This window comes from Sphingopyxis sp. CCNWLW2 (assembly GCF_037095755.1).
Taxonomy (GTDB): Bacteria; Pseudomonadota; Alphaproteobacteria; order Sphingomonadales; family Sphingomonadaceae; genus Sphingopyxis.
The window spans coordinates 115344-173014 of record NZ_JBAWKJ010000001.1 but is presented as its reverse complement, the minus strand read 5'-3'; the positions used below and the strand labels follow the sequence as shown (position 1 = coordinate 173014).

Annotated in this window: 48 protein-coding genes and 1 pseudogene (2 of these 49 cut by a window edge); 24 read left to right on the top strand and 25 right to left on the bottom strand. The window is 64.3% G+C overall.

Annotation, left to right across the window (positions count from 1 at the left end; all coding sequences use genetic code 11):
• The 3 genes in view from polA to purT are tightly spaced (at most 60 nt apart) and all read right to left on the bottom strand, a layout consistent with a single transcriptional unit that may run on beyond the window.
• On the bottom strand, window positions 1-2288 hold the 5' portion of the coding sequence (polA, locus tag V8J55_RS00720) for a DNA polymerase I (protein ID WP_336443940.1). Its footprint begins 523 nt before the window's first position; the window shows 2288 of its 2811 coding nt (coding positions 1-2288); its start codon is at window positions 2286-2288; its stop codon lies beyond the left edge, outside the window.
• A gap of 60 nt (window positions 2289-2348) precedes the next feature.
• Complete coding sequence (locus V8J55_RS00715) at window positions 2349-2807, bottom strand: AAC(3)-I family aminoglycoside N-acetyltransferase (protein ID WP_336443939.1); 459 nt, start codon at window positions 2805-2807, stop codon at window positions 2349-2351.
• Window positions 2804-3982, bottom strand: a complete 1179-nt coding sequence (purT, locus tag V8J55_RS00710; RefSeq protein WP_336443938.1) for a formate-dependent phosphoribosylglycinamide formyltransferase — start codon at window positions 3980-3982, stop codon at window positions 2804-2806. The genes V8J55_RS00715 and purT overlap by 4 nt, the downstream gene beginning before the upstream one ends.
• Before the next feature lie 116 nt (window positions 3983-4098).
• Here purT and V8J55_RS00705 point away from each other — a divergent pair, with 116 nt between their 5' ends.
• On the top strand, window positions 4099-4581 hold the full coding sequence (locus V8J55_RS00705; protein ID WP_336443937.1) for a methylated-DNA--[protein]-cysteine S-methyltransferase: 483 nt from the start codon (window positions 4099-4101) through the stop codon (window positions 4579-4581).
• Here the strand turns inward: V8J55_RS00705 and V8J55_RS00700 are convergent.
• Entirely contained in the window at window positions 4578-5813 is a 1236-nt protein-coding gene (locus V8J55_RS00700; RefSeq protein ID WP_336443936.1) for an MFS transporter, read from the bottom strand. The genes V8J55_RS00705 and V8J55_RS00700 overlap by 4 nt on opposite strands.
• A gap of 136 nt (window positions 5814-5949) precedes the next feature.
• Between V8J55_RS00700 and V8J55_RS00695 the strand changes: the two genes are divergently transcribed.
• Both V8J55_RS00695 and V8J55_RS00690 read left to right on the top strand, forming a co-directional pair.
• Window positions 5950-6381 carry a nuclear transport factor 2 family protein gene (locus V8J55_RS00695; protein ID WP_336443935.1) on the top strand — a complete coding sequence of 144 codons (432 nt, stop codon included), beginning with the start codon at window positions 5950-5952 and terminating at the stop codon, window positions 6379-6381.
• A gap of 9 nt (window positions 6382-6390) precedes the next feature.
• Window positions 6391-7107 (top strand): helix-turn-helix domain-containing protein, encoded by a 717-nt coding sequence (locus V8J55_RS00690; RefSeq protein ID WP_336443934.1) that lies wholly within the window; start codon window positions 6391-6393, stop codon window positions 7105-7107.
• 5 nt (window positions 7108-7112) lie between these two features.
• Here the strand turns inward: V8J55_RS00690 and V8J55_RS00685 are convergent, their stop codons facing one another.
• Both V8J55_RS00685 and V8J55_RS00680 read right to left on the bottom strand, forming a co-directional pair.
• Complete coding sequence (locus V8J55_RS00685; protein ID WP_336443933.1) at window positions 7113-7595, bottom strand: GFA family protein; 483 nt, start codon at window positions 7593-7595, stop codon at window positions 7113-7115.
• A gap of 88 nt (window positions 7596-7683) precedes the next feature.
• Window positions 7684-8388: a glutathione S-transferase family protein gene (locus tag V8J55_RS00680; protein WP_336443932.1), complete on the bottom strand. Its 705-nt coding sequence runs from the start codon at window positions 8386-8388 to the stop codon at window positions 7684-7686.
• A 103-nt stretch (window positions 8389-8491) separates the two neighbouring features.
• On the opposite strand from V8J55_RS00680, the gene V8J55_RS00675 reads away from it, so the two are divergent.
• Window positions 8492-8845, top strand: a complete 354-nt coding sequence (locus V8J55_RS00675; protein WP_336443931.1) for a winged helix-turn-helix transcriptional regulator — start codon at window positions 8492-8494, stop codon at window positions 8843-8845.
• Window positions 8846-8863: 18 nt separating this feature from the next.
• Here V8J55_RS00675 and V8J55_RS00670 read toward each other — a convergent pair whose 3' ends face one another.
• From V8J55_RS00670 to V8J55_RS00650, 5 genes are all read right to left on the bottom strand, one after another.
• A complete protein-coding gene (locus tag V8J55_RS00670; RefSeq protein WP_336443930.1) occupies window positions 8864-9460 on the bottom strand; it encodes a YdeI/OmpD-associated family protein in 597 nt (198 codons plus the stop codon).
• A gap of 122 nt (window positions 9461-9582) precedes the next feature.
• Window positions 9583-9963: a RidA family protein gene (locus V8J55_RS00665; RefSeq protein ID WP_336443929.1), complete on the bottom strand. Its 381-nt coding sequence runs from the start codon at window positions 9961-9963 to the stop codon at window positions 9583-9585.
• A gap of 34 nt (window positions 9964-9997) precedes the next feature.
• Entirely contained in the window at window positions 9998-11149 is a 1152-nt protein-coding gene (locus V8J55_RS00660; protein WP_336443928.1) for an alanine racemase, read from the bottom strand.
• Window positions 11146-11778, bottom strand: a complete 633-nt coding sequence (locus V8J55_RS00655; protein WP_336443927.1) for an HAD family hydrolase — start codon at window positions 11776-11778, stop codon at window positions 11146-11148. Before V8J55_RS00655 ends, V8J55_RS00660 begins: the two co-directional genes overlap by 4 nt.
• A 178-nt stretch (window positions 11779-11956) precedes the next feature.
• Complete coding sequence (locus V8J55_RS00650) at window positions 11957-12856, bottom strand: LysR family transcriptional regulator (protein WP_336443926.1); 900 nt, start codon at window positions 12854-12856, stop codon at window positions 11957-11959.
• A gap of 160 nt (window positions 12857-13016) precedes the next feature.
• Between V8J55_RS00650 and V8J55_RS00645 the strand changes: the two genes are divergently transcribed.
• A complete protein-coding gene (locus V8J55_RS00645; protein ID WP_336443925.1) occupies window positions 13017-15077 on the top strand; it encodes a S9 family peptidase in 2061 nt (686 codons plus the stop codon).
• A 7-nt stretch (window positions 15078-15084) separates the two neighbouring features.
• Here the strand turns inward: V8J55_RS00645 and V8J55_RS00640 are convergent, their stop codons facing one another.
• The 6 genes and pseudogenes from V8J55_RS00640 to V8J55_RS00615 all read right to left on the bottom strand — a co-directional run bounded on the left by V8J55_RS00640 (window position 15085) and on the right by V8J55_RS00615 (window position 26325).
• Window positions 15085-16479, bottom strand: a complete 1395-nt coding sequence (locus tag V8J55_RS00640) for an NAD(P)/FAD-dependent oxidoreductase (RefSeq protein WP_336443924.1) — start codon at window positions 16477-16479, stop codon at window positions 15085-15087.
• Between the two features lie 18 nt (window positions 16480-16497).
• Window positions 16498-18926: pseudogene (locus V8J55_RS00635) on the bottom strand (penicillin acylase family protein).
• 22 nt (window positions 18927-18948) lie between these two features.
• Complete coding sequence (locus V8J55_RS00630; protein WP_336443923.1) at window positions 18949-20145, bottom strand: M20 aminoacylase family protein; 1197 nt, start codon at window positions 20143-20145, stop codon at window positions 18949-18951.
• 114 nt (window positions 20146-20259) lie between these two features.
• Complete coding sequence (locus V8J55_RS00625) at window positions 20260-21867, bottom strand: AbgT family transporter (protein ID WP_336443922.1); 1608 nt, start codon at window positions 21865-21867, stop codon at window positions 20260-20262.
• A 94-nt stretch (window positions 21868-21961) separates the two neighbouring features.
• On the bottom strand, window positions 21962-24976 hold the full coding sequence (locus tag V8J55_RS00620) for a TonB-dependent receptor domain-containing protein (protein ID WP_336443921.1): 3015 nt from the start codon (window positions 24974-24976) through the stop codon (window positions 21962-21964).
• A 431-nt stretch (window positions 24977-25407) separates the two neighbouring features.
• A complete protein-coding gene (locus tag V8J55_RS00615) occupies window positions 25408-26325 on the bottom strand; it encodes a LysR family transcriptional regulator (RefSeq protein ID WP_336443920.1) in 918 nt (305 codons plus the stop codon).
• A 101-nt stretch (window positions 26326-26426) separates the two neighbouring features.
• On the opposite strand from V8J55_RS00615, the gene leuC reads away from it, so the two are divergent.
• Genes leuC through V8J55_RS00600 form a run of 3 tightly spaced genes read left to right on the top strand, consistent with a single transcriptional unit; the run spans window position 26427 to window position 29370 of the window.
• Entirely contained in the window at window positions 26427-27863 is a 1437-nt protein-coding gene (leuC, locus tag V8J55_RS00610) for a 3-isopropylmalate dehydratase large subunit (protein WP_336443919.1), read from the top strand.
• Window positions 27863-28477: a 3-isopropylmalate dehydratase small subunit gene (leuD, locus tag V8J55_RS00605; RefSeq protein ID WP_336443918.1), complete on the top strand. Its 615-nt coding sequence runs from the start codon at window positions 27863-27865 to the stop codon at window positions 28475-28477. Before leuC ends, leuD begins: the two co-directional genes overlap by 1 nt.
• Window positions 28474-29370 carry an alpha/beta fold hydrolase gene (locus tag V8J55_RS00600; RefSeq protein WP_336443917.1) on the top strand — a complete coding sequence of 299 codons (897 nt, stop codon included), beginning with the start codon at window positions 28474-28476 and terminating at the stop codon, window positions 29368-29370. The genes leuD and V8J55_RS00600 overlap by 4 nt, the downstream gene beginning before the upstream one ends.
• 14 nt (window positions 29371-29384) lie before the next feature.
• Here V8J55_RS00600 and fahA read toward each other — a convergent pair whose 3' ends face one another.
• Together fahA and V8J55_RS00590 are read right to left on the bottom strand one after the other, a co-directional pair.
• Window positions 29385-30686, bottom strand: coding sequence for a fumarylacetoacetase (fahA, locus tag V8J55_RS00595; RefSeq protein WP_336443916.1), 1302 nt, complete (start codon window positions 30684-30686; stop codon window positions 29385-29387).
• On the bottom strand, window positions 30683-31912 hold the full coding sequence (locus V8J55_RS00590; RefSeq protein ID WP_336443915.1) for an amino acid aminotransferase: 1230 nt from the start codon (window positions 31910-31912) through the stop codon (window positions 30683-30685). The genes fahA and V8J55_RS00590 overlap by 4 nt, the downstream gene beginning before the upstream one ends.
• Window positions 31913-32006: 94 nt before the next feature.
• Here V8J55_RS00590 and V8J55_RS00585 point away from each other — a divergent pair, with 94 nt between their 5' ends.
• Both V8J55_RS00585 and V8J55_RS00580 read left to right on the top strand, forming a co-directional pair.
• Window positions 32007-32486, top strand: a complete 480-nt coding sequence (locus V8J55_RS00585) for an Lrp/AsnC family transcriptional regulator (RefSeq protein ID WP_336443914.1) — start codon at window positions 32007-32009, stop codon at window positions 32484-32486.
• 451 nt (window positions 32487-32937) lie between these two features.
• Complete coding sequence (locus tag V8J55_RS00580; RefSeq protein ID WP_336443913.1) at window positions 32938-33630, top strand: carboxylesterase family protein; 693 nt, start codon at window positions 32938-32940, stop codon at window positions 33628-33630.
• Between the two features lie 24 nt (window positions 33631-33654).
• Here V8J55_RS00580 and V8J55_RS00575 read toward each other — a convergent pair whose 3' ends face one another.
• Window positions 33655-34608: a winged helix-turn-helix transcriptional regulator gene (locus tag V8J55_RS00575; RefSeq protein ID WP_336443912.1), complete on the bottom strand. Its 954-nt coding sequence runs from the start codon at window positions 34606-34608 to the stop codon at window positions 33655-33657.
• 105 nt (window positions 34609-34713) lie between these two features.
• Window positions 34714-37014 carry a TonB-dependent receptor gene (locus tag V8J55_RS00570; RefSeq protein WP_336443911.1) on the bottom strand — a complete coding sequence of 767 codons (2301 nt, stop codon included), beginning with the start codon at window positions 37012-37014 and terminating at the stop codon, window positions 34714-34716.
• A gap of 119 nt (window positions 37015-37133) precedes the next feature.
• Between V8J55_RS00570 and V8J55_RS00565 the strand changes: the two genes are divergently transcribed.
• From V8J55_RS00565 to V8J55_RS00525, 9 genes are all read left to right on the top strand, one after another.
• Entirely contained in the window at window positions 37134-38102 is a 969-nt protein-coding gene (locus V8J55_RS00565) for an NAD(P)H-dependent flavin oxidoreductase (protein ID WP_336443910.1), read from the top strand.
• Entirely contained in the window at window positions 38099-39595 is a 1497-nt protein-coding gene (locus V8J55_RS00560; RefSeq protein WP_336443909.1) for a carotenoid oxygenase family protein, read from the top strand. Before V8J55_RS00565 ends, V8J55_RS00560 begins: the two co-directional genes overlap by 4 nt.
• Window position 39596: 1 nt before the next feature.
• Complete coding sequence (locus tag V8J55_RS00555; RefSeq protein WP_336443908.1) at window positions 39597-41288, top strand: class I adenylate-forming enzyme family protein; 1692 nt, start codon at window positions 39597-39599, stop codon at window positions 41286-41288.
• A 1-nt stretch (window position 41289) separates the two neighbouring features.
• The gene (locus tag V8J55_RS00550; RefSeq protein WP_336443907.1) at window positions 41290-42519 is read left to right on the top strand and encodes an acetyl-CoA acetyltransferase; all 1230 of its coding nucleotides are present in this window, start codon (window positions 41290-41292) and stop codon (window positions 42517-42519) included.
• Window positions 42520-42521: 2 nt separating this feature from the next.
• Window positions 42522-43700 (top strand): acetyl-CoA C-acyltransferase, encoded by a 1179-nt coding sequence (locus V8J55_RS00545; RefSeq protein ID WP_336443906.1) that lies wholly within the window; start codon window positions 42522-42524, stop codon window positions 43698-43700.
• Window positions 43701-44520: 820 nt separating this feature from the next.
• The gene (gene glpK, locus V8J55_RS00540; protein ID WP_336445681.1) at window positions 44521-45936 is read left to right on the top strand and encodes a glycerol kinase GlpK; all 1416 of its coding nucleotides are present in this window, start codon (window positions 44521-44523) and stop codon (window positions 45934-45936) included.
• The gene (locus tag V8J55_RS00535) at window positions 45933-46385 is read left to right on the top strand and encodes an AMP-binding protein (protein WP_336443905.1); all 453 of its coding nucleotides are present in this window, start codon (window positions 45933-45935) and stop codon (window positions 46383-46385) included. The genes glpK and V8J55_RS00535 overlap by 4 nt, the downstream gene beginning before the upstream one ends.
• Window positions 46386-46799: 414 nt before the next feature.
• On the top strand, window positions 46800-47411 hold the full coding sequence (locus V8J55_RS00530) for a hypothetical protein (RefSeq protein ID WP_336443904.1): 612 nt from the start codon (window positions 46800-46802) through the stop codon (window positions 47409-47411).
• On the top strand, window positions 47408-48154 hold the full coding sequence (locus V8J55_RS00525; protein WP_336443903.1) for an HAD-IIB family hydrolase: 747 nt from the start codon (window positions 47408-47410) through the stop codon (window positions 48152-48154). Before V8J55_RS00530 ends, V8J55_RS00525 begins: the two co-directional genes overlap by 4 nt.
• Here the strand turns inward: V8J55_RS00525 and V8J55_RS00520 are convergent.
• Window positions 48132-48773, bottom strand: coding sequence for a hypothetical protein (locus V8J55_RS00520; protein ID WP_336443902.1), 642 nt, complete (start codon window positions 48771-48773; stop codon window positions 48132-48134). The two genes, V8J55_RS00525 and V8J55_RS00520, sit on opposite strands and share 23 nt — an antisense overlap.
• On the opposite strand from V8J55_RS00520, the gene V8J55_RS00515 reads away from it, so the two are divergent.
• From V8J55_RS00515 to V8J55_RS00500, 4 genes are all read left to right on the top strand, one after another.
• Entirely contained in the window at window positions 48720-50621 is a 1902-nt protein-coding gene (locus V8J55_RS00515; protein ID WP_336443900.1) for a glycosyltransferase, read from the top strand. The genes V8J55_RS00520 and V8J55_RS00515 overlap by 54 nt on opposite strands.
• Before the next feature lie 7 nt (window positions 50622-50628).
• Window positions 50629-51912, top strand: a complete 1284-nt coding sequence (locus V8J55_RS00510) for a glycoside hydrolase family 130 protein (RefSeq protein ID WP_237835928.1) — start codon at window positions 50629-50631, stop codon at window positions 51910-51912.
• Between the two features lie 68 nt (window positions 51913-51980).
• Window positions 51981-54131: a catalase gene (locus tag V8J55_RS00505; RefSeq protein WP_336443899.1), complete on the top strand. Its 2151-nt coding sequence runs from the start codon at window positions 51981-51983 to the stop codon at window positions 54129-54131.
• 12 nt (window positions 54132-54143) lie between these two features.
• Window positions 54144-55376, top strand: a complete 1233-nt coding sequence (locus V8J55_RS00500; RefSeq protein WP_336443898.1) for an NAD(P)/FAD-dependent oxidoreductase — start codon at window positions 54144-54146, stop codon at window positions 55374-55376.
• 7 nt (window positions 55377-55383) lie between these two features.
• On the opposite strand, the gene V8J55_RS00495 is transcribed toward V8J55_RS00500, so the two are convergent.
• Together V8J55_RS00495 and V8J55_RS00490 are read right to left on the bottom strand one after the other, a co-directional pair.
• Window positions 55384-55518: a hypothetical protein gene (locus tag V8J55_RS00495; protein ID WP_336443897.1), complete on the bottom strand. Its 135-nt coding sequence runs from the start codon at window positions 55516-55518 to the stop codon at window positions 55384-55386.
• A gap of 410 nt (window positions 55519-55928) precedes the next feature.
• Window positions 55929-56150 carry a hypothetical protein gene (locus tag V8J55_RS00490; protein WP_336443896.1) on the bottom strand — a complete coding sequence of 74 codons (222 nt, stop codon included), beginning with the start codon at window positions 56148-56150 and terminating at the stop codon, window positions 55929-55931.
• A 676-nt stretch (window positions 56151-56826) separates the two neighbouring features.
• On the opposite strand from V8J55_RS00490, the gene V8J55_RS00485 reads away from it, so the two are divergent.
• Window positions 56827-57456 (top strand): tyrosine-type recombinase/integrase, encoded by a 630-nt coding sequence (locus V8J55_RS00485; protein WP_033073847.1) that lies wholly within the window; start codon window positions 56827-56829, stop codon window positions 57454-57456.
• 173 nt (window positions 57457-57629) lie between these two features.
• Here V8J55_RS00485 and V8J55_RS00480 read toward each other — a convergent pair whose 3' ends face one another.
• Window positions 57630-57671 carry the end of a hypothetical protein gene (locus V8J55_RS00480; protein WP_336443895.1) on the bottom strand. Its footprint extends 432 nt past the window's final position, so only the last 42 of its 474 coding nucleotides appear in the window; its start codon lies beyond the right edge, outside the window; the stop codon is at window positions 57630-57632.

Genomic DNA, 57671 nt, shown 5'->3' with positions numbered 1-57671 from the left:
ACCGTCTTCGCCTTGCCGCGCGTGTCGCGGTTGACCTCGCCGAACAGCTCGATCGCGGTCGCGCTGTGGATGTCGTCACCGCGCGCAAAGGCTTCCTTGAGCTCGGGGACGTCGGCCATATGCGCGGCGAGCCTGAGCTCGATCTGGCTATAGTCGGCGGCGATCAGGACATGGCCGGGCGCCGCGATGAAGGCGTCGCGGATCTGGCGCCCGGTCTCGGTGCGGATCGGGATGTTCTGGAGGTTCGGATCGGTCGACGACAGCCGTCCGGTCTGCGCGCCGACGAGGCTGTAGCTCGTGTGGACGCGGCCGGTCGTGACATTGATCTGCTGTTGCAGCGCGTCGGTATAGGTCGACTTCAGCTTCGCAAGCTGGCGCCATTCCAATATCTTGCGCGCGATCGGCACGCCGTCGCGTTCCAATCGTTCAAGCTCGCTCAGGTCGGTCGACCAGTCGCCCGATTTGCCCTTGCGCCCGCCTTTGAGGCCGAGCTTGTCGAACAGGATTTCGCCGAGCTGCTTGGGGCTGCCGATCGCGAAGGGCTGACCGGCAAGCTCATGCACTTCGCCCTCGATCCGCAGCATTTCGGTCGCGAACTCGCCCGACAGGCGCGCGAGATATTCGCGGTCGACCATGATCCCCGCGCGCTCCATGCCTTCGACGACCGCGGCGAGCGGACGGTCGACCATTTCATAGACGCGCGTCCCGCCCTCGATCGGCAGGCGCAGCTTGAGCAGCTTCCAGAGGCGCAGCGCGACATCGGCATCCTCGGCGGCATATTCGGTCGCGCGGTCGAGCTGCACTTCGGCAAAGCTGATCTGCGATTTGCCCGTCCCGCACATTTCCTTGAAGGTCAGGCAGGTGTGATCGAGGTGGAGCTTCGCGAGTTCATCAAGCCCATGCTGATGCTTGCCCGCGTCGAGCGCGAAACTCATCACCAGCGTGTCGTCGTACGGCGCGATCGTGACGCCATGCTGCGCGAGCACGCCGATGTCATATTTCAGATTATGCCCGACCTTCAGCACTGCATCGTCGGCGAACAGTGCGTGCAGGCGGCCGATGGCGACCTCCATCGCGATCTGCTCGGGCTTTTCGGCGAACATATCGGTGCCGCCATGGCCGAGCGGGATGTAACAGGCGCGGCCCGGCGCGGTTGCCATGCTGACCCCGACGAGGCGGCCGGTGACGCTGTCGAGGCTCGCGGTTTCGGTGTCGACCCCGACGACATGCGCGGCGCGCGCTTCGGCGATCCAGCGGTCTAGCGCCTCGACCGTCGTCACGCATTCATAGGCTGACCGGTCGATGGGCGGCATCGCGGGCAACGTCGGCGTCGACGGCCCGGCGGGCGCGGCAACCGGCGCGGCGTTCGCGCGCGGGAAGGTCGGCGGGCCGCCCGGCGTGGCGCCAAGGTCGAGCTTCGCCGACAGCGAGCGGAAGCCATGTTCGTCGAGGAAAGTCTTGAGCGGCAGCGGCGGGATCGCGCCGAGTTTGAGCGTGTCGAGCGCGTCGGGCAGCGCGACATCGCGCTTCAGGTCGACGAGGATGCGCGACAGTTCGGCCATCGCGCGGTGCTCGATCAGATTGTCGCGCAGCTTCGACGCCTTCATGCCCGCGGCGCCGTCGAGCGCGGCGGTCAGGTTGCCATATTCCTGGATCAGCTTGGTCGCGGTCTTCGGCCCGACACCGCGTACGCCCGGCACGTTATCGACACTGTCGCCCATCAGCGCGAGTACGTCACCTACCAGATCGGGCGTGACGCCGAACTTTTCGTTTACCGCTTCCAGCCCGAGCCGGACATTCTTCATTGTGTCGAGCATGTCGACCTGCGGGCCTTCGCTGGGCTCGCGGATCAACTGCATCAGATCCTTGTCCGACGACACGATCGTGACGTCCCAGCCTTCGCGCACCGCGGCTTCGGCATAGGAGGCGATGAGGTCGTCGGCCTCGAAACCCTCCATCTCGATGCAGGGCAGCGAGAAAGCGCGCGTCGCGTCGCGGATCAGCGGGAATTGCGGGCGCAGATCCTCGGGCGGTTCGGGCCGGTTCGCCTTATATTGGTCGTAAATCTCGTTGCGGAACGACTGGCTGCTATGGTCGAGAATGACCGCAAGGTGCGTCGGCCCGTCGGCGTCGTGCAGATCCTTGGCGAGCTTCCACAGCATCGTCGTGTAACCATAGACCGCACCGACGGGCACCCCCTTGGGGTTCGTCAGCGGCGGCAGGCGGTGATAGGCGCGGAAGATGTAGCTGGAGCCATCGACCAGATAGAGATGATTCTTCTCGGACATCGCGCGGATGTAGCAGGGGAGGTGCGGGCGGCCTAGGGCGCTGTTCCCTTTTTCGTCCCTTCAGTTTCGCGGCCGCGGCGGCAGGTCGAAATGCATCACATCCTCGCGCGCGCCGAGCTTCGTATAGAGCGCAACCGCGGGATCGTCGCCATAGTCGGCTTGTACGAACACAGCCCAAGCGCCGGTTTCGGCGGCGATATGCTGGAGTTCGGCGATCAGCGCGGTGGCGATGCCGCGGCGGCGATGCGCGGCATCGACCGCGAGGTCGTAGAGATAGATTTCGCTGCGCGCGGCCTCGAGCTTGGGTAGATCATAAGCTGTGAGGCCGCCGAGGATGCGGCCGTCTGCCTCTGCGACGAGCGTGATCACGCCGTCCTTGCCGAGCTGGCGCGCGAGCCAGTCGTCGCCGGGCCGGTCGGCGCGATAGGTTTCAGGATCGTCGAACGCATCGGCATAAAGCCCGTTGAGGCCGCGCATCGCGGCAATGTCGCCCGTGCCGAGGCGGCGGACGTGCGTCATCGATAGTTGATGGTCAGCTTTGCTGCCGCCGCGACTGCCGCGGCGCGCGCATCATCGGCGGTGCCGCCGGCAACCTTCGCCAGCGCGACGCCCATGCGGCGATAGGGCCGTGTGACCGGCTTGCCGAAGATGCGCGCATCGATGGCGGTTTCGTCGTTCGGCGGGGTCAGCGCTTCGGCAAGCCCCGTAATTGCGAAATCACTCGCATCACGGTCGGCGAGCAGCACTGCGCTCGCGCTCGCGTCGGGAACCGCGACGGCCGGGATCGGCAGGCCGAGGATCGCGCGCGCGTGCAGGTCGAATTCGGACAGCGACTGTGAGATCAGCGTGACCATGCCGGTGTCGTGCGGGCGGGGCGAGAGTTCGGAGAAGATGACTTCGTCGCCCTTCACGAAATATTCGACGCCGAAGATGCCATGGCCGCCGAGCGCATCGACGACCTTCGTCGCCATGTCCTGCGCCGCGGCGAGCGCTGCATCGGACATCGCGGCGGGCTGCCAGCTTTCGCGATAGTCGCCGCGTTCCTGGCGGTGGCCGATCGGCGGGCAGAAGCTGACGCCGCCCTTGTGGCGAACGGTCAGCAAGGTGATCTCGTAATCGAAATCGATAAACGCCTCGGCGATCACGCGCAGCCGGTCGCCACGCATCCCCGCGGCGGCATAATCCCACGCGGCGTCGATGCCGCCGGCGTCCTTGACCGTGCTCTGGCCCTTGCCCGACGACGACATGACGGGCTTCACGACGAGCGGAAAGCCGATGCGTTCGGCCGCCGCGACCAGTTCCTCGCGGCTCGTCGCATATTCGAAGGTTGAGGTCTTGAGGCCGAGTTCGCTCGCGGCGAGATCGCGGATCGCGTCACGGTTCATCGTTAGCTGCGCCGCGCGCGCCGACGGGACGACATGGAAACCCTCGGCTTCGACTTCGGCGAGGATTTCGGTGCGGATCGCCTCGACCTCGGGCACGATATGGTCGGGGCGATGCTTTTCGATCGTGGCGCGCAGCGCCTCGCCGTCGAGCATCGAGAACACTTCATAGCCGTCGGCAACCTGCATCGCAGGCGCGCCCGCATAGCTGTCGCACGCGATCACGCGGCACCCCAATCGCTTCGCCGAAATCACGAACTCGCGCCCGAGTTCGCCCGAACCGAGGAGAAGGATGGTGGCGGTAGGGGTCATGCAAGAACTTTCCATCGACGTTGGGCGCAAGATTCGGGACGCATCGCTGCGCGGCCTCCGCCATAGGAATTTCAGCATCAAAGTGCGACAGCGAATGACATCCAAAGGAACATCTCGTGACCTACCATTGCAAAACCATCTGGTCGCCGGTCGGCGAATTGACCCTCGTCGCCGACGACCGGGGACTCGCCGCGATCCTGTGGGAGAATGACAAGCCCGACCGCGTCCGGCTCGGCGCATTGACCGAAAGGGCGGACCATCCGATCCTGCTCGAAACCGAGCGCCAACTGGGCGAATATTTCGCGGGCGAACGCCGCAGTTTCGACGTGCCTTTGTCCTTCGCCGGGACCGATTTCCAGAAGCGCGTCTGGGCCGCCTTGCTCGCCATCCCGTTCGGCGAGACGCGCAGCTATGGCGAGATCGCGGACCAGCTCGGCGCCCCCGGGGCCTCGCGCGCGGTCGGCGCCGCCAACGGCCGCAATCCCATTTCGATCATCGCGCCATGCCACCGCGTTGTCGGATCGACCGGCAAGCTGACCGGTTTCGCCGGCGGGCTCGAGGCGAAGGCGTTCCTGCTCGATCTCGAACAAGCGGATTAGAGATCGAGCGTGCGGATCTCGGGGATGAGCTTCCACCACAGCAACGCCCCGAGCACCGACAGCGCGGCCGCCGTCGCAAAGGCATAGCCATAGCCGCCGAGATAATCGACGATCAGCCCGGTGATGATCGGCCCGACGATCCCCGAGATATTACCGAGCGCATTCTGCACCCCCATCCAGCTGCCCGCCGCGCGCGGCCCCGCGAAAATCTGGCCGACGGCGAAGATGTTCGTGGCGATCAGCCCGGCGCCGAAGCCCGCGACCGCCAGCCACAGCGCGAGCATCGCATAGCCATCCGCGACCGCGATGCCCGCGGTCGCCGTGCCGATCGCGAGCTGTCCCGCGATCATCAGCCAGCGGCGCACCTCGCCTTCATTGGCGCCCGTCGCGACCATGCGGTCGGATAGCCAGCCGCCGGCGAGTGCGACGACACCTTGCGTCGTGAAGCTCAGCGTCGTCAGCGCGGTCATTTCGCCGATCGAATAACCGCGCGTATTGACGAGATAGAGCGGCAGCCAGGCGAGCAGGAAATAAAAGCCGTAGTTCGACAGGAAATGGACGGCGCTCATCTTCCACAGCGCCGGTACGCGAAGGAGGCGGCGGATCGAAACGCGGTCGCTCGCCGGCACCGCCGCTGCGCGTGCCCGCATTGACGCCGCGGCGAATTGCCAGGGAATAAGCCACAGCAACGTCACCGCGCCGAAAATCCAGAAGACCGGCCGCCAGCCCCATTCGCCGAGGATCGCGCCGCCCGCGAGCACGCCGACCGCGGGGCCGAAGGCGATCGCGGCGGCCACCGCAGCATTGGCGATCCCGCGCCGCTCGGCGGGGACTTCGGCGGCGAAAATCTTGGTGCTGCCGGGAAAGGCGATACTCTCGCCCAGCCCGAGGAACAGCCGCAGGATGATCAGCGATACCAGCCCGCCCGCGAAACCGGTGAGCGCGGTGCTGATCGCCCAGATCGCGACGCCGAGCGCAAAGACGCGGTAGACGCAAAATCGGTCGCAGAGCCAGCCGACGAACAGGCAGGCGGGGGCATAGACCCAGAAAAAGGCCGAAACGGCGAGGCCGAACCCCGTCGCTGACAGCCCCAGCTCCTCCTTCATCAGCGGCGCCGCGACGCCGATCGCGCCGCGATCGACATAGTTGAGCAGGACCGAAAGCGCGATCAGGACGACGACCCAGGTCACCCGTTTTCCGTCAGCCCGGCCTTCGATCGATTGTGTCGCCATAGTCAAGCGCTCCCCTGCCCGGGGGCAGGGCTACCAGATGGAGGGCCGCGCGCCAGCGAAAATTGGCCGCACGTTTGTTCAACGCGTTCGCCGGCCGGGCCGCTATTCTTCCCCGCAACATCATGGGAGAAAGCAGATGGCCGCCACCGCACAAATCGACCGCCCCCTGTCCGTTGCCGCCTTGTTTGACCGCTATCATGTCGGCTGGGAAACGAAGGATGCCGACCTGATCGCCTCGCTCCATGCGGAGGACACGGTCTTCGCGCTCCACGACGGCACCGAGCCCGTGACGGGGCGCGAGCGGCTCCGCGAGCATTGCCGGCAGTTGTTCGCGACATTCGATTTCACGCAGGAAATGGGGCGGCGGCTCTACGGCGACGACCATTGGGTGTTCGAATGGACGATGCTGCTGACGCTCACCGAACCCGGCGGCGCGCCTTTTGTCGCGCGCGTCGGGATGCTCGACGTCGTCACGCTGAACGATGCGGGCGAGGTCGTGCGCAAGGATGTCTATCCGAACGGGCGCGAGATGCACGGCGCCTTCGTGCGTGCCGGGATCGATCGCTAGCGGCGCCGCTTGCGCCCGGCGCTCGACCGGCAGATAGTTACCGCGATGCCCGATCCCGTCTCCCCTTTCTGGAATTCGCTGCTGCCGGTCGACGCTCCGCTTGCGCCGCATGCCAATCCGGTCACCGGGATATTGATCGGGCGCGGCGGTCCGCTGCGGTTGACGCTGGATGGTGTGGCGGTCGAGGGCGACATGCTGCTGATCCGCCCCGGCGTCGTGCATGGTATCGCCTTGCCCGCGCGCGGCGCCGACATCCTCTATCTTGATGGTCTCGCCTATCCGTTCGACGTTCCGCTGGCGCTGGCGCTCGACGGGAAGCTGGCCGAACTGGCGGACACAGTGCTCGATGGTGCGGGCGATGCCGCCGATGAACTGCGCGCGCGCCTGACCGTCGCCGCCGCTCCGCCGCTGCCGCGCGTCGCCGATGCCGTGCGCGCGATCTATGCCGACCCGATGCGGCGGATGTCGCAGGACGAGCTGGCACAGCGGCTCGGCATGGAACGCACGCGGGCGTTGCGCCTTTTCAGGGCGGCGACGGGGCAGGGGTTTCGCGAATTCAAGCGCTGGTCGGCGATGCAATATGCCGCGCAGCAGATGAAGCAGGGCGCGCTCGTTCGCACCGCGGCGATGGACGCCGGCTTTGCCGACACCGCGCATCTGTCGCGCGCCTTTCGCGAAACCTTTGGCCTGACGCCCAGCGCGGCGATCGGCGCGCTCCCTTCATAGGAGGGTCAGGCGGGCCAGCGGTCGGTGTCGTGGTCCGGATGCTGGTGGTTGCTCGCCTTGATCGCGCCGACAAGGTTGCTCATTGTTTCTTCGGTCGTCCCTTCGGCCCTGATCGGCAGGTCCTCGAACAACGACAGCTGGCCTTCGGTCCCGAACTGGACTTGCGGCGGGAACGCCGAGGGATCGTCGAACGACCCCGTCGTCAGGTTGATATGCTTGCTTTCGGCATAATCATAAGTCAGCGGTGTCCCGCAGTCGCGGCAGAAACCGCGCGCGGCCTTGTCCGAACTGTTGAAGGTCGCAGGGCTGCCGCGCGTCCAGGTGATCGCATCGCGCGGCACGCCGATCAGCGCGATGAAGAAATTGCCCGCCGCCTTCTGGCACATGCGGCAATGGCAGATATGCGACGTGTCGAGCACCGCGGTGACATGATAGCGCACCGCGCCGCACTGGCAGCCGCCCGACGCTTCGGTTTCGATCCTGTCCATGGCGTCATGCTATCAAAGCTAGCGGGGACTCACAATCGCGCCAGCGGGGAAGCGGTGCGCGGCGGCGACGCGCCGCGCACCGCTTCCATCAGGCACCGTGAAGCTCGATCACCTCGGCCAGCGGGACGTGGCCGAGGCAGAGGCCGCTACCCGGCGCCGTCTCGCCGCTTTCAAGCGCGGTGGCATAGGCGACGGCCGGATCCGCTTCCAGCCTCGCGCGCAGCGCCGCGAGCTTCGGCCAGCGGACGGGCTCGGCGACCTCGTGAAACTCCAGCCAGCGCCCGACCCCGACGAACAGTGCGTCGGCCAGCGTCGGCCGGTCGCCGACCAGATAGCGGCCTTCGCCCACCATCGCCTCCAGCTTGTCGTGCCGTTCGATCACCGCCTCCTTGCCCCATTCGCGGAGTGACGCTTGCAGCGCGGGGCGCGGCGGGTCCATTTCGAGTGCGACCCAGAGCGGGGTGAAAGACCCCGTGAAGCCGGTGTTGATGAACGCCATGATCTGCCGCATCCGGTCGCCTTCGGGCGATAGCGGATCAAGGCTGATCCGCCGTTCGTCGTCGCGCGCCGCGAGCCAGTGGGCGATCGCCATGGTTTCGGTCAGGACATTGCCCTGATCGGTAATCAGCGCCGGCGTCTCGTGCCGGGCGTTGATGCGGGCATAGGCCGGCTCGCGCATTTTGCCGAGCATGTCGACGCGGCACAGGCGATAGGGTTTGCCCAGCCATTCGAGAGCCGTGACAAGGCCCATGGAACTTCCCAGCGGGAAGCCATAGATAAGGATCGGTTCCAATGTATTGCTCCATCTTCTTGAGGGGGAGCTGCGCAGCGAAACCAGATATAGGGCGCGCTATCGCCACGTAAATTACGCACCTTTTTGTAACCATGAGGCTCCGATGAAAGATCTGGTTTCGCGCTGTCCGATCGAGGAAGTGATGCAGGTGCTGAGCGGCCGCTGGCCGACCTTGCTGATCTATTATCTCAGCGACGGAACAAAGCGCTTCGGCGACCTGCGCCGCGACAATCCGACGATCTCGCACAAGATGCTGACGCTCGAACTGCGCAAGCTCGAGGATGCGGGGATCGTCCAGCGTACCGAGTTCGAGGGTTATCCCCGGCGGGTCGAATATGACCTGACCCCCGACGGCGAACGGCTCGTGCCCTTGATCGACGCGCTCGGCGACTGGTGGGATGCCGTCGCGGGCGATGCCGATGCGGACGCGGCTGTCGTCACTGCGACCAACGGTTGAAACCGCTCCGCAGCGCTGTCACTTCACCTTTTGCGGGTGAAAGGTCTCGCCGCGCTTCAGCATCGCGACAAGATCGGCGATCTTCTTTTTCCGCCCAGCCTCGGTCTTGATCGTGCCGAGGCGAAAGATCAGCGCGAAGCGATTTTGCGCGGTCAGCTTTTCCAGCATGGCCCTGGCCGCAGGTTCGGCATCGATCGCCGCCTGCAGGTCGTCCGGAATTTCCGATCCCTTGACGCGATAGGCGCGGTCCCAGCGGCCATCGGCCTTGGCGGCCTCGACCTGTTTCAGCCCATGCTCGGTCATCCGCCCTTCGGCGGTCAGGCGCGCGACATTGTCGATATTGATCTGGCTCCAGACGCTCTTCGCGCTGCGCGGCGTGTAGCGTTGCAGGAAGCTTTTTTCGTCGAAGGATTTGCGGATGGCGTCGATCCATCCCCAGCAAAGAGCGGCGTGGATCGCCTGTTCAGGGGTGATCGACGCGAGGCCCGATTTGACCTTGTGGATCTTGATCCACACCTCGCGCTCGGTGGCGTGATGCGCGGCCAGCCAGTCATGGAAACCGTCCATGTCGACGAATTCGTGAACCTTGTTGGGATCTACCTCGACGGCGGCCATGATCTTATTCCAATCATAAATTCACTCCACCATAAAGTATTGAAAATTAATAGATAGTCGAGGCATTCGATTAAAGCGCGCGCGCACCATTCAACCTTGCTACGTCCGCTTCGCCCCCGGTCTCAGGCACTCACCGCGACAACGGCTTCGATCTCTACCAGCGCATTGAAATGCAGCGGACCGGAGGGAACGATCGATCGGGCGGGGCGGTGTGTGCCAAAGAACGCCGCGTAGGCCCGGTTGACTTCGCCCCAATGCGCGACGTCGGTCACATAGACGGTGCACCGGACGATGTCGCCCGGCGAAGCGCCAACCACGCCGACAATCGCCGCGATATTCCCGAGCGCAAAGTTGACCTGCTCGCCGACAGAACGGCTTTCGGGGTCGGGTGTTTCGCCGGTCACGCCGAGCTGGCCCGAAACATAAAGGGTGTCGCGGTGCAACATGGCTTGGGCATAATGCCCGCCGGGGGGCGGCGCGGCTGCGCAGCGTATCTCTGTCATTTTCTGAACCTTCATCTCGATCTCCGAAAGTCGCTTACCACCCGCCGGTCCGCGGCCATTCTTCGGCCAGTTCCCCCCCGCGCAACACGTCGTAGGAGGTGTAGGCCGCACAGGTCAGGCAAGCGTGATTGGGAAGGATGCGGACGACGGTGCCGATCGGCAGGCGTTCGAACCAGCTTTCGTCGGGTACGGGCACGCCGCCATGTTCCTGATGCACGGTCACGACCGTCAGCGATGCGAGCGGCTCGAGCGTGGCCGCATCGCAGACCAGACCATAGCCCGCGTTCGGCATGAAGCGGTTGGCCCCGACATCCTTCGATAGCGCAAGCGCGCCGGCGTCGAGGATCAGGCTGGCGCCGGCGCCGCGGCGCTGGTGGCCGATCACCGTCGCCAGCACCGAGACGGCAATATCCTCTTGCGCGCAGACGCCCCGCGACAATTGCGAAAGGTCGCCGAACAGGTAAATGCCCGCCCGCACTTCGGTCACGCCGCGCAATTGTTCGGCGAAAACCACCGTGGGGGTCGAGCCGACGCTGACGATGGGGCAGACGTAACCGCGCGCGCGGAGCAATTCGGCCGATGCGACCGCCGCATGCCGTTCGACTTCGGCGAGCGCCCGGATCGGCGCTGGATCGTCGAACGCGTAGCTATGTCCCGCGTGGGTCATCACGCCCATCAGTTCGAGTTGCGGCGAACAGGCCGCAATCACCCCAGCGATCGCGACAAGCTCTTCCGACGTCGGTTCGGTGCCGCTGCGGTGTTCGCCACAATCGACCTCGATGAGGACGCCGAAGCGCGCGCCGAGCGCCGCCGCGGCTTCGCCCATGGCGGCCGCCGCCTCCCGGTCATCGACGACAAGCAGCAGCCGCGCGCCATGCTCGCGCTGGATGTGATGGACGCGCGCCAGTTTCGCGGGCGCGATAGCGGTCGTGTAGAGGATATCGCGCCAGCCCGCCGCGGCGAAATATTCGGCTTCGGCCAGCGTCGAGACGGTGATCGGCCCTTGCTCGCCGTTCGCCGCGATACGCGCGACGTCGGTCGACTTTGCCGTCTTCAGATGCGGGCGCAACGTGACGCCCAGCGCGTCGCAGCGGGCGCGCATGCGCGCGGCGTTGCGCTCCAGCCGGTCGGCGTCGAGGATCAGGCGCGGGGTGTTCAATCCCGTGAACATCGTGGCCGCGCTCATCGGACCAGCTCGCGCAGCGGATCGAGCGTATCGGCGATCAGGAACGGCCGCGCCGCGTCGGCGACAAAGGGCAGGCGGGCACGGTTGTGCCAGAAAACCGGCATGCCGACGCCGGCCGCCCCCGGAATGTCCGCGGGCGAGCCCGCCACGAAAAGCGTCCGCGCCGGATCGGTGCCGAGCCGGTCCAGCACGGCGCGGTAGGATTCCGGTCGCGGTTTGTAATAGCCCGTTTCTTCGGATGTCAGGACAACCGAGAAGGGCACGCCGACCCGTTCCGCAGCCTGCCGCCCCAAAAGTTTCGAACAATTTGTTATGACCCCGAGCGCGATGCCGCGCGCGCTGAGTTCGGCAAGCAGCGGCGGCGCCTCCGGCCAGGGCTGGAGCGAGTTCCAGTCCGCCGTCAGCGCATCGGGAGCCGATGCCGCCACGCCCGCCTTGGCGGCCGCCTCGCGGACGAGATCCTCATAGGGGCGGTAAGCGCCGCAACCATAGGTCAGCTCGAGATAGGCGCGGCGCCAGCGCAGCCCGTCGCTCGCCGACCCGGCCGCCCGGTTCCAGACCGACCAGGAATCGAGAAGAGCGGTGAGAAGGTCGAAGACCACCGCTTCGACGAGAACGAGCTGTTTCATTGATCGGGATCCAAATTCAATAATGACCGCCAGCGACTGCATTTCCACAGGCTTGGGGTCGAGAATGCCGCCGGATGGCCCGGAGCGATTAGCAACGCCGCGGCCCGGCCGGCAAATGCCTGTTGCTGATGGTTTCATGCCGCCGCGTATGGACGTCGTTCGCATGCGCCATTCCCGTCTACGCCGTCGCCAGCTTCCAGAATGTTTCGGCCGACGGCGATTGCCGGCCGCGCGGGCGATACAGTCTGACGTCGACCGGAATGTCCCAGCGCGCATCGCCCGCCCGCACCAGCGCGCCTCGCTTCAGATCATCCGCGACGATGCTCAGCGGCAGCCAGGCGAGTCCCTTTCCATCCCTTGCCATGCGCGCGAGGATCAGCGTGTGCGACGTGAACACGGGCGTGAAATTCGCGCGCGACGCACTGGCATCAAGCATCGCCGAAACGATGCGATCCATTCCTGATTCGGCGCCATAGGCCAGTAGGTTGACCGGACGATCGGCGTCGTCGGTGAGCGCGTGCTGCGGTGCGTCACCGGCTTCGCTCGGCGCGCTGACCGGCACCAGCGCATCGGATTCGAGCGATATCGACTGGAAACCGGCCCCATCGAGAACCGACGGCGCGCCGGGATGGAAATAGCACAGGCAAAAATGCGCCTTGCCGCTGAGCATCATCTGTTCGGATGTGCCCATATTATCGGCAGTGAGCTGGATCGGGATTGCGGTATCGGTCATCGCCTGAAGCGTCGCGAGCCATTGCGGGAAGAAGTTCAGCGTCAGGGCGTGCGTGACCAGAATCTTGACCATCGACGCCGATGTGCCGGCAATTTCCTGCACCTCGCGCCGGCCATGTTCGATATCGCGCAGCACGGTCTCGGCGATGACGGCAAAGCGCTTGCCGGCGGGGGTCAGCACCATCTGGTGCGTGCTGCGGTCGACCAGCTCCACGCCGAGCCATTCTTCGAGCGCGCGGATGCGGCGGCTGAAAGCCGGCTGCGTCACGCAGCGCGTCGATGCCGCGCGCGAGAAGTTGCCCGCGTGTATCAAGGCACCGAAATCCTCAAGCCATGCCAGTTCCATCACTCATGCCCCTTTGGCCGATGGGGAAATTGTAATGCGGGAAAGGCGCGTGGCTACCCCTCGTGACACGCATGGATTGATCCATTTTGCGCATTGGAGCTCGTGACCGCCCGTCGGCAGATTGCGTTCGCAGACAGGCTTGATTCAGGGGGCTTCGGGGATGGGTTTCGACATTTTGCGGCGCGAACTGCGTGGTCGCGCATCGGTGTGGGCGGCTGCGCTGCTTGGCGCGGCGATCATGGCAGTGCCGGCGGGTGGTGCGGAGCCGGAACAACGGGCATCGCTGGTGCCGCGCGATGCGCTTTTCGCTTCGCCCGCCTATTCCGAACTTCAGATCAGCCCCGACGGCAAGCAGCTGGCCTTTCTCCATCCGCTGAACGGCGTCCTGAACGTCTGGGTCGCGCCGCTCGACGATCCGAAGGCCGCTACCCCGGTCACCCGTTTCGATAGCCGGCCGCCCGACAGTTTCCAGTGGAGCCCCGACGGGCGGTACATATTGGTGCTGAAGGATGTCGGCGGCGAGGAACATAGCCAGCTCTGGGTCGCGAACCTCGAAAAGCATACGGTCGTCAATGTGACCGCCGATCCCGCCGTGCAGACGAAGATCGTGAAGCTTTCGAAGCGCCGTCCCGGCGAAATCCTCGTCGGCATGAACATTCGCGACCGCCGCTATCGCGACATTTACCGGATCGACCTCGCGACGGGGCAGCGTACCGAGGTGCTGCGCAACGAGCGAAATTACATCGATGTCGTCGCCGATCCCGATTTCAACATCCGGCTGGGCGTTCGCGGCAATGTCGACGGTTCGTCGACCTATTTTCGCCTCGACCCCGCAGGGCCCAGCGAGTTCATGACGATCCCGCTCGCCTCGCTGCGCAATTCCAAAATCCTCGGGCTCGACGGCGCGGGAAAACTGTTGATGTTCGACAGCCGGACCAGCGACAAGGCGAACCTCGTCTCGGTCGATCTTGCCACGGGAAAGCAGACCATGCTCGCGGCGTTCGGGCGCGCCGATATCGTCGATCCGTTGTTCGACGAAGCCAGCGGCGCGCTGCTCGCGACGCGTGAGGACCCGCTCGTCAGCGAATGGACGGTGCGATCGGACGAGGTGCGCGCCGAATTCGCGGCGCTTCAAGCGGCGGCCGCGGGGCCGTTCAAGATCGTTGATCAGACCCCCGACAATGCGCGCTGGCTGCTCCTCGAGACGGTTCCGAACCGCCCCGACCGCTATAGCTGGTGGAATCGCAACGACCGGACGCTTGTGCCGCTGCTCTCGACGCGGCCCGATCTCGACAAACAGCCGCTCGCGCGTCGGATTCCCGTGACGATCGCGTCGCGCGATGGCCTGACCCTGCCGAGTTACCTGACGCTGCCGACGAACGCGAAACTCGGCGCCGACGGGATGCCGGTGACGCCCGTTCCACTGGTGCTGCTCGTTCACGGCGGCCCCTGGCTTCGCGACGATCTGGCTTTCGATCCGCAACACGCCTGGCTCGCCGACCGCGGCTATGCGGTGCTGTCGGTGAATTTTCGCGCGTCGGGGGGCTTCGGCAGCGACTTCATGGCGAAGGGCGACCGGAAATGGTCGGAAACGATGCACGACGACCTGCTCGACGGGGTGCAGTGGGCGATCGACAAAGGCGTGACCGCGAAGGACCGCGTCGCGGTGATGGGGCTGTCCTATGGCGGCTATTCGACGCTTGTGTCGTTGAGCTTCACGCCCGACACCTTCCAGTGCGGCGTCGACCTTGCGGGGCCGAGCAATCTGGTAAAGCAAGTCGCGGGGATGCCCGACTGGTGGACCTGGCAGCGCCCGCAGTTCGTCAATCGCGTAGGCGATCCGGCGACAAAGGAGGGCGCGGCCGACCTGATGCGGCGCTCGCCGATCGCACGTGTCGATGCGATTTCTAAGCCTTTGCTTGTGACGAACGGCGCTAACGACCCGCGCATCTTTCCCAGCCAGTCGGAAGAGATTGTCGATGCGCTGAAGGCGCGCGGCAAGCCGGTGACCTATGCCTTCTATCCTGATGAGGGCCACGTCTACGCGAAGGACGCGACGAACGTCTCCTTCGCGGCAATCTCCGAGCATTTCCTGTCGAAATGCCTTGGCGGGCCGGCCGAAGCTTATGGCGACGATCTTGCCGGGTCGCAGGTCGAATTGAGGACCGGCGCCGGATTTGTCCCGGGTCTCGAACGGGCGCTTGCGGATATGGGAAAATGAACCTCAGCTAAGGCTCGCCGAGATATTTCGCCAAGCCCGCGTCGGGCGGCGGCGACCGTCCGGCCGCGTCGGCCACGTCCATCCGTAGGAAGGCATTCTGGACATAGCGGATGCCCGCCCAGCGTAGCGGTTCGATCTCCCAATTCGGGACTTGCTCGCGGACGTAGGGCGCGTGGAGATCGCGCGCGCGGCCAGTGACTAGTCCCGCGAGTGCCCGCGCGCAGATCGCGCTGGTGATCACGCCGTGGCCCGTATAGCCGTAGCTGTACCCGATCCGGCGCACGGCATCGAAATGCACCGTGGGCAGCCAGTCGCGCGGAATGCCGAGATAGCCCGCCCATCGATGCGTGAATTCGACACCATCGAGCGACGGCCACCAGTCGATCAGCCGATCGCGGATCCATCCAAAGTTTGCATTCTCGCGCAGCGCGATCTCGGACATGTCCGAGCCATAGCGATAGGGCGCACCGCGGCTGCCGAACAGGATGCGCCCGTCGGCGGTGCGGGTGAGATAATTGGTCGTATGCACGTAAGAGCTAAGGCATTCGCCGCCGGCCCAGCCGACCGTCTCCCATTGTTCGGCGCTGAGCGGCGCGGTGAGCATGATTGTAGAGGCCATTGGGATGAGCCGGCGGCGATAGGCGGGCTGCGCGGTCATATATGCTTCGCCTGCGAGCAGAACCGCGCGGCGAGCGCGCAGCGTGCCGCGTGAGCTGACGAGCGCGGGTTGCGTGCCCGCGGTCGTTTGCAACACCTCTGTCTCCTCATGGATCCGCACGCCGCGCCGTTCGAGCGCACGCGCGAGCCCGCGCACGAGGCGGCCGGGGTGGATCGTGCCGCCCGCGCGCAGGCGCAACGCGCCATGGACGCTGGTCGCGTGGACCGCGTCTTGCGCACGATCGGCGTCGAGCAATTCGCAGCCATCCTCCATACCGAGGCGGGCATAGGCTTCGAAGGATTGGCGCAGCGACGGCAATTGCTCTGCGCTGCGTGCGAGGGTCAGGACGCCCACGGGGTTGAAATGCGCGTCGATGCCTTCCGCTTCGCAGACGCGGCCGACTTCCCCCACCATCGCCTGCTGCGCGAGCAGCATCGCCCGGGCCGTCGCTGCACCGAAACGCCGGGTGAGGGCGGCGGGGTTGATCGGAAAGCGCGGCGAGCACCAGCCGCCGTTGCGCCCCGACGCGCCGAAGCCGCAAAATTGCCGCTCGACGATCGCTATCGACAGATCCGGGTCGTTCTGCAGCAGATACCAGGCGGCCCACAGACCCGTGAAGCCGCCCCCCATGATCGCGATATCGACGGTCGCGTCGCCTGGCAGCGCAGGGCGCGGTGTCAGATCGTCGTCGCAGCTTGCGAGCCAGTAGCTGCCGATGTCGGCGGGCGGGACGATGGCGGTCAATCGGGGTTCCGCCGCGCGCTAACGGGCCGGCGGTCGATATTCGAGCGTCATGGTCGATGCGGCGGTCTTGCGGATCCGCTCGGGCGAAAGATCGATCTTCTTGAGCTCGTTGGTCTCGTGCATCATCGTCTGATCGGTGAGGTGCGGGTTCCCCTTGCCGTCGGGACCAATGAACAGATTCTGGCCGCCCGCATCGATCACCGAATAGAGCGCGCGCCGGTTGGCGCCGATTTCCATCAGCCCGACCCAGCTTTCGCCGCCATTGTGCGGCGCCATCGTCGGCCCGAGACGCAGCACCGCCGACAGGCGATGCTCGGGATAATCCTCCGCCATCTGTGGCCGATCGGGCGTCTCGAGCGACGCGTCGAAATATTTCCAGTAAATCGGCTGCTTCCATTCGGCCATGTCCTTGCCGGGGAAGCGCGGTTTGACTTCGGCGATCGTCGCCTTGATCGTGTCGATCATCATCGCGGTGCGGTCGCGCCCGTTGAAATAGTCGAGGCTGAGCGGCGCGCCGGCCTTGTCGCCCTGAAAGGCGCGCAGCAGCAGGCTCGATTGATAGGTCAGGTAGCGGTCGGTATCGATCGTCTTCCACCAGTCGCCCATATCATCGCCGAACAGCGTTTTCGGCGCCGTCTGGAGCCAGGTCCGGTAGAGGGTCAGTCCCGGATTGTCGTAGCGCTGATCGCCGTCGCGGTCCTGATACAGGCCGTTGAAGCTCAGCATCAATTCGCCCGCGCGCTTCACCTCGGGGTCGTCGCTCGCCGCGATCGCGGCTTGGATATAGGGCGCGAAAAAGTCGGGCGCCGCCTGATTGCGATCGACCGCGCCGAGCGCGTTGAAGATCTTGCCGTTGAACTCGCGCATGTCGAGCAAGGTCAGCGACTGGCCGTTCTTGGCGAGCCGGTCGCCGAGCCAGGTGCGGAAGGTCGCGCCGATGCGGGCATTGTCGCCCTCCTGCGACCAGCCCGTCGCCTTGCTGTTCCACGACATGAAATAGCCTTGGCGGGGGTTGATCATGTGCGGTTTTTCGGCGGGGGTCAGAAAGCCGGTCCATTCATATTCGCCCGTGCCGGGCGTCGGCAGCCGCGGATCGACGCCGGTCGCCTTCTTCGGCAGCGCACCCGCCTCGAAATAGGCGATCGTGCCATCCTCGCCGCCGTAACAGGCGCCGAGATTCCAGCCGAGACGGTCGACGCCCTTGGCCTTGAACTCGGCGAGGCTCTTCGCGCGGCCCATTTCGGCAAAAGCGACCCATGTGTCGAGTTCGCGGCCGTGGACGCCCATTTGCTGCGAATAGGCGGTGCCGTTTTCGACATCCCACGCGATCACCGGGCCGTGGATCGTCCACGCGACCTCATGCGTGAAGGGCGCGCCGTCCTTGACCTTAAAGGCTTCGGCGCGGTGTTCCATTTTCTTCCAGGCGCCCTTGTACCAATATTCGTACCGGTTCTCGGGATTGAGCTTTTCGGCGAAGGTGGTGCCGGCCTCGCTGCTGCCCGACACCAGTAGCCAGCCGTGCTGCGCGCCGCGTCCCATCGTCGGGACGCCCCAGCCGGTCGAGCCGAAGCCCGTGTTGTCGAAGCCGCCGCCTTTCAGATGGATTTCGGGGCCGTCGGCAGTGGCCTCCAGCATCAGCACCTTTCCGCTTGCCGATTTTTCGGGGCCGATGACCAGGCAGCGGCTTGCGCCTTTCACCGGTTCGGTGGGCTTCGTCTGCGCCGCCGCCGACGCCACATTGCGATTGGAGACCAGTTGCGCCGGAGCGAGGACGGGGGCGGGTATCGGCCGGGCCGGAGCGAGATCGTCGCCCGCGGGGATGGTGGTCGGGGAGTCGGGGTCGGAAATCGGCACGACGTCGTTGAAAATCGCCCACGCCTTGTCCTGACCATAGCGCGCCGTCATCGCCTTCAGAAATTCGAGGTTGCGGATTTCATACGTGTCGCGTCCCAGCGGCGCCGCGCTGATCAGCGCGAGATATTCGGTGAGGCTCCAGCGCGTCGGCTTGATCCCCCAGCGGATGAATTCGAGCGGGGTCAGCCCGCAGGATCGGCATTCACTTCGTCGATGCGCTTGTTGATGCCGTCGACCATCGCCTGGATCATCTTCTGGTGCTCGGACGCCAGCGCGTTGTAGCGCTGCATCAGCACCGCGTCGGAAAGCCTCCGACCGCGCATCATCTTGTCGCCTTCGATCGCCGATTTCCCGACAAGCTCGGCGCGGCGGCCCTGCGTATTGTGCCGTGCGAGTTCCATCGCCGCGAGACGGTCGTGCGCGATCGCATAGCCCGCGCCGAACATCACCGCGTCCGACGTCTCCGCCTGCACATGCGGCACGCCGAAATCGTCGCGGTAGATGGCCACCTTTTCCTGCGCCTGTGTCGGTGCTGTCGCCGCAAGCAACAGCGCGGCGGAACCATGGAGCAGGGTGGCAGTCGAACGGCGCATCAAAATAATCTCCCCGGATTGTCTATTTTGGCAGGAATGTCTCGGCCAGGGCGACCCACAGCGCGGCGCCGGTCGGCGAAATGCTGTCGTCATAGGCATAGTGCGAATTGTGGAGCATCACCGACCCCGGTCCCTCATCGCCATTGCCGAGCAGCAGGAAGCAGCCGGGAACGACGTCGAGATAGCGCGCGAAATCCTCGCCCCCCATGCCCGGCGCGTCGAGATCGACGAAGCGGTCGGGGCCGACGATGCCGATCGCGATTTCGCGGACTTTAGCATAGAGGTCGGCCGGATTGTGCAAGGCGGGATAGCCACGTTCGTAGTGCAGCTCGGCCTTCGCGCCGAACGAGGCCGCAACGCCGGTCACGATCTCCCGGAGCCGCCGCTCGGTCGCATCCTGGCTCGTGCGTGACAGCGTGCGCACCGTGCCGCCCATGCGCGCCTCGTCGGCGATGATGTTGAAGGCGGTGCCCGCCTCGACCTTGCAGATCGAGACGACCGCGGCGTCCATCGGGTCGGTATTGCGCGCGACGATGCTTTGCACCGCGACGATGATCTGCGCCGCGACGAGCACGGGGTCGACCGTCAGGTGCGGGCGCGCGGCATGGCCGCCCTTGCCGGTAACGACGATCTCGAACTTGTCGGCGGCGGCGTAGAGCGCGCCCGCGCGCCCCGCGAGCTTGCCCGCGGCGATGCCCGGGCGGTTGTGGATGCCGAAGATGGCGTCCATCGGGAAACGGTCGAACAATCCGTCGCGGATCATCGCGCTGGCGCCGCCATCGGGGTCGCCGCCGGGCCCCTGATAGCCCAGCGATTCCTCGGCGGGCTGGAAGATCAGATGCACCGCGCCGTCGAAATTGCGCGTCGCGGCGAGATGCCTTGCGGCGCCCAGCAGCATCGTCGTATGCCCGTCGTGGCCGCAGGCGTGCATCACGCCCGGGGTGCAGGACTTGTGATCGGACTCGGCCAGCTCGGTCATCGGCAGCGCGTCGATATCGGCGCGGATGCCGATCGCGCGGTCCGACCCGCCGGCGCGGATTGTCGCGACGATGCCAGTGCCGCCGATACCGGTGTGGACCTCGTCGACCCCAAAGCTTTCGAGCAGGTCGAGGATGAAGCTGACCGTGCCCTGTTCGTGGAAGCCGAGTTCGGGATGCTGATGGATATGCCGGCGCCAGGCGGTCATGTCGGTTTCGAGCGATTTGAGGTCAACGGACATGGGAACGGACCTCCTGGCGCAGCGGCGAAGTCAGGCTAGGGGCGGTGCGCGGCCGACCCCAATGCTTATTGGACATGGTTGCATGTTCGGCGGCGGATTTCATCATGGGCTCCCTCACGGCACGGCGTGCGCTGCGACCTGATAAAAGACCTGCGCGTGCGGGCCGAGGGGCAGGTCGAAGACCACCCATGCGACGACCATCGTGATCCCCGTCGCCATGAAGCACAGTGCATAGGGCAGCATCAGCGCGAGCAGCGACCCGACTCCCATCGACTTGTCCCACCGCTGGCAGAAGACGAGGACGAGCGGGAAATAGCTCATCAAGGGGGTCATAATATTGGTATAGCTGTCGCCCATGCGATAGGCGGCCGTGGTCATTTCGGGGCTGATGCCGAGCAGCATGAACATCGGCACAACGACCGACGACAGGACGCTCCATTTGGCGGTCGACGATCCGATGAACAGGTCCATCATCGAGGAGAGCAGCAGGACGCAGACGAGCAGCAACGCCGGGGGCAGGTTCATGCCCTGCAGCTTTTCGGCGCCGCCGATCGCGATGATCGGGCCGATGCCCGACCAGTTGAACATCGCGACGAAATGCGCGGCGAAAAAGACGAAGACCAGATAGGGCGCGATCGTCTTCACACCCTCGCGCATCATCGCGATCACGTCGTTCGAGTTCTTCACCGTCCCCGCCGCGCGCCCGAAGACGACGCCGGTCAGCAGGAACAGCAGGAACAGCGCGGCGATCATCGAGGCGTAGAGTGGCTGCAGGCGGATCGGGCCCTCGGAGTCCTGATCGATGAAGGGTGTATAGCCGGGCCAGAGGCAAAGCGCCGCGAACAGCGCGGTGACCAGCAGCGCGGCGACGCCGGCGTGGCGAAGCCCCCGCCGCTCGGCGTCGCTGAGGTCGCCCTTTTCGAGATCGGCGCGAAGCTCTGCGTCGACCTCCTCGTTCCAGGTTCCCAGCCGCGGTTCGACCACCTTGTCGGTGATGAACCAGATGATCGGGGTGAAGAAGACGACGATGCCGAGGATGAAATACCAGTTGCCGAGCGGGTTCATCGTCCAGCCGGGCTCGACGATACGCGCGGCCTCCTGCGTGAAGCCGAACAGCAGGACATCGAGCTGGCCAGGCATGATGTTGCCGGCATAACCCCCCGACACGGCGGCGAGCGCGGCGGCGATACCGGCGAGCGGATGACGCCCGACCGATGCGAAGAGGACCGCGGCCATCGGGATGAGCACGACATAGGCGGCGTCGGCGGCGTGGTGCGACACCATGCCCACCACCGCGATGATCGGGGTCATATAGCGGCGCGGCGTGCTCCGCAGCGAACCCCGGATCAGCGCAAAGAACAGCCCCGACCGCTCGGCGACCGCGGCGCCCATCATAATCGTCAGGATGATTCCGAGCGGGGTGAAGCTGGCATAGGTGCGCGGCATCTCGGTAAACAGCCGTGCGATATTCTCGGCCGAGAACAGGCTCGACGCGCGATAGGTCAGGACGCCGCCCGCGAGTTCGGCGCCGGCGGGCGCGTCCTTGCCTGAATAGGGTAGCGATGCGCTCCACCCCAGCCCCGCGCCGATCGCCGAAACCAGCATCAATATGATGATCAGGTAGAGGAAGATGATCGTCGGGTCGGGCAGCAGATTGCCGACGCGCTCGACGAAACCGAGAAACCCCCTCTGACGGGCAGGGCGGATGGTTTCAGCACTCATTATTGCGCCTCCTGCCAGGCTGGATTCATATCGCTGTACGGAGACAATATGAGGCCCGCGCACACGGCGCGAGCCCCACCTTGTCGGCCCGGATTCAGAAGTTCACTTCGAGTCCGAGGCGGATAACCGGTCCGAACTGATCGAAGCCGCCCCCCGACGGATCGATGACCTGAACCGATTCCATCACCGGCAGCTTCTCGTTGAGAAGATTCGTGACGCCAAATGAGAATTTGGCTTCATGCTTCCCGTTCATCGGCAGCGTATAGGATGCCGAAATATCGTTGTAGAAGCGCGAACCCGTCCGGTCGGGCGACAGCAGCTCGCGGCTGATCCCCGGCGAGATGTCGGTCAGCGCCTGGCTCGACTGATAACGGCCCTGCCAGCCGACCGTCAGGCCGTCGACCGAATAGTTGAGCCCGACGACGCCCTTATATTTGGGGTAGCCGTAAAAGCCTTCGAGCACGGTGTAGAGGTCCGGCCGCGCCTGGAAGGTGAAGGTCCGCAGGCGATGCAGATAGGTGAAGGCGAGGTTGGCCGAGATACGGCCGCCGCCCAGCGGGCGGGCATAAAATACCTGCGTGTCGAGACCCGAGGTCTGCAGCTTCGACGTGTTGACATAGGTGCTTCTACCGCCGGTGATGCTGAAGAAGTTCGCGCCGGGGGTCGTGTCGCGGGTGATCAGCGCACACAGGTCCGGATCGGGGCCGCCGGCGCGGTCGACGCAATTTTCGGCGATCGCTTGCGGGCTGAGGAAGCTGATCGCGTCCTCGATCTTGATGTCGAACCAGTCGGCCGAAATCTGGAGGCCCGGCAGGAAATTCGGCGTCAGGACGAAGCCGGCCGTCCAGCTGTCCGAAACTTCGGGGCGAAGATCCTGATTGCCCGACACGATGAAGGGAACGCCGATCCCGCCGCTGACGGGGATGAAGCCCGCCGGACGACCCAGCGCGGCGCAGTTGGCGGCACGATTGGGGTTTTGACCGAGGTTGTTTTGCGAACAGGGGTCGTTGACGTTGGTCGTCTGACCCTCGCTCGGCCGGAAGGCTTCGAAGATATTCGGCGCGCGAATGGCGCGGCTCAACGTCGCGCGCAGGCGGAACCCGTCGACCGGTTCCCAGATCGCACCGGCTTTCCACGAGGTCGCCTGTCCCGCGTGGCTATAATCGGCGTGGCGCACCGCGCCTTCGACCGACAGCAGCTTGGCAAAGGGCATGTCGGTCAAAATCGGCACGCTCAATTCGCCGAAGAGTTCGGTGACATGATAGCCGCCCTCATAATCCTGCGACGACGCCTGGTTGGTCACGCCGGCCTTGATCAGCGGGTCGGTGGTCCGGCCGTTGCGTTCCTTCCGATACTCCGCACCCAGCGCGATGCCGATCGACCCGCCGCCGGGCATGGTCAGGAACTTGCTCGAATCCCCGGAGAGCGAGAAGCCCGCCGTGGTCTGGCGAACGAAGGCGTTGGACACCGTTGTTGTGCTGACGAAGTCGCGTGCTTCCGCCGAGCTGGCGGTCGAACCGAACGGATTGAAGGGCACGCAGGGGCCGCTGCCGACGATAGCGGGCCGGACATAGCCGACGGGTTGAAGCGAAGGGACGTCCATGCGGCAGCGGATCTGGCCCGAACCGGGATCGACGACGGCGTCGAGAGCGGCGCGCAGATTGGGCAGGAGCATACGGTTGTAGCCGGTGAACTTCGCCTTGGTGCGGCCGTAGGTGCCATAGATGTCGTAGCGGAGATCGGAGAAGCCAGTCTCGAACTCGCCCTTCAGGCCGCCGACGAACGACAGGCTGTTGCGATCGACCTGGCTGAAGCGCAGCCCGACATCGGTGTAGAGGCGATCGAGAGCCAGCGTCGTCGCGCCGGCCGCAAGCAATTGCTGGCGGAAGGGTTCGTTGAGGAACGCATTCTGCGCGATGTTGATCGGCTGCGCCGCGCGGAGCACGGGCTGCCCGCGTCCATAGCTCGACGTGTTGTTATAGTCGGCGCCGAAATAGGCCCGCACAGTGTCGCTGAAGTCGAAATGAGTGCTGAGGTTGAGGTTGTAGCGTTCGATGTCGGGAACGATCGAAATCGAATCGTCGAAGCGGAAGCAGGCCGGTCCGCAATTGTCGAATTTCCCGAACAGGCTGCCGTCGGTGAAAAGCGGCGTCGGCGCACGGCGCGGGGTGCCGTCATCGTTGAAGACGAACGCACCGAGGCCGCCGGTGTCGCCGCGCAGACCCACGGCGCCATAACCCGAATATTGAAAGGCTTCGCCGCCGGGAACGATGATCAGATCGGGAATGCCGTCGTTCGGCCCGGTATCGGCCGGATTGATCATCGCGACATTGTTTCTCATGTCGGCCTGGCGCGGGGTGATTTCCTTCACCTTCGTATAGTCGGCTGCGACGGTGATGTTGCCGCGACCCTGGGCGAAATTCTTGCCCGCGACGATGCTTCCGCCGTAGGTGAAGCCTTCGGGGCCGCGCGCCGGCTGCGACCCGTTGAAGGACAGGCGCACGCCGTCGAAATCGTCCTTGGTGATGATGTTCACGACCCCCGAGACCGCGTCAGAGCCATAGATGGCCGACGCGCCGCCGGTTATGATTTCGACGCGTTCGATCAGATTGGGATTGATCGAATTGAGGTCGAGCGCCGCGCTGTCGGTGGCGCCGGCGACGCGGCGCTTGCCGTTGACGAGGACGAGCGTGCGGTTCGACCCGAGGCTGCGCAGATCGACGACGGCGAGGCCGCCGCTATTCTCGCCGCGCGAGCCCGAGGCGCCGCTCTGCTGGCTCTGCTGCATGCTGCCCGAAAAACCGATCGCGGGTTGCTGGGCAAGCGCGCGGCCGATATCGAACTGCGCGTTGTTCGCGCCCAGCGTTTCGGAACTCACCACGCCGACCGGGGTCGGCAAGTCGAGGACCGGGCGGCCGATGCGCGATCCGGTCACGACGATGTCGCTGGCGCCTTCCGTCGCCGCACCGTTGTCGGGCGCGGGTGCCGGTGCGTCCTGGGCATGTGCGGTGCCCGCCACGCCTGTCAGCCCCGCAAAAAGGGAAATCGCGAGAAGCGATGTCGAAATCTTGAACTTGTTGCTCTCCGCCGTTGCCGGTCCCTGGATCATTTTTTTTCTCCGCCCTGAACCCTGCCAAAGCCGTCCGTTCGTCGGTTAGTGCATGGGCCCATTCTGTCTATGGACATGCGGCCATCGATCCCAATGCCGGTTCGACATAGAATCATTCGTGCGGTGCGAGGGGCGTCTGCGCAGCTTTATTGCGCCGCCGGAGATTTAGGGTCCAGACCCGCTACTTACGGGTCCGAGGCGTCGAAATGGCGAAGATATCGGGTTCGGGTGGGTGCAGCGGGTAGCATCGCTACCCGCAAGGCCGCGCGGGCCCGATATCGAAGCCATTTCGACGTCCCTTCGGGATTTGACCGATTTTGCCCATGGCCGCGTCAGCAAGTCTTGGAATATTCCAATATGCCTGCGCCTTGCTTCCTCGCCCTGAGCAAAATCGCTTCAAACCTCGGACCCGTAAGTAGCGGGTCTGGACCCTAATTGGCCTCGGCCTTCAGCCGGTTTTTCAGCATCGTCCAGAAGGCCTCGACGCTCGGGCTGCGCCGCGCGATCGGTTTATAGATGCGGATCTCGATCGGGACGTGCCAGCGCGTATCGCCTGCGGCGACGAGGCGGCCGCTCTCGAGGTCGGCGGCGGCGACGCTGAGCGGCGCCCAGCACACGCCGCGCCCGTCGCGCGCCATCGACAGCAGCGCGGTCGCCATATGCGAACGGAACACGGTGCGCAGCGAGGCCGAGCCCGCCGAAATTACCTGCGCCGCCTGCAGGATGCGGCCCATGCCCGATTTTTCCTCGAACTCCAGATAGGGGAGCGGCTGGTCGCCGCTGCCCGGCAGGACGTGCGTCGGTGCCCCGTCGCCGAGCGGCGCGGTCACCGGCATCAGCACATCCTTGCCGAGTGCGAGTGACGTAAAGCCCGCCGGATCGAGGCGGTGCTGGGCCGCCGTGTGATGATGGCAGAGCAGGAAATCGGCCTTGCCCTCGAGCATGAAGCGTTCGCATGCGGCCATGTTGTCGGCGATGAGCGTGATCGTCCCCGCTTCCTGTCCGTCGTTGAGGCTGCGGAGCCAGGAGGGGAAGAAGGTCGTCGACAGCGCGTGCGTCGACGCGAAACGGATTTCATTGCTCAGCGTGCCGCCGATTTCGCGGACATGGTCGCGGCCCAAAGTCAGGCGCCGCATGATCTCTTCGGCGAGGACGCGGAACGCTTGTCCCGCTTCGGTCAGCGCGATCCGGTGCGTGTCGCGATCGACCAGCGTCGCGCCAACCCAGTCCTCGAGCGCACGGATGCGGCGGCTGAACGCCGGCTGGGTCAGGTTGCGCGCTTCGGCCGCGCGGGAAAAATTGCCTTCATCAGCGAGCTTGATGAAGTCCTCGAGCCACATGATATCCATTTGAATCCACTCGTCGCATCAATTGATACTGTCCCGGCATTGGCTTCGTCCGAACCGCTGACGGTAATCCCGGCCCGCGAAACCGCAGGAAGGGTAGAAGAATGTCGGCGCCAAAAACGCTTTATGACAAGATCGTCGACGAACACCGCATATTATCTTTCGACGAATCCGGCGCTGCTGGCGAACGATTATTGCTCTATATCGATAGAACGGTGCTCAATGAATATACAAGCCCCCAGGCGTTCAGTGGCCTCCGCGCCGCGGGACGGGCGCCCTGGCGCCCCGCGGCATCGCTGGGGGTCGTCGATCATGTCAATTCGACCAACCCCGACCGCGAGGCCGGCGAACTCGACGACGGCGCGCGGCGGCAGATCGAATATCTGGGCGAGAATGGCCGCGATTTCGGGATCGAAATCTTCGATCTCTTCGATCCAAGGCAGGGGATCGAGCATGTCGTGATGCCCGAGCTCGGTCTGGTGCTGCCGGGCATGGTCATCGCCGCGGGCGACAGCCATTCGACCACCTATGGCGCGTTCGGCGTGGTCGGCTTCGGCATCGGAACCTCGGATATCGAGCATCTGCTGGCGACGCAGACGCTCGTCTATCGCCGCCTTCGGACGATGCGCATCACGATCGACGGAACGCTCGCGCCCGGGGTGACCGCGAAGGACCTGATCATGGAGGTGATCCGCCGGATCGGGGCCGATGGCGCGGCGGGGCATGCCGTCGAATTCGCAGGCGCGGCGATCGGTGCGCTCGGGGTCGAGGCCCGCATGACGATCTGCAACATGGCGGTCGAATGCGGCGCGCGCGTCGCGCTGATGGCGCCCGACGACAAGGTCGTCGAATATATCGCGGGATGCCCGCGCGCGCCGTCGGCTGGACTGCTCACCCAGGCGCGCGCCGAATGGCAGGCGCTGCGCAGCGACCCCGGCGCGCGGTTCGACAAGGAGATCGCACTCGATGCCGGCGACATTCCGCCGATGGTGAGTTGGGGCACCAGTCCCGACCAATCGCTCGCGATCACCGGCATCGTCCCCGATCCCGATGACCTTCCCGCCGGGCGCCGCGCCGATGCGGTCCGCGCGATGGCCTATATGGGCCTCGCGCCCAATATGCGGCTGCAGGATATCGCGATCGACCGCGCCTTCATCGGTTCGTGCACCAATGCGCGTCTGACCGATCTGCGCGATGCGGCACGGATACTGAAGGGACGCAAGGTCGCACCGGGCGTTCGGGCGATGATTTCGCCGGGCAGCAGCGGCGTCCGCCGCGCCGCCGAAGAAGAGGGGATCGACCGCATCTTTATCGAAGCCGGGTTCGAGTGGCGCCGCTCGGGCTGCTCGCTCTGCCTCGCGATGAACGATGACAGCCTCGCGCCGGGCGAACGCTGTGCGTCGAGTACCAACCGCAATTTCGAGGGCAGGCAGGGGATCGGCGGCCGCACGCACCTGATGAGTCCGGCGATGGTCGCGGCCGCCGCGGTCACCGGAAGGCTCGCCGATGTGCGAGACCTCGCGGCGGAGGAGCTTGACTGATGGAGCGTTTCATTCGCCTGTCGGGCCGCGCCGCGGCGATGCCCGCCGCCAATATCGACACCGACGTCATCATGCCCAAGGCATTCCTGAAAGGGATCGATCGTTCGGGGCTCGCCCGGGGCCTCTTCCACGATCTGCGCTTCGATGAAAGCGGTGCGGTGCGGGACGATTTCATCCTCAACCGCGCGGACATGGCGGAGACGCGCTTCCTGCTCGTCGGGCCGAATTTCGGTTGCGGTTCGTCGCGCGAACATGCGGTGTGGGGGATGCTGCAATATGGCATCCGCGGCATCATCGGCTCCTCCTATGGCGCGATCTTTGCGGACAATGCCGCGAACAACGGCCTCCTGCTGCTGTCGCTGCCGCTCGAACAGGTCGCGGCGCTGATGGCGGAGCTGGGCGACGGGGCAGGGGACATGACGGTCGACCTTGATGCGCAGCGCATCGCGATCGGCTCTTATGCCGCAGCCTTCGACATCGATCCCGCCACGCGGCGCGCGCTGATGTTAGGGCTCGACCGGATCGGTGAGACGCTGACCCACGCCGACCGCATCCGCGCGTTCGAGAAAGCCTATCTCGGCCGCAAGCCCTGGCTTATGGGTGCCGAGCGATGAGCAATAGTCCCGAATATCCCGAACTCATGCCGGGGTTCCGTTGGCAGGACCTCGATGCGGACGGCGTGCGCATCCGTGCCGCGATTGGCGGGTCGGGACCGCCGCTGCTGCTGCTTCACGGCCACCCGCAGACGCATCTGACCTGGCACAAGGTCGTGCCCGCGCTTGCGAAACGCTTCACCGTCGTCGCGACCGACCTGCGCGGTTATGGCGACAGCGAAAAACTGCCGGGCGATCCCGCGCACGCCAATTATTCCAAACGCGCGATGGCGGCCGATCAGGTCGCGGTAATGGCCGCGTTGGGCTTCGACCGTTTCGATGTCGTCGCGCATGATCGCGGCGCGCGCGTCGCACACCGCATGGCGCTCGACCACCCGGACCGCGTCGCGCGGCTCGTGCTGCTCGACATCGCGCCGACCGCGACGATGTATGCGCAGACGAACCGCGAGTTTGCGACGCGTTATTTCTGGTGGTTCTTCCTGATCCAGCCGTTCGACCTGCCCGAACGGATGATCGCGGCCGACCCCGATCATTTTCTCGACCGCCATCTCGCCGGCCAGATCAAGGTTGAAGGCTCGCTCGATCCGCGCGTCGTCGCCGAATATCGCCGCTGCTACCGCGACCCAGCAACGCGCCACGCGATCTGCGAGGATTATCGCGCCGCGGCGAGCATCGATCTCGACCATGATGCCGCCGATGATCATCGGCGGATCGAGGCGCCATTGCTGCTGCTTTGGGGCGAATATGGCACGGTGGGCACGCTCTTCGACGTCTTGGAAAGCTGGCGTTCGAAGGCCCGCGATGTGCGCGGGCGCGCGCTGCCGTGCGGGCATAGTCCGCAAGAAGAAACGCCCGAATTATTGCTCGCCGAACTGGGCGTGTTTCTGACCTGAGCCCGGTACGGCGCTTAGCGCGCGGGAAGGATGACCGCGCGGCATTCGCCAAAGCCGATCGGAACGAAACCCTCCGCCTGCGCGCTCGCGCACATGATGATCTCGTCACCATCCTCGAGGAAGCCGCGCTGTTCGTCATCGGGCAGTTGGATAGGCTCCGACCCGCCGGTCGTCAGTTCGAGCAGGCTGCCGAACCCCTCGCGGCCGGGGGCCGATATCGTCCCTGTGCCGAGCAGGTCGCCGGGGTTCAGGTTGCAGCCGTTCGACGCGTGATGCGCGACGATCTGCGCGATCGTCCAGTACATGCTCGTCGCCGGGCCGCGGCTGAGGCGAAAGGGCTCGGCGCCCTCCGCACGCATGCCGGCGGTGAGGAGAAAGACCTCGAGCGTGACGCCGAGCGCGCCATGCGCCTGATCGTCGGCATCCCACAGATAGGGTAGCGGCGCGGGATCGCCCTCGGGGCGCGGCGGCTGCGCGATACGAAAGGGTGCAAGCGCCTCGGTCGTGATGACCCAGGGCGCGATGGTCGAATGGAAATTCTTGGCGAGGAAGGGACCGAGCGGTTGATATTCCCATGCCTGGAAATCGCGCGCCGACCAGTCGTTGAACAGCGACAACCCGGCGATATGGCGCGCCGCGTCGCCGATCGGGATCGGTGCGCCCAGCGCATTGCCTTGGCCGATCCACACCCCGAGTTCGAGTTCATAGTCGAGCCGCTGCGTCGGTTCGAAAATCGGGGCGTCGGCCTCGGGAGGTTTGCGCTGTCCGCGCGGGCGGACGACGGGCTCGCCCGAGGGCCGTACCGACGAAGCGCGCCCGTGATAGCCGATCGGCACATATTTATAATTGGGGAGTAGCGGATTGTCGGGCCGGAACTGCCGCCCGACATTGTTCGCGTGATGGATGCCGACATAAAAGTCGGTGTAGTCGCCGATCCGTGCGGGAAGGTGCATCGCGCAGCTTGCCGCCTCATGCAGCATCGGCGCCAGCTCGGCCGCACGCATCGGATCCGACAGCATCGCGCTCAGCCGTTCGCGCAGCGCGCGGCGATCGGCCGGCGCGAGCGCCATTAGCGCGTTGAGCGTGTCGCCGTCGCAGGCCAAAGTGGCGCGCGTTGGGAGCAAACCGGCCGCCGCGGCGGCGCGAAGGTCCAGTATCGCGTCGCCGATCGCGACGCCGGGGCGCGGGTCGCCGTCCGCGGGCGCAAAAATCCCGTAGGGCAGGTTCTGGACCGGAAAGTCGCGGTGGCCGTTCGCCGATTCGACCCAGCTCGTCCGCGCCGGATCGTGCGTCGCGTCGATGTGCGGGCGGGTCACGCGTGGCCGTTCAGGGCTTCGAGGTGCGGCCGGAGCGCCTGCGCAAAAACCGGCACGGTGTCGGCGCGCAGGCCCGCGATATTGATGCGGCCGTTCCCCGCCATGTAGATGCCATGCTCTTCGCGCAGCGCCGCGACGGCTTCGGGCGTTAGCGGCAGCATCGCGAACATGCCGCGCTGGTCCGCAATCGCCGACAGGCGCGGATGCGTTGCGGCGAGCGCCGCGCGCAAGCCGTTCAGGCGCGCGCGCATCGTGTCGAGCTCGTCCCGCCAGTCGGCGCGCAGCGCGTCATCCTCAAGGATCGTCCGGACGATCGCCGCGCCATGATCGGGCGGCATCGACCAGAGGCTGCGCGCGAGCGAGAGCATATTGGTGCGGACGCGCTCGGCGATCGCGCCGTTCGCCGACAGCGCCCACAGCGCGCCGACGCGTTCGCGATAGAGGCCGAAATTCTTGTCGCAGCTATAGGCAAGGAGCGCGGTCGGCAGCGCAGCGAAGATCATCCGCGTCGCCGCCGCATCCTCCGCCAGCCCGTCGCCCAGCCCCTGATAGGCGAGGTCGACGAAGGGAATCAGTCCGCGCGCCGCGCACAGATCGGCAACCGCCTGCCACTGTTCCGGGGTGAACGCGCTTCCGGTCGGGTTGTGGCAACAGCCATGGAGCAACAGGATGTCACCTGCGCGTGCCGCGGCAAGGTCGTCCAGCATCGCGTCGAAATCGATATGGCCCGATGCCGCGTCTTGGAAACGGTGGCTCCGCGTCGCCAGTCCCGCTTCGGCAAAGATGGGCGCGTGGTTGGGCCATGTGGGGGTGCCGATCCAGACCTGTGCTTCGCGGTTGGCGCGCGCGAGAAGCTCGGCGCCAAGGCGAAGCGCGCCGGTGCCGCCGGGCGTCTGCACGCCGTTCAATCGTTCGCCCGCCGTCCGGTCGCCGAACACGATTTCGGCGAGCAGCGCGGTATAGGCGGCGTCGCCTTCGGCCCCGAGATAGGATTTGGTCACCTGCGTCTCGAGCAACACCGCCTCGGCCCCCTTCACTGCGCGCATCACGGGTGTGTCCCCCGCATCGTCGCGAAACACGCCGACGCCGAGGTCGATTTTCTGCGGCCGATCATCCGCCCGGTACAGCGCGATGAGGCTCAACAAGGCGTCGGCGGGCTGCGCAACCAGCGTATCGAATGGCAGGCTGGTCGAGACGGAGCGGGCGGGCAGGGTATCGAGTATCATGCGCGAGATATCGCAACAAACCGACGAAAAATCTTCTCGAAATGGACGAAATAGCGTGTTTGAAAGTAAATCTGTTTCATATAATGGCTATATGATGAAAGAAATTTTCAAACTCGACGCGCTCGACCGTCGCATCCTCGGCGAATTGCAGCGCGATGGCGCGCAGAGCAACGGCGACCTTGCCGAGCGGGTGGGCAGCACGGGCCCGTCGTGCTGGCGCCGCGTCAGGGCGCTCGAGGCCGCGGGCGTGCTGGTGAAGAATGTGTGGCTCGTGGACTCGGCACGGGTCGGACAGAGCGTCAACGTCCTCTGCAATATCCGGCTCAAGAGTCACTCGGCCGAGCATACCGCTATGTTCGAAAATTTTGTCCGGGACCAGGACCGCATCATGGAATGCCTGTCGATGTCGGGCGAGTGGGATTATCAGGTGCGCGTCGTCGCAACCGATGTCGCCGACTATGAAGCGTTTCTGATGCAAAAGCTGCTCAGGAACGAAGCGGTCGCCGGGGCTGCATCGCACTTCGCACTGAGGGCGGTCAAATATCAGACAGCTGTTCCGCTTCCGGGCGAATGATTGCCTGTCCATGCCTAACCGGACTCGGGAAATGTCATTTCTATGGGCTCCGACGGAAAGGCGGACAGGCGGCCGCCGGCCAAATTCCGCCAGCTAGGACAAAACACCGTCAAGCAATTTCAAGCTGAATGGCTCAAGATAATATTCAATTTTCAAATTCTTATAGCGGAAAAAATGCCTCCAGCTGGTGGGGTGGCAGTTGCAGTTGCCAAGCGATCAGCCTTGAATAAAAAGGGCCACGGTGCTGAACCTGCTGGGCTTGCCATCGGTCCGCGACTGTTTCACGGCGCCATCATCATGTCGGGTGGCGGGCGGACCGCCAGCCTGCAACGCGATGCGACGCGCGACCTGTCGGGCGCCCCGTCGGCCGAAGCGATCGGCCTGAATTTCGCGAAACGCGTCGGCATCGACGGCACCGACGCGGCTGCGCGCGTTGCCCGCGGATCAAATCGTGTCGGGCCTCAATCTCGCGAGCCTCTTCGCGCCGCCCTCCGGCGCCCCGACCTGGTCGGGACCGTTCACCGATGGGCGGAGGCAGACGGCAAGCGTCGAGGCGATGTTCGACCGCGGCTTTCAGGCGAAGGTGCCTGTGATGATCGGCGCAACGAGCGCCGATATCGGCTTCGTGGCCGCAAAGTCGAAAGAGGAGATATTCGCGGGCTTCGGCGCGAATGCCGCGAAGGCGAGAGCGATATCTAATCCTGCGGGCGACGGCAGCTTTTTCGACGTGGCGCTCAAGGTTGGCGGCGACAGGTTCATGATCGAGCCGGCGCGCTATGTCGCCGGACGCGCCGCCGAGGCCGCGCAGCCCGCCTATTGCTATCGCTTTTCCTATGTCGCCGAGCCGGTGCGCGCGGGGTCGAAGGGTGTGGCGCACGCGAGCGAGATCCCCTATTTTCCGGATGCGGTCGCGACCAAATATGGCCCGGCGACGACCGCCTGGGACAGGGCGATCGCCCGGACCATCAGCGCTTATGTCGTCAACTTCGTGAAAACCGGTGATCCGAATGGGCCTGGCCTCGCCGCCTGGCCCCGCTTTCGTGGCGGCGAGGTTATGGACTTCGCCCCCGATGGCGCGGCGCGGTCTGGAAACGATCCATGCTCGGACAGGCTCGATCTTGTCGGTCCCGATGGACCCGGCTGACAAATGATGAGGCCTGTCCCTGGCTTAACATTCTCCGCTTGCGCGATGCCCGGTCGCCTGAATTTCGAATGAGCTGTTGCCCAGGGCAAGCTCGTCGCCGCAATGGCTGCACGCAACGACCATCTTGAGATCATTGCCGCAGGGGGTGTGGGTTAAAAGGACCGGCGGCCCGCGCTCGTCGGAAAACCAGCGGTCGCCCCATTGCAGGAGCGCGAGGATCACGGGGTAGAGGTCGCGGCCCTTCTCGGTGAGGCGGTAGTCAAAGCGGTCCGCATGCGCCGAATAGGGCACGGCGTACAAAATGCCCTGTTTGACGAGGCGATCCAGGCGGCCGGTCAGGATGTTTGTGGCCATCAGCGTATCGCGCTGAATCTCGTCGAAACGGTTGATGCGGGTGAACATCGCGCGGACGACCAGGGTTGCCCAGCGGTCGCCGAACAATTCGATCATCGTGTCGACCAGCGGGCGTCCTCCGGGCCGGCGGCCGCCGACATCCCCGCAGAAGCGGCGGCGTTCATAGGCGGGGGTGACCTGGACCAGGCCCGGCCCCTCGCGCCACGCGACGTCGCGTGGGTCGATTTCGGCGCGGCAGCAATTGCAGACCGGGACCGGTTCGGTCGCGCTGCCACAGGTGGCGTGGTAGAGCCGGACCTGGAAATCGCGGCTCGCCGCTTCCCATTTGTGCTGCCAGCGCAGCATCATCAGCGCGTTGGGAAACTGGTCGCGCCCCTTTGGGGTGAGCATATAGTGGAAACCGCGTCCGCCCTTTTTGGGCCGTTTGGACAGGCAATCTTCCTCGACCAGTTTTTTGAGGCGGCCGTTGACCACCGAGCGGGCAAGCCCCGTGCGCGCGACGAATTCGTCAAAGCCATGCACACCCAGAAACGCCTGTTCCATGATAAGCAGGACGGGAACGTCGCCGACCACCTCCAGCGCGCGCCAGATCGAACAGGCCCTGATCGTGCGGTCGTGTTTCAAGCCAAAGCCATCCCTTGCGTCGCCATGCCCCTAAACCAGGACGGGTGCATCGACAAGGCGCGCGCCGGGAGGGGGAGGGCGGAGCCTCCGCCCTCCCGCCCGCCATCAAAAGCGCCCGGTCAGCTGCACCGCGATCGTGCGCGGACGGTCGACGATGCCGTTATAGGCGTTGCCCGCGCCGCGCGTGATCGTCGTCGCCAGCGGCATCGCGCTTCCGGTCTGCAGGATGCGCTGGTTGGTGAGGTTGCGCCCGATCAGCGCCACCTCCCAGCGATCGTCGACCTGCGCCAGCCCGAGCCGCGCGCCGAGCTTCACATATCCATCCTGATGCGTGCGCGGATCGAGGTTCGCCGCGGCGATATAGGAGGAGGAGAAGTCGGCGTTGACGTTGAACGCGACCTTCAAATCGCTCGTCACCGGCGTCGTATAGTCGAGATTGAGGTTGCCCGACCATTTGGGGCTGAGCGCGTTGCGCTTCCCCGAATAGTCGCAGAAGCCGTTCGGCCCCGGCACCTGCAAATAGAAGCACTGGCCGTCGGTGAAGTTGGTGAATTTGAAGTCGAGATAGGCGACCGCGCCGCTGATCGTCAGCCCGTCGGCGATCGCAGCGCGAAAATCGGCCTCGACCCCCTGTGTCGTCGCGGCGGCAGCGTTGCGGACGTTGAAATTGAGCGTGCCGTCGAAGATGTTGACCTGCAGATCCTTGTACTTGGTGCGATAGAGCGACAGGTTGAACGCGACATTGCGCCCCTTGTATTTCAGCCCCGCCTCGAAATTGTCGGCGCTTTCATCCTCGAACATGAACGCGCCGGGCTTCGCTACCGTGGTCGATCCCGGCAACGAGTTCGAACGGATGTCGAAGCCGCCCGCCTTGGTGCCGCGGGCAAAGGACGCATAGAGCATCAAATCGTCGGTGGCGTCATACTGGACGTTGACCATCGGGTTGAAGCTGTCCTCGCTCAATTTGCCAGAGACGCTGTGCGCCTCGATATTGAGCGCGCGGAACACCGCGGTGACGACCGGCAATGGCGCGGTGCTGAGCGGTCCCTTGACGATCGCGAGCGTGCGGCGCCCGCTCTTCTTCTCATGGTTGAAGCGCGCGCCGGCGGCGATGCGAAGCTGGTCGGTCACCGACAATTCGCCCTGCGCAAAGGCAGAGATCAGGTCCGATTTCTGGGTATAGTCGCGGTCGTTGCGCGTGTCGCCGAGCGCGCTGAACGGCGCGCCGAGCGCGAGGAAGGTCGGGTTGAACCGCGTGAAGTCCTGCACGTCGAGCTTGGCATGCTGGTAATAGACGCCGCCGATATAGTTGAACGTTTCGCCGCCGGGTGAGGCGAGGCGGAGTTCCTGCGAATATTGGCGATAATCCTCGCGCAGGTTCGTGCCGTCGAGGAAGCTGATCCCCGAAAAATCGACGTCGACGATTTCGCGCGTCTTGTAGTCGAGCAGCGACGAGACCGAGGTCAGCGTGTGTTCGCCGACTTCGAGGTCGGCGTTCAGGGTCGCGCCGAACACCTTGTTGCGGCTTTCATAGCCATTGTCCTCGCGGACATAATCGGGGTTCGTGCTGACAAAGAAAGGCCCCTGGAACACGGTGTTATAGTTGCCGACCGCGCCGAACACGTCGCGCGGCTGCCCCTTCGCCTCGAAATCGGCATATTCGAGCTTGAGCTCGGCGGCGAACGGCCCGCCCTTGTCGAACTCGATCTTGCCGCGGACATATTTCTCGTCGACGCTCGGCTCGTCGCGGTCGAGTTTCTGGTTATAGAAATAGCCGTCCATCGTCCGGTAATAACCGACGACGCGCGCTTCGACGCCGTCGCTCAGCGGGCCCGACAGCACGCCGTTGAGCTGGAATTCCTTGTGATTGAATTCATAGAGGCCGGTCACCGAGCCCTCGAATTCGTCGGTCGGGCTGCGCGTCGTGATGTTCACCGCGCCGGCGATCGCATTCTTGCCGAACAGGGTCGGCTGCGGCCCGCGCAGCACCTCGACGCGCTCCATGTCGATCAACGGCAGGCGCGAGAGCTGGTCACGGCCGTAATAGACGCCGTCGACGAACATCGCGACCGACTGTTCGAACCCCTTGTTGTCGCCCGAGGCGATGCCGCGGATCGCGATGCGGTTGGCGATCGCGGTCTGGGTGATCTTGAGGTTCGGGACCGACGAGCTGATCTGTTCAAGGTTGGTCTGGCCATAGCTTTCGACCTGCTTTCCGCTGACCGCCGAGATCGAGATCGGCACGTCGGAAAGTCCCTCGGCGCGCTTTTGCGCGGTGACGATGATTTCCTCGAGCCCGCCCTGATCCTCGGTGGATTCGGGGGCAGGCGCTGTGTCCTGAGCGAAAGCGATGCCAGGGCTGGCGAGTGCCGATGCGGTAAGCAGCGCGACAAAATAGCTCTTCATAGGGTCCTCCCACGCACCATCGTCTTGGCGACCACCGCCGCGATGTTTTTCTTGCCTTGCGACTCATAAGGGCTTTAAGTATCACTATGCAAGTCAGATAATTTGAGAGAGGATTGACCTTGCCGGGACACGGCCTTCCACCAGCGCTAACGCGCAATTTGCGCCTGCCCGCGATCGCGGCGCCGATGTTCCTCGTGTCGGGACCCGAGATGGTGATCGCATCATCGCGGGCCGGCGTGATCGGCAGCTTCCCTGCGCCCAATGCGCGCACCTCCGCCGATCTGGAGGATTGGGTGAGCCGGATCGATGCGGCGCTGTCGAACGATCCCGAGGCGGCGCCGTGGGCGGTCAACCTGGTCGTCCATCCGTCGAACAGCCGCCTTCCCGACGATCTCGCCTGCGTCGTGCGGCACAAGGTGCCGCTCGTCATCACCGCGCTGGGCAGCCCGGCGCGGGTGGTCGAGGAAATCCATTCATACGGCGGGCTCGTCTTCGCCGACGTCAATTCGGTCGGTTTTGCGCGCAAGGCGGCTGCGGCCGGGGTCGACGGGCTTGTGCTCGTCGCCGCGGGCGCGGGCGGGCACACCGGCGCGACCGCCGGCTTCGCCTTCGTCGAGGAGGTTCGGCAATTCTGGGGCGGGCCGCTCGTGCTGGGCGGAGCGATTTCGACGGGGCATGCCGTCCGTGCTGCCGAAATATTGGGCGCCGATTTCGCCTATCTCGGCACCTCGCTGATCGCCTGCGCCGAGAGCACGGCGGTGCGGGGATATAAGGATATGGTCGTCGCGGCCGGCGCCGAGGACATCGTGCCGTCGAAGGGGATCACCGGGGTCACCGCCAACTGGCTGAAATCGAGCCTGATCGCCGCGGGATACGACCCCGCGAACATGCCCGAGGACAAGCGCCCCAACTTCTCCGACGCGCAGGACGACGCCAAGGCGTGGAAGAATGTCTGGTCCGCCGGGCAAGGGGTCGGCGCGGTGCGCGGCGTCGAGCCGGTCGCGGCTATCGTCGATCGCCTTGTGAAAGAATATGATGCGGCCGCCGCAAGGCCGCGCTTTGCCCCCGCCGAAGGAGTCATCGCATGACCGCAGAGCTTGTCGAGACGATCGCATCGACGATCCAGCCGAACGACCATCCCTATATGAAGGGCGCGTGGCGCCCGACGTTCAACGAATGGAACGCAATCTTCGCCAATGGCGATGCCGAGGTGATCGGAACGATCCCGACCGACATCGACGGCGTGTACGTCCGCACGGGCGAGAACCAGATCCACGAGCCGATTGGCCGCTATCACCCCTTCGACGGCGACGGGTTCATCCACGCCATCTCGTTCAAGGACGGCCGCGCGAGCTATCGCAGCCGTTTCGTGCGCACCAAGGGCTTCGAGGCGGAAAAGGAAGCCGGCCGCTCGCTGTGGGCGGGGCTGATGGAGCCGCCGCACAAGTCGACGCGCCATGGCTGGGGCGCGCAGGAGTGGCTGAAGGATTCAAGCTCGACCGATGTCGCGATCCATGCCGGCAAGATCATCTCGACCTTCTACCAGTGCGGCGAAGCCTATCGGCTCGACCCGTTCACGCTCGAACAGTTCGGCACCGAAAGCTGGGTGCCGCTCGACGGGATTTCGGCGCATTGCAAGGTCGACCTCGCGACCGGCGAGCTGATGTTCTTCAATTACTCAAAGCACGCGCCCTACATGCATTATGGCGTCGTCGGGGCGGACAACAGGCTAAAGCATTATATCCCGATCCCGCTCGCCGGGCCGCGCCTGCCGCACGACATGGCGTTCACCAAAAACTACACGATCCTCAACGATATGCCGCTCTACTGGAACGCGGAACTGCTCGAACGGAACCTCCACGTCGTCCAGTTCCACCCCGACGAAAAGACGCGTTTCGCGATCATCCCGCGGCACGGGCAGCCTGAAGACATTCGCTGGTTTACGGCCGAGCCGACCTACACGCTCCACTGGCTGAACGCGTGGGAGGAAGGCGACGAGATCATCCTCGACGGCTATTATCAGGAAGAGCCGATGCCGAAGTCCTATCCCAATGCTCCCGAGGGCCTTGAGCGGATGATGGCCTATCTCGACCAGGGGCTGCTCAAGCCTCGACTCCATCGCTGGCGCTTCAATCTCAAGACCGGCGAGACGGTGGAAGAACGGCTCGACGACCGCGATCTCGAATTCGGCATGTTCAACCATCGCTATGCGGGCAAGCCCTATCGCTACGCCTATAGCGCGATCCCCGAGCCCGGCTGGTTCCTGTTCCGCGGGCTGGTGAAGCATGACCTCAATGCCCGCACGAGCGAATCCTATGAATTCGGCCCCGGCCGCTTCGGCAGCGAGGCGCCCTTCGCGCCGCGCATCGATGCGAAGGATGAGGATGACGGCTACCTCGTTTCGTTCATAGCCGACCTCGAAACCGACAAATCCGAATGCGTGCTGATCGACGCCAAGAATGTCGCGGCGGGGCCGGTGTGCCGGATCATCCTGCCCGAGCGCATCTGCTCGGGAACGCACACGGTGTGGGCGAGCGGCGATGACATCGGGATGGTCGAAAACAGCGTGCTGGCCGCCTGACATGATCGCTGCGGGAGAGGATAAGCGGCGACGGCACCGGGAAAGCGGCTGGTGGGGCGACAAGACCTTCGCCGACCTGTTTTTCGCCAATGCGGTGGCGCACCCCGACCGGCTGGCGCTGGTCGACGCGCCCAATCGTTCGGACTTCGCTTTCGGCGAACCGCAGCGGCTGACCTATGCCGAACTCGAGGCCGAAATCGACCGGCTGGCTGGCGCTCTGGTCGTTGCAGGGATCGGCAAGGACGACGTGCTGCTCGTCCAATTGCCCAACATCAGCGAGTTCGTTGCGCTCTATTTCGCCGCCGCGCAGATCGGCACGATCGTCAGCCCGGCGGCGGTGCAGTATCGCAGCCACGAGCTGAAAGCCATGATCGGCGTCGTCGAGCCCAAGGCGTTCGTTTGCGCCACGCAGGTCAAGGGCTGCGACCATGTCGGCGTCGCGGCACCGCTACTCGACGGCATCCGGCTGATGACTTTCGGCCCGAACCCGCCGGTGAATGCGCTCGACCTCTCGGTCGCCAGGGGAGACGAAGCGAGCCTCGCGGCGCATGTCGCGGCGAACCCGGTCGACGCCGACGACATCTTCACCATCTGCTGGACCTCGGGCACCACCGGCATCCCCAAGGGCGTGCCGCGCAGTCACAATCACTGGATCGCGGTCGCGGGGGCGGGCTATGAGGCGATGAAGGTCGGGCCGGGCGACGTGCTGCTCAACCCCTTCCCGCTGATCAATATGGCGAGCATCGGTGGCATCACCATGTGCTGGCTGACGAGCGCGGGGACGATGGTGCTCCATCATCCCTTCGACCCCGGCGTCTACCTCAAGCAGATCGCGACCGAGCGGCCGAGCCTGACGATCGCGCCGCCCGCGGTGCTCAACATGCTGCTGCAGAACGAGGCGTTGCTTGCGTCGGTCGACTTGTCGAGCCTGCGCGTCATCGCCTCGGGCTCGGCGCCGCTCGCGCCCGCGATGGTGCGTGGTTTCCAGGAAAAGCTCGGCATTATCATCGTCAACGTCTTCGGGTCGAACGAGGGGATGAGCTTCATCACCGGCGAGGGCGAGATGCCCGATCCCGACAAGCGCGCGAGCCTGTTCCCGCGCCGCGGCACCTATCAGCGCCCCTATGGCGAGGGGCGTGCGCATAATATCGAAAGCCGCCTTGTCCCGCCGGGCGGCGGCGACCCGATCGAGGAAGATGGCGTGTCGGGCGAATTGCAGATTCGCGGGCCGACCTTGTTCGAGGGCTATCACAACGCCCCCGAGCGCACCGCCGAAGCCTTCACCGACGACGGCTGGTTCCGCACCGGCGACCTGTTCGAGATCGCCGAGGGCGGCGATTTCTATCGCTTCGTCGGGCGCTGCAAGGATCTGATCATCCGCGGCGGGGTCAATATCTCGCCCGAGGAGATCGACCAGTTGCTCGGCGGCCATCCGTTGCTCGCCGAAGCCTGCACCTTCTCGCTACCCGATCCGACTATGGGCGAGCGCATCGGTCTTGCTTACGTCCCGCGCGGTGAAGGCGAGGTCGGCCTTCCGCAAGTCACCGACTATCTCCGCGACAAGGATCTCGCGGTGTTCAAACTGCCCGAACGCCTGTTCCGCTTCGACGCGCTGCCGCGCAACGTCACCAACAAGGTAATGCGCAGCGAAGTGCGCGAAATGGCGCTTGCCACTCTCGAAAAGGAAGCCTGACATGGCGAAAGACGTCTTCATCCTCGGCGGCGCGCAGAGTGATTTCGCGCGCAATCTCGAACGCGAGGGCGGCGGACTGTTCGAGCTGTTCCGCGACGTCGCCGAAGCCGCCTTCGCCGCGACGGGCATCGAGCCCAAAGAGGTCGAAACCGCGCATGTCGGCAATTTCGTCGGTGAGCTGTTCGCGGGCCAAGGCCAGCTCGGCGGCTTCTTCGGCCATGTCCACCCCGACCTCGCGGGCATTCCTGCATCGCGGCACGAGGCGGCCTGCGCGTCGGGCAGCATCGCGATCCTCGCCGCGGCGGCGGAGATCGAGGCCGAACGATACGGTCTCGCGCTCGTCCTCGGCATCGAATTGATGCGCAACGTCCCCGGCCAGCGTGCCGCCGAATATCTCGGCGCCGCCGCCTGGGCCGGCCGCGAAGCGCAGGAGGCGCGCTATCTCTGGCCATATATGTTCGCGCGCGTCGCCGAGGAATATGACGAACGCTTCGGGCTCGACCACGCCCATCTGCGCGGCATTTCGGCGAATAATTTCGCCAATGCCAAGAAGAACCCGAACTCGCAGACGCGCGGCTGGGCGATCACCGATGATCATCTGGCCGAGAATGACGAGGTCAATCCGCTGATCGAAGGCTCGCTTCGCAAGTCCGATTGCGGACAGGTCACCGACGGCGCCGCAGCGATCTTCCTTGCTTCGCGCGAGGTCGCTGAAGCCTATGCGAAACGCCGCGGCATTTCGATCGACAGCATCCCGCGCATCAAGGGCTGGGGCCATGCCACCGCTCCCCTGCTCTATGCAACCAAGGTCGCGGGCAGCCGCGGCGGCGATTATGTTTTCCCCAGCGTGCGCAAGGCGATGATGGACGCGCTCCGCCGCGCGGAGATGCCCGACATCTACGCCTGCGACGGGGTCGAGGTGCATGATTGTTTCTCGATCACCGAATATATGGCGATCGACCATTTCGGCATCACCAAGCCCGGCGAAAGTTGGCGCGCGGTCGAGGATGGCACGATTGCATTGGGCGGGAAGCTGCCCGTCAATCCGTCGGGCGGGCTGATCGGGCTCGGTCATCCGGTCGGCGCGACGGGGGTTCGGATGCTGCTCGACAGCTGGCGACAGGTGACCGGAAACGCGGGCGATTATCAGGTCGAGGGCGCGCGCAATTTTGCGACCTTCAATGTCGGCGGCAGCGCGACGACCGCGGTCAGCTTCGTCGTCGGCGTCTGATTTTGACCAACGTCTATCTCTATGACGCGGTGCGGACACCGCGCGGCAAGGCGCGGCCCGACGGCGGGCTCGCCGCGCTGAGCCCGCAGGAACTGGTGCGTCAGCAGGCGGCGGCGCTCGCGGCGCGCTGCGGCGATGTTGCGGCCAATCCCGATGCGCTGCTCCTCGGCTGCGTCACGCAAAGCGGTGCGCAGGGCGGGCATATAGCGCTGGTATCAAAGCTCCATGCGGGCCTGCCCGACACGACGGCGGCGCACAGCATCAACAATTATTGCGCGTCGGGGCTGTCGGCGATCGGGCAGGCGATCGCAAAGATCGCGAGCGGCGAAGCCACGCGCATCCTCGCGGGCGGGGTCGAGTCGATGAGCCGGAGCCCGTTTCTGGGCGACCGCGCAGCCTATTATGACGACGACAGCCTGCCGGCCCGCGCGCGCTTTGTCCCCCCGGTGCTCGCCGCCGACCGGCTCGCGAACGCCGAAGGCATCACCCGTGCCGCGCTCGACGCGGTTGCTCTCGCCTCGCAGCAAAAGGCCGCAGCGAGCGACGCCGACCCGTTCTTGCAGCATTCACGCATCGCGACCGGCGCGCTGACCGGCGAAGAATGCATCCGCCCGCAAACCACGGCCGAATCGCTCGCCGCCGCGCCGCCTGCCTTCGGCGAATTGCAGCAGCAATATGCCGGCGCGCTCGACGGCGCGACGTTCGAGCCGCTCCACAGCATCGCGCACGCGCCGCCGATCTGCGACGGCGCGGGTCTCGCGCTCGTTGGCGCCGAAGGGCTCGGCATCGCCCCGCGCGCCCGCGTGATCGCCTTTGCCGAAAGCGGCGGCGATCCGGCCGCCTCGCTGACCGCGGGTTTCGCCGCGATGGACAAGGTGCTCGCGCGCGTCGGCTTTGGTCTCGCGGATCTCGACCGGATCGAATTCATGGAGGCCTTTGCCGTCACCATCGCCAAATTCCTCCGCGACCGCGCCGCCGATCCGTCGCGCGTCAATGTTGGCGGCGGGCATCTGGCGAAGGGTCATCCGATGGGCGCCAGCGGCGCGATTCTGACGTCGACGCTGCTCGACGCCCTCGATGCCTGCAACGGGCGTTATGGAATGGTCGTCTTGACGGGGGCTATGGGTGTGGGGGCGGCCATGATCGTGCAACGGCTCGGTGGCGTCCAATTGCGTCAGTGAGGCCGTCGGAAGTGCAGGGCATATCAATGGCCTCCGCGAAGGAAACTATGGCAAAAAATCCTATGATACCAATTGTCATCGTCATTCCCATTCAATTATTTTCATGGGCGTAAGATCTTGAAAATACTGTTGAAAAAAAAATTTCATCCAGAATGACCGTACTACAGCCCGTCAAAAAATTATGTTTTTGAAATAATTAAGAAAAATTTGCGATTTTCGAAAGTCTGGGTTTCGAAGACAATCGGCAGTGTCGGCTGGAACTCATACGCGACAAAGATTGCTTCACGCATTGCTAGTACCGACTCGACCATAGCCAAAAACACCGTACCTTGTCTCATCTAACCCATCCCCGATCCTGGCCACGCGAACGGGCCCGAGTGAGCGCTTTTTCTGGCTCTCCGACGCGTTAGCGCCTCCAGCGGATTGCGGTCTCGCAGCAAAGTGCTCAACCCTGCTCTATGCAAGGTTCAACAACAGGCGCGCGACTATTCAGACGGATTCGGAGCCTTGTGGTGATGAGGTCAAGCTTTATGCGTAGCCGAAATCAGTAAGCGGTGAAAGCGCCGATCACTGCCGTGGCGTTACGCTAGCCGCTTTAGCGGCGATCGCCTGCGCACCGGCGTCGAGCGTTGTCGCACCCCTCGCAGCATAGAGATCGCCTCGAGCGCAACGCGCGCCGATAACCGATCCCCCCTTTAAGATGGCGCCTACGCGGCTCACCCGAGCGTAATGAATCGCTCGAGATGATGATCCTCGTCGCCGAGTTGGTGACCGATCAGGGTGAGCCGCTTCGCATAGTGAGACACCGGCAGTTGAGGCGATCGCGTCGCGCGATCTCGCCCAGCACTATCCGAATCCCGGCTGGGTCGAGCAGGATCCCGAACATATCTGGCAGGGCGCGCTCGGGACGCTGCGCGATATTCTCTCGGCGGACGTTGCCGCCATCGGCATCACCAACCAGCGCGAGACGATCCTGCTTTGGGAGCGCGACACCGGTCGGCCACTGCATAATGCGATCGTCTGGCAGGATCGCCGTACCGCGGATCGCTGCGCAGCGCTGCTCGCGGAGGGTGCCGAGCCGATGGTGCGCCGTAAGACCGGGCTCCTCCTCGATCCCTATTTCTCGGCAACCAAGCTAGCCTGGCTCCTCGATACGATCCCCGGTGCGCGGGCGCGCGCCGAGCGCGGCGAACTGGCCGCCGGCACCGTCGACAGCTTCCTGCTCTGGCGACTGACGGGTGGCCGGGTCCATGCGACCGATGTCACCAATGCATCGCGGACCTTGCTTTACGATATCGCCGAACGCCGATGGGATGAGGAACTGCTGCGCCTGTTCGGCATTCCGGCCGCGCTGCTCCCCGAAGTGCATCCCAACACCCATGTCTTCGGCATGACCGATCCCGCAATCGTCGGGCGTGCGATCCCGATCGCCGGCATGGCGGGCGACCAGCAGGCGGCGCTCATCGGGCAGCGCTGCTTTTCGCCCGGTGAGATCAAGTCGACCTATGGCACCGGCTGCTTCCTGCTCGCCAATATCGGCGCCGAGCCCGTGCTTTCGGACAAGAGGCTGCTGACCACGATCGGCTATGAGATCGGCGGCGACCGCGCTTATGCGATGGAAGGCTCGATCTTCATCGCGGGGGCCGCGATCAAATGGCTGCGCGACCGCATGGGGTTGATCGCGAGCGCCGAAGAGACCGCGCAACTCGCCGCTTCGGTGCCCGCCGATCATGGCGTCCATCTTGTGCCCGCCTTCGTCGGGCTCGGCGCGCCGCACTGGCGCACCGACGTGCGCGCCTCGATCAGCGGCATGACGCTCGATACCGGCGCCGCGCAGATCGCGCGCGCCGCATTGGAGGCCGTCGCCTTCCAGACCTGCGACCTGATCGACGCGATGACCGGCGACCGGATCGCGCCGCGCACGATGATCCGCATCGACGGCGGCATGGCGACCAATGACTGGTTCGCGCAGTTCCTCGCCGACATGATGGGTCTACCGGTCGAGCGTCCCGCCAATCACGAAACGACCGCGCTCGGCGCGGCCTTTCTGGCAGGGCTTACGGTCGGTGTCTGGCCCGACATCGCATCGCTCGACGCGCTTCCTCGTGCCGTGACGCGCTTTTCGCCGGCGATCGAAGCGCAGGATCGAACGCGATCGCTGGGCCAATGGAGGAAGGCCGTCCGACATGCGCTCGCCGCCAGTACGCAAGATGAGGTAGAGGAACTCCCGAGATGACGACCGGCTGGAAAGAGCCTTCACGACTCTGCGATATCGGGCGCACGCAGCCTGGATTTGGCGACAGGATCGCGCTTTCGGAGGGCAATGCGCGGCTGAGCTATGTCGAGCTTGATCGCCAGATTCAGCGCGCGCGCGGCGCCTATGCCGATATGGGATTATCTCCGGGTGATCGGGTCGTTCTGCTCCTTCCCACCTCCATCCAGTTCGTCGTCGCCTATCTCGGCGCGCATCGCGCCGGGCTCGTCGTGATCCCGCTCAATCCCTTGCTCGGTCCCGATGAGATAAAGTTCATCCTCGCATCCATGCGGCCGGCGATCGTGCTTGCGGACGCCGCCGATGCGCCCTTTGACGAAGCGGACGAGCTTCGCCTCGAGGGGACATACTGGACCGATCGGAACTGGATGCGAGGCTATAACACGGCGGGATCGCTCATCCTTCGACGTTAATTGTCCGTGGAGGCTTCTGTCAGGCCGTCCCGGTACATCGATTCTGGATGTCTGCTTGGCTCGGTAACAACCTAGAAACGGACAGTCGCCAAACGGCCAACATGTTTGGGATGACGGCCCCAGCAACATGGGCAAAAGGGCTTCGCTACCGCGAAGCCCTTCCATCCTCTGCGTTCGTGACCAAAGGAAGCCCCACCGACTTTCCGGGTCGCGTGGAAAGTCGCTGCCGGTCGAACGCTAGGCCTATTCCGAAGGAAGTCGAGACATATGATTAGGCTGTCGTCAGTCGGCTACAATTATAAATGTCTGCTCATTGCAATCGGAAACCTGTGACCCCACTTCCATAACATCGCCCGCTTCCACCGCGTGCTGGCGACTGAGAGACCATTGCGCTCCCGCTGAAGGAGCAAAATCATGGACCTCAACCAACTTCTCCACCACCATCAGATGGCGTTGATGGCCGTGAGCCAGGCGCGACGCGATGGGCAGGCGATGCCAAACTTTGACCTGCCGCGCTATTATGCCAAACGGATCAACGAATATCGCGAGCGACGCGGCTTGAGCGGCGATGCCGAGGCTATCGCCGATATCGCTGCATCACCTGCCGACGCCGTTAAAGCGCCAAACGATATGGTCAGTGACGTGCTGATCGCCGAATTGCTCATGGCGAAGGCCTTCGAAAAGGCGACACACCAACATCATGCTGCTGGAAGCGACGGAGCTGACGATCCGGTCGTCGACATTCGCGCCACCCTTCTGGCCGTCGGGCGCGACTTTTATCGCTCTCTGAGCGTGGAGGACGGCCCTCTCGCCGCCGCGATCGATGAAGCTGCGTCACGCTCGGCGTGGGAAGGCGAGGGCGGAGGCCTGCGTCCACCGGGCGACGAGGATGATGGCATCATCCGGACCTATGTCGAACAATTCGCGGTGGGCGACTATCGCTATTCGAACCTTGCCGATGCCAAAGCCGCCGCGCGGCGGCAGCGGGACTCGGCGAGCGACGGGCGCGGAGCGACGCCTGCATGAAACGGCTAATTGCCTTCGATCTTGATGGAACGCTTGCCGAAAGCAAGCAGCCGATGGAACCCGCGATGGGTGAGGCGCTTGCCGATCTCCTCGGCGTGGCAGATGTTGCGGTGATATCCGGTGGCGACTGGCCGCAGTTCGAAAAACAGGTGGCGACGCGCCTTCCGGAGCGCGCGGACCTTTCCCGGCTCTGGCTCATGCCGACCACCGGCACCAAGCTCTATACGTTCGGCTCGGGCGCGTGGCAGGCGCGCTATGCCGAAATCTTTGACGATGCGGAGAAGCGACGCATATTCGAAGCCTTCGATGCGGCGCTACTGGCGACCGGGTTCGTTCCCGAAACGGTCTGGGGCGAACGGATCGAGGATCGCGGGAGTCAGATCACCTTTTCGGCCCTGGGTCAGGAAGCGCCGATCGATGCCAAGGAAAAATGGGATCCGGACTTCGCCAAACGCAAGGTGATTCAGGCCGAGCTTCGCCAACGTCTGCCCGGTCTGTCGATCAACATGGGCGGGGCGACGTCGATCGACATTACCCGTGAGGGCGTCGACAAGGCCTATGGCCTGACGAAGCTAAGCGGCGCCAGCGGTGTCGAACTGGGTGCGATGCTCTTTATCGGCGATGCGATCTTTCCGGGCGGCAATGATTATCCGGCGAAGGCGCTGGGCCTCGATACAATCTCCGTACGCAATCCCGAAGAAACGCTTGGAATCATCGGAATTATCGTCGCATGCCTGAAATGAGAGCGGGGCGTTGCCGTCTGGCGAGCATGACCGGAATTGGCCTGCGATGCTTCTCGCGAGGCGTCGGCCAATTGGAACAAATGCGCCGCTGAGCTGTTCTGTTTTCTGATGCTCCGAGGCCGACTGCAGGCTTCGAAACAAACGACAAAACACTGGGTGAGGCCTTCTGTCGCATCATTTTTTGGAAGGTATGCCTGTGTACGAAACGCTTGACCGTAGATCGTTCGATGAAGGTTTGAAGGCGTGCCAAACGCTTCGGCCAAAAACTTCGGATACTGCCCGGATCGCACTGATCGGTGGTTTCCTTCCGCGGCGCTGCGGCATCGCGACCTTCACCGCCGATATCCACGCGTCGCTTGCAGTGGCCGCGCCGGAGATTGCCGTCGACGTCTATGCGATGGCGCCGGCCGCCGTTCCCACGATATTCGACCCCGTTGTTTGCGGCGTCATAACCGAGGGTGACGCCGGTAGCTTTATCGAGGCGGCGCGGCAAATCGAGGCGAGCTGTGCCGAAATTATATGGCTGCAGCACGAGTTCGGCCTCTTCGGCGGCTTGGCGGGCGATATGATCCTGGAACTGGTGGATCGTGTTTCCGCACCGCTGATCGTCACGCTTCATACGGTGCTCGCCGAACCTGACGCCGATCAGCGCCGCGTGATGGAGCGGTTGATCGCGCGCGCGACGAAGCTGGTCGTCATGTCCGAGCGCTCGCACGATCTGCTGCGAAGCGTCTATCATGCCGACGACGACCAGATCGCCATGATCGCCCATGGTGTCCCCGACCGCCCGTTCGGCCGCGCGTCGCAGTTCAAGCCGCAGTTCGGCTTTGCGGGCAAACAGGTCGCGCTGACCTTCGGTCTTTTGTCGCCGGGCAAGGGGATCGAGGCGGTCATCGAGGCATTGCCCGCGATCATCGAAGATCACCCCGTCTTCCTTTACTGCATCGCTGGCGCGACGCATCCCAATCTGCTGGCGCTTGAAGGCGAGGCCTATCGCGAACGACTCCATGCGCTCGCAGTCTCGCTCGGGGTCGATGCGCATGTCCGCTGGATCAACGCGTTCATGGACACCGACGATCTGCTCGATCTTCTCGAGGCGGCGGACATCTATGTGACGCCTTATACCGGTGCGCAGCAGTCGACGTCGGGCACGCTTTCCTACGCGATGGCGCTGGGCAAGGCCGTGATCTCGACACCCTATGTCCACGCGGTCGAGCTGCTCGCCGACGATCATGGCGTGCTGGTTCCCTTCGACGACAGCGATGCGATCGCGAGCGAAATCCGCTATCTGCTCGGCGATGCCGACCGGCTGCTCACGCTGCAGCGTCGCGCCTATGACCGCAGTCGCGACATGATCTGGCCGGTGTTCGCGGAGCGGACCTGTTCGCTGATCGCGGAAAGCCGCGTCGTGCCGAAAGCTGCGCCTATTCCCGAGCATATCGGTATCGATGGGTTCCTGCGCATTTGCGACGACACCGGCATCCTCCAGCACAGCGTTCATATGGTCCCCGATCGCGCGCACGGCTATTGCGTCGATGACAATGCGCGCGCGCTGATGTTGATGCACAGGCTGGACGACGACGCGCTCGGCAAGTGCGGACAACTGACCCCGGTCTTTGCTGCGTTCGTACTGCATGCCTGGAACCCCGACCGCGGCGAGTTTCGCAACTTCATGGGCTTCGCACGCAACTGGCTCGAGGATGTGGGGTCCGAAGACAGCTGCGGCCGAACCCTTTGGGCGCTCGGCGCGACGGCGCAGGGCGCGCGCGATCCAGGTCTGCGGCAATGGGCGCATGAATTGTTCGAGCGCACCGCGACGTCCGCGCTGGATTTCGAGTCACCGCGCGCGATTGCCTTTGCGATTCTCGGCGCCGACTTCGTGCTCGCGGCACATCCCGAGCATGATCTGGCGGACCGGATATTGCGCAGTGGCGCTGACCGGCTGATCGCGCTCTATCAGGATGCGGCGCGGCCGGACTGGCGATGGTTCGAGCCGGTACTCGCCTATGACAATTGCCGCCTGCCCGAAGCGATGCTGCGCGCGGGCGTACGACTTGAGCGCGCGGATGTTACCGCGTGCGGAGTCGAGACGTTGCGGTGGATCAACGATGCGCAGATTTCGCCTCATGGTCATTATCGCCCCGTCGGGTCCGACAGCTTCGGCCATGCCCATGAGCTGCCGCGGCCATTCGATCAGCAGCCGCTCGAGATTTGGGCCGCGATCGATGCCGCTTCGGCCGCCTATGATGTGACCGGCGACGATATCTGGCTGGCGCACGCGCGGCGCGCTTACGACTGGTTCTCCGGGCGTAACGACCGCGGCGTGATCGTTGGCGATCCGCTGACCGGGAGCAGCAAGGATGGCATTAACCCGCGCGGCCTGAACCTCAACGAAGGGGCGGAGTCGGTTCTTGCTTACCAGCACGCGACTTACGCGATCCGGGATTTTATCCGCAAAGCCGGCTGAGGGGAATATGGTGCATCTGGTACAGGATGAATTGCGGCTCCATGCCGACCCGACGCGCGTCGTCGTGCGGCCCTTTCACCTCGCATGGCAAGCATCGGGTCCCGATCTCGAACGCGTGCAGCGGCTGGCGCGCGAAATCGTGACGCTCGACACGCGCACCGTGCGCGCCGAGCTCAGCGTGGTGCTGCGCGATTTCGCCGATCGGCACTGGCAGATCGAGAAGGTGTTCGAGGATCGATTCGAGCAGATCGAACCCAAACTTGGTCTCGAAGGCCTCACATTGAAGCGCGAGATGCGCCTCTTGATCGGCGCCTATTTCTGTCACGAATATAGCTACGCGGCGGCGGCGCTGATGAACCCCAGCGTCGTTCGTCATCCCGACCAGACCGGGCTGGAGGAAGGCTGCATCCGCATCCTCCTGTCGCTGCGCGCTGTCGGCGAGGGTCATATTTCGACGATCGCCTTTCGCGAGGGAATCATTACCTGCGACCGCGAACTGACGCTGCTGCCGCAGCCCGCCTTCGCTACGGCGGCGATGCTTGGTCCGCACCGCGACGACAAGCCCGACGATGTTGTCTCGCTCTATCGGCAGAAGGACAGCACCCTTTCGGGCACGGTGATCTTCCCGATCACCGAGGCGCAGCGCAACGGGCTCGAGGATCTGCGGCTGCTCGAGTTCGAGCGCGATAGCGGCAAAAGCGAATGGATCGGGACCTACACCGCCTATAGCGGGCGAGACATCCAGTCCGAGCTGCTGCGGACGCGCGATTTCAGGGATTTCACGCTGAGCCCGATCAAGGGAAAGGCGGGACGCAACAAGGGCATGGCGCTGTTCCCACGCAAGATCGACGGGCAATTCTGCATGATCGGTCGGCAGGATGGCAAGAATCTCTATCTGCTGCGCTCGGACACGGTCGATCAGTGGGAGGACGGCGAATTATTGCTGGAGCCTCGCTTTCCATGGGAACTCATCCAGATCGGTAATTGCGGCGCGCCGATCGAGCTTGATGAAGGCTGGCTGGTGCTGACGCATGGGGTCGGCGCGATGCGCAAATACGCGATCGGCGCGGTGCTGCTTGACAAGGCCGATCCGTCGAAGGTGATCGGCCGGACGCCCAATCCGATCCTGTCAGCCGCCGACGAGGACCGCGAAGGCTATGTCCCCAATGTCGTCTACACCTGTGGAGCGATCCGCGTCGGCGACGATATTTTCCTGCCTTATGGTGTGGCGGACAGCTCGGTTTGCTTTGCGTTCGTCGCGATCAAGGAGATTCTGGCCGCCATGGCCTAGCGACACGCAACATAAGGCGAAGCGGCGGATTGTAGGAGTGTCGCCTTCCGCGGCAGAAGGAATGACCGATGCCGAAATCTCCGCCGCCGTCGCCTGCTAATGATCATGCGCTCCGCGAGCACTCGCCCGGCAAAGGCCAGCCCAGAATCGAGGTGAGCCGCGGCAATGGTGACGAGCTGCACCAGAATGCGACATCGAGCGGCAAATCGGCCGACGCTGCGTTCTTGACCGACAATTTCGGTCATCGCATTTCGGACAACCAGAATTCGCTTCGCGCCGGCGAGCGCGGGCCGACGCTGCTCGAGGACTTTGTCCTTCGCGAGAAAATCTTCCACTTCGACCATGAGCGTATTCCAGAGCGGATCGTCCACGCCCGCGGTTCGGGCGCGCATGGTGTGTTCGAATGCACCAAGGCGATCCCCGGGCTGACCAAGGCGTCGATCCTGCAGAAGGAGGGCGCGACTTGTCCGGTCTTCGTCCGCTTCTCGACCGTCGCCGGCGGCGCCGGATCGGTCGACACCCCGCGCGATGTGCGTGGCTTCGCGGTCAAGCTCTACACCGACAGCGGCAATTGGGACCTTGTCGGCAACAATATTCCGGTCTTCTTTATCCAGGACGCGATGAAATTCCCCGACCTTGTTCACAGCGTCAAGATGGAGGCCGACCGCGGTTATCCGCAGGCGGCGAGCGCCCACGACACCTTCTGGGACTTCATCGGGCTGATGCCCGAGGCGATGCACATGATCATGTGGGCGATGTCTGACCGCACGATCCCGCGGAGCCTGCGCATGATCGAGGGTTTCGGCGTCCACACCTTCCGCTTCGTCAACGAAAAGGGCGAAGGCAAATTCGTCAAATTCCACTGGAAACCCGTGCTCGGCATCCAGTCGACGACATGGGACGAGGCGGTCAAGATCGCCGGCGCCGATCCCGATTTCCATCGCCGCGACCTGTTCGAGGCGATCGATGCGGGCGACTTCCCGGCATGGGATCTCGGCGTGCAGGTGTTCGACGAAGCTTTCGCCGAGAAGCAGCCTTATGACGTGCTCGACGCGACCAAGCTGATCCCGGAGGAGGATGTTCCGGTCGAGATCGTCGGCCGCATGACGCTCAACCGCAACGTCGACAATTTCTTTGCCGAGACCGAGCAGGTCGCCTTCCTGCCGTCGAACATCATTCCGGGGATCGATTTCAGCAACGACCCACTCTTGCAGGGCAGGCTCTTCTCTTATCTCGACACGCAGAAATCGCGGCTGGGAACGACCAATTTCCACCAGATCCCGATCAACGCGCCCAAATGCCCGTTCCACAATTTCCAGCGCGACGGGATGATGCAGACGCTCGTGCCGACCGGGCGTGCCAACTACGAACCCAACAGTCTTGCCGAAGCCGGCGAGAATGGTGGTCCGCGCGCGAGCGCCGAAACGGGCTTCTCGACGTTCACGGCCAACGACGAGCGGAACGACCCTGCGCAGAAGCTGCGCATTCGCGCCGAGCTTTTCGCCGATCATTTCAGCCAAGCACGGCTGTTCTATTTGTCGCAGACGGAGAATGAGCAGGCGCATATCGTCTCGGCGTTGGTGTTCGAATTGTCGAAGGTCACGCTCGATCATGTCCGCGCCCGCGTCGTCGGCCAGCTTCGCAACATCGATGAGGATCTTGCGACGCGTGTCGCCATGGGACTCGCCATCGATCTGCCGGCGAAGGAAAAGGCCGCGCGCGCGCCGGTCGATCTCGAAACGTCCGACGCGCTGTCGATCCAGAAGAATGCCGACGATACGATGGAGGGCCGCAAGGTCGCGATCCTCTTTGCCGAAGGATCAGACAAGGCGGCGATCGACAAGCTGAAGGGCGACATCAAAAGCGCCGGCGGCACCGCCTTCCTCGTCGCGCCGAAGGTCGGCGGGATCAAGGTCAAGGGCGGCACGCTCAAGGCCGACGGCCAGCTCGCGGGCTCGCCCTCGGTGCTGTTCGACGCCGTGGCTTCGATACTGACCGAAGAACAGGCCGAAGCGCTGTCGGGGCAGGGCGCGGCGGTCCAGTGGTTCATGGACGCCTATGGCCATTGCAAGACGATCGCGCATGACGAGGCGACGCAGTTGCTGCTCGACAAGGCGGGGGTCGAAAAGGACGGCGGTGTCGTTGCGATCGACAAGTTCGAAAGTGTGGGCACCCGGCGTCATTGGGCACGCGAAGCCAAGGTGCGCGATCTTGCCTGATCGCCTGTCCCGGTGAGCCGCGCATCGGCGACCCATCATCGCGATCTCCGGACCGGCCAGTCGATCTGGTCGGCACGGCGTCGTCCCGCGATCGCTGCGCGGCCGTTGACAAGGGATATCGCGTGCGACGTGGTCGTCGTCGGGGCCGGCGTGTCGGGCGCGCTGATCGCGGAGACGTTGTCGGAAGCGGGGCTCAACATCGTGATCGTCGATCGCCGGGGACCGGCAGAGGGGTCGACTGCGGCGTCGACCGCGATGCTGCAATATGAACTCGACACGCCGCTGACCTTGATGGCCGAGCGGATCGGTCGTGAAAAGGCCGAACGCATCTGGCGGCGATCCCGCCAGTCGGTCGACGCGCTACGCGAACGGACCGAACGGCTGGGCCTTGCGGTCGATGGTGCGACGCGCGGCTCGATCTATCTCGACGGCAATGTGCTCGATGCTGACGGGCTTGCGGTCGAAGCCGACGCCCGGCGGCGTGCGGGCTTCGAGGTGGAATTGCTCAAACCCGCTGCGGTTCAGGAGCGTTACGGGATCAAGGGACGTCACGCGCTGATTGGATTCGGCAATTACTCCGCCGATCCGCGTCGTCTCACTGCAGGTTATCTGAATGTCGCGCTGGCGCGGGGCGCCCGGTTCTACGCGCCCGTCGATATCTGTGACATCGCGCCGACGGGCGAGGGGGTCACCTTGGTATCGGCTCGCGGCCCCCGTATTCGCGCACGCCATGTCGTCATGGCAACGGGATATGAGATGATGAAGGGAATCCCGCGCAAGGGAAACAAGATCATCTCGAGCTGGTCGATCGCGACGCGCCCGCAACCCCGTGCCATCTGGCCGACCGCCGCGATGATATGGGAAGCCGCCGATCCCTACCTCTACATCCGGACGACCCCGCGCGGAGAAATCATCTGCGGCGGCGAGGATGAGGAAATAGGCGATGCGGCTCTCCGCGACGCCAAGCTCCTCGACAAGGCGACGACGCTGTCGCGAAAGCTTGCTGCCCTGCTGCCAGGAGTGGACGCGACGCCCGCCTATAGCTGGGCTGGCAGTTTCGGCGACAGCCCGGTCGGGACACCGACCATCGGCCGCATTCCCGGCATGCCGAATTGCTATGCCGCGATGGGATATGGCGGCAATGGCATCACCTTCTCGATGATGGCCGCGCAGATGCTGCGCGGCCTGATTTGCGGCTATGGCGATCCCGACGCCGATCTGGTCAGCTTCCACCGCAGTTTTTGACGGCGCGTCAGCGGCTGCCCTTCGGCTTGGAGGTCATCTGCACCGCGGAGGCCTCCTGGGCTACAAGCGCGGTCGGTGGCTTCGCCTTGGCGGCTTTGGGTTTGCGAATCTCGCGATTGCTGCGTTTTTGCGATTTGGCCATCTCGGATATCTTTCTTCGGTTTCAGGATGCGCGTGTTCGCGAACGTGCTAGCGAGCCGTTCGCGTCCGCAAACCTGTTGAGGGGAAAATGGGGGCGATGCTGGTAGGGAAGGGCTGTCAGACGCCGAGCTATCCCTTCGATCAGGCGCCCATATCGGTCGATCGCTAAAGGATTTGTCGCGGCGGCGTATCGCACGAGTGCAATCTGCTCGTCTTCGAGCAATTGAATGAGACATATGGTGTGTGCTCCTGCATCAAGCGAGAGCACGGATCGTCCCTCTGTCACGTGGAGCTTGTCCGATTTCAGGTGATGGGATGCTTATAGCACATCCCGATAAATGTGCGGCACGAATACCGATGTTATTCGAGTTCGGCAGAGACGTTCGCACACCGCAGAATCTCGCGCCGGCCTCATGGCCGTTCATGCGTGGCAGGAGGGCGATAGAAGCGGTGACGGAGGACATTGCCATCGATCAGATGATCGCGGAGCCGGAGACGCATTTCCTCGGCGCCGGAGCCGGATGTGCAGACAAGGCGGGTACCGCCCGACTGAAGCGGCTCGATCGCACTGATGCTGACACCTTGCAGAAGGCATAGGCGCTTGACCTCGTCCTCCGGCAGCGAAATGTTCATCGCGCGGCTCATTTGAATCCCGGGCCGCTCGGCCAGCGGCGGATCGCTGCCGCAACCCGTTCATATCCCTCGGGACTCGCGGTCGCGACTGTAAGCGGGCGGCCGCCGAGCGCGTCGTTGTCGGTGTTCAGGAAGGCTAAAGCCGGATTCCGTCCACCCATCGTCGAGAAGGCGAGCTGACTGATGTCTCCCTGACGCCGTGCGTCATCAAGGGGGAATGGACTGCGGCTTTTGCGGAAAAATCGGCTCGATTGCGGTCTCAATCGGACAGGCACGTCCGGGGTGGCCGACTGGGATTGATCTGGACTGGGGGGCATCGGCGCGGCTCCTGCTTGTAAGCGGGAGCACGAGGTCTCTCAGCCGCGGCCGCCTACGATGAACGTGTGCCACGATGACTGTTATATGGGAGCTCCGGCCAAGATTATAAGATGTCGCGCCGATCATCTAACGGATATCGGGAATCTGGGCCTTCAGCGTCTATTCGGTTCCTGCGGAACGTGGTTGCGCCTCGATTGCACGAGCCAGTACGGAGGTCGACCTTTCAAGCGAACGCCAGGCAATACTTGGAGCGTCCGCTAATTTCGTTCCACCGCCCAAAGCTGCCAATACGCAACCGGCCAATCGGCCTGACCCATGCGTTTCCCTTTTTGGCCATTTTGGCTGCAGGAGAATGATCATGGGTAGATCAGAATTCGACTATTTGCCTCCACGACCGGCGTGGAATGCCGGTCGAAAGGTAGGTGCAAAGCGGCCGTTAAAGCCACGGCAGATATGGGCAATTCGCTTCCACTTGGATCGAGAGCACCGGCTTCGAGACCGGGCGCTGTTCGATCTCGCAATCGACAGCAAGTTGCGAGGCTGCGATCTTGTGAAGATCAAGATCGGCGATCTCGTCGCCGGCGGTGAGTTGAGAACGCGGGCAATGGTGATCCAGCAAAAGACCAATCGACCAGTTCAATTCGAAATCATGTCGGATGCTCGCGGAAGCCTCTTGGCATGGCTTGAGCGGCGCGGTGGATCAATCGAGGATTTTGCGTTCCCCAGCCGGGTCGACCACTCTGCTCATATGAGCACGCGTCAATATGCGCGTCTCGTCGATGAATGGGTAACGGCCGTTGGACTTCGAAGCGAAGACTACGGGACGCATTCGTTGCGCAGAACAAAAGCGTCGATCATTTACAAGGCGACCGGGAACTTGCGAGCTGTGCAGATTCTGCTCGGCCACACCAAGATTGAAAATACCGTGCGATACCTCGGCGTTGACGTTGAAGACGCGTTGACGCTGGCAGAAGGCATCGAAGTCTAACCAGCAAATCGCGTATTCTGGAGAGCGAGCGTTCTAGCTCGTGGCAGAACGTCCGCTCTCTTTGTTTGACATCTAAAAGCCGACAGTCCGCAACCGGCCAGAGGTCTGGCGGTAATGAGCTGTAATCCGTCTCAGGCGAGGGGCGGGACAGGAAGCGGAAAACAGGACTGCCTCTACCCGGCTTTTGCGGCCGGATCACCCACTGGCTCGTCAGC

Coding starts and splice junctions, on each gene's coding strand:
- V8J55_RS00560 (WP_336443909.1), top strand. CDS start 38,099: ATGACCGCAGAGCTTGTCGAGACGATCGCATCGACGATCCAGCCGAAC.
- V8J55_RS00570 (WP_336443911.1), bottom strand. CDS start 37,014: ATGAAGAGCTATTTTGTCGCGCTGCTTACCGCATCGGCACTCGCCAGC.
- V8J55_RS00530 (WP_336443904.1), top strand. CDS start 46,800: ATGGACCTCAACCAACTTCTCCACCACCATCAGATGGCGTTGATGGCC.
- V8J55_RS00555 (WP_336443908.1), top strand. CDS start 39,597: ATGATCGCTGCGGGAGAGGATAAGCGGCGACGGCACCGGGAAAGCGGC.
- V8J55_RS00695 (WP_336443935.1), top strand. CDS start 5,950: ATGGCCGCCACCGCACAAATCGACCGCCCCCTGTCCGTTGCCGCCTTG.
- V8J55_RS00515 (WP_336443900.1), top strand. CDS start 48,720: ATGATCCTGGAACTGGTGGATCGTGTTTCCGCACCGCTGATCGTCACG.
- V8J55_RS00510 (WP_237835928.1), top strand. CDS start 50,629: ATGGTGCATCTGGTACAGGATGAATTGCGGCTCCATGCCGACCCGACG.
- V8J55_RS00700 (WP_336443936.1), bottom strand. CDS start 5,813: ATGGCGACACAATCGATCGAAGGCCGGGCTGACGGAAAACGGGTGACC.
- V8J55_RS00650 (WP_336443926.1), bottom strand. CDS start 12,856: ATGGAACTGGCATGGCTTGAGGATTTCGGTGCCTTGATACACGCGGGC.
- V8J55_RS00670 (WP_336443930.1), bottom strand. CDS start 9,460: ATGGCCGCCGTCGAGGTAGATCCCAACAAGGTTCACGAATTCGTCGAC.
- V8J55_RS00490 (WP_336443896.1), bottom strand. CDS start 56,150: ATGAACATTTCGCTGCCGGAGGACGAGGTCAAGCGCCTATGCCTTCTG.
- leuD (WP_336443918.1), top strand. CDS start 27,863: ATGGAGCGTTTCATTCGCCTGTCGGGCCGCGCCGCGGCGATGCCCGCC.
- V8J55_RS00660 (WP_336443928.1), bottom strand. CDS start 11,149: ATGAGCGCGGCCACGATGTTCACGGGATTGAACACCCCGCGCCTGATC.
- V8J55_RS00645 (WP_336443925.1), top strand. CDS start 13,017: ATGGGTTTCGACATTTTGCGGCGCGAACTGCGTGGTCGCGCATCGGTG.
- V8J55_RS00525 (WP_336443903.1), top strand. CDS start 47,408: ATGAAACGGCTAATTGCCTTCGATCTTGATGGAACGCTTGCCGAAAGC.
- V8J55_RS00665 (WP_336443929.1), bottom strand. CDS start 9,963: ATGACAGAGATACGCTGCGCAGCCGCGCCGCCCCCCGGCGGGCATTAT.
- V8J55_RS00655 (WP_336443927.1), bottom strand. CDS start 11,778: ATGAAACAGCTCGTTCTCGTCGAAGCGGTGGTCTTCGACCTTCTCACC.
- V8J55_RS00685 (WP_336443933.1), bottom strand. CDS start 7,595: ATGGACAGGATCGAAACCGAAGCGTCGGGCGGCTGCCAGTGCGGCGCG.
- V8J55_RS00615 (WP_336443920.1), bottom strand. CDS start 26,325: ATGGATATCATGTGGCTCGAGGACTTCATCAAGCTCGCTGATGAAGGC.
- V8J55_RS00585 (WP_336443914.1), top strand. CDS start 32,007: ATGAAAGAAATTTTCAAACTCGACGCGCTCGACCGTCGCATCCTCGGC.
- V8J55_RS00715 (WP_336443939.1), bottom strand. CDS start 2,807: ATGACGCACGTCCGCCGCCTCGGCACGGGCGACATTGCCGCGATGCGC.
- V8J55_RS00620 (WP_336443921.1), bottom strand. CDS start 24,976: ATGATCCAGGGACCGGCAACGGCGGAGAGCAACAAGTTCAAGATTTCG.
- V8J55_RS00600 (WP_336443917.1), top strand. CDS start 28,474: ATGAGCAATAGTCCCGAATATCCCGAACTCATGCCGGGGTTCCGTTGG.
- purT (WP_336443938.1), bottom strand. CDS start 3,982: ATGACCCCTACCGCCACCATCCTTCTCCTCGGTTCGGGCGAACTCGGG.
- V8J55_RS00495 (WP_336443897.1), bottom strand. CDS start 55,518: ATGGCCAAATCGCAAAAACGCAGCAATCGCGAGATTCGCAAACCCAAA.
- V8J55_RS00535 (WP_336443905.1), top strand. CDS start 45,933: ATGACGACCGGCTGGAAAGAGCCTTCACGACTCTGCGATATCGGGCGC.
- V8J55_RS00550 (WP_336443907.1), top strand. CDS start 41,290: ATGGCGAAAGACGTCTTCATCCTCGGCGGCGCGCAGAGTGATTTCGCG.
- V8J55_RS00625 (WP_336443922.1), bottom strand. CDS start 21,867: ATGAGTGCTGAAACCATCCGCCCTGCCCGTCAGAGGGGGTTTCTCGGT.
- V8J55_RS00590 (WP_336443915.1), bottom strand. CDS start 31,912: ATGATACTCGATACCCTGCCCGCCCGCTCCGTCTCGACCAGCCTGCCA.
- V8J55_RS00505 (WP_336443899.1), top strand. CDS start 51,981: ATGCCGAAATCTCCGCCGCCGTCGCCTGCTAATGATCATGCGCTCCGC.
- V8J55_RS00520 (WP_336443902.1), bottom strand. CDS start 48,773: ATGAAGCGTGACGATCAGCGGTGCGGAAACACGATCCACCAGTTCCAG.
- V8J55_RS00485 (WP_033073847.1), top strand. CDS start 56,827: ATGGGTAGATCAGAATTCGACTATTTGCCTCCACGACCGGCGTGGAAT.
- V8J55_RS00675 (WP_336443931.1), top strand. CDS start 8,492: ATGAAAGATCTGGTTTCGCGCTGTCCGATCGAGGAAGTGATGCAGGTG.
- leuC (WP_336443919.1), top strand. CDS start 26,427: ATGTCGGCGCCAAAAACGCTTTATGACAAGATCGTCGACGAACACCGC.
- V8J55_RS00630 (WP_336443923.1), bottom strand. CDS start 20,145: ATGTCCGTTGACCTCAAATCGCTCGAAACCGACATGACCGCCTGGCGC.